The organism is Amycolatopsis pigmentata (assembly GCF_042684065.1).
Lineage (GTDB): Bacteria > Actinomycetota > Actinomycetes > Mycobacteriales > Pseudonocardiaceae > Amycolatopsis_E > Amycolatopsis_E pigmentata.
The window spans coordinates 171,543-226,220 of sequence record NZ_JBHUKR010000017.1; the positions used below are offsets into that span (position 1 = coordinate 171,543).

The following is a 54,678-nucleotide window of genomic DNA, read 5'->3' on the forward strand; positions in this document are numbered from 1 at the left end:
CCCCTGGCCGGCACCGGAGAGGTGGACACCCAGGGGCGGTTCCGGCGGCGCAGCTGCTGCCTGATCTACCGCGCCGCGCCCGGGGGATCCGGCCCGGTCTGCGGCGACTGCGTACTGGCAGGCAACCGGAGGTAACGCCGAGGCCTGCGCAGGTTTCACAAAACGCGGTTACGCTTTTTCTGCCACTGCTCCACGGCCGTCTGTACGACCGCCTCGTCCTCGACGGCACGGGCACCGGAGGCGCCCGCCGCACCGACGATCAATTCGCCATCGGTGATGAGAACGCCGCCCGCAAAGGGGATGAAGTCACCGGCGTAGAGATGCTGGATGCCGTCGACGATCCCGCCGGGCAGATCGATCAGGCCGGAGGGCTTCAGCGCGAGCAGCGCGGTGCGTGCCTTGGCCACGGCGATCCGGCTTGTCATGGGCATTCCGCCGTCGGCCCGCCGCAAGGCGATCGGCTCGCCCGCGGTGTCGACGACGGCCACCGCCAGTGGCGCGAAACCTCGCTCCGCACCGACCGCCAAGGCGGTTTGTACCAACCAATCCGCGTCGGCCAGCGGTAGGCCGGGGAAGCGTGGAGCGCCAGTCATGATCACGAAATTAGCCATGGCCGTCCCTGGAGTCAAAGCCGCGCCGCGGGAGCCAGCCACCTTCAAAGGCGCGTCAGGCGAGGAGTTCGTCCGCCCAGTAGCGGCCGGGAGCGGCGAGTCCGGCCGGGCAGGCGAACAGGCCGGAACCGACGTGCTGGATGTACTCGTTCAGGGCGTCGTTCTGACCGAGTTTCCGCTGGAGCGCGACGAACTGGGTGCGGGGATCCTTCTGGTAGGCGATGAAGAACAGTCCGGCGTCCAGTTCACCGCGCGCGGGAATGATGCCGTCGGTGAAGGAGTAACCACGGCGCAGGATGCGGACACCGTCGTTGTTCTCGTGGGCGGCCAGGCGGATGTGCGCGTCCATCGGAATGGCCGCCTCACCGGAGGCGTTCCTGGCGTTGAAATCGGGCTCGTCGTGCTCCTTCGAGCCGGTGAGCGGAGCGCCGGAGTACTTGTAGCGCCCGATGACGTTCTGCTGGTCGGCGAGGTAGTCCCGGTCCCAGCCTTCGATCCGCATCTGGATGCGCCGGGCGACCAGATAGCTGCCACCGCGCATCCACGGCTGATCGGTTTCGCCGCCCACCCAGACGTGCTGGTCCATCAACCCGGTGTCGTCGCCGGAGATGTTGCGGGTGCCGTCCTTGAAGCCCATGAGGTTTCGCGGGGTCTCCTGGTCGGCCCCGTTGGAGGTGGCCTTGCCGAAACCGAGCTGGGACCAGCGCATGACGACGGTGCCCCGGCCGAGCCGGGCCAGGTTGCGGATGGCGTGGAAGGCGACCAGCGGGTCGTCCGCGCAGGCCTGGATCACCAGATCACCGTCGCTGCGCGCCGGGTCGAGGTTCGCGGGCGGCAGGTGCGGCAGGTCCGCCAGCGCGGCCGGGCGGCGGGCCGCCAGCCCGAACCGGCCGTCGAACAGCGACGGGCCGACGCCGAAGGTGATCGTCAGATTCGCCGGTGGCAGGCCGTACGCCTCCCCGGTATCGGCCGGTGGCGCGGACAACTTGTCGTTGTCGCCCGGCACGGCACGGCCGTCGGTCATCGCCGCGGCGGCCTCGGTCCAGGTTTTCAGCAGCGTCCGCAGGGCGGCCCGGTTGCTCTCGACGCTGCCGTCGACGGTGAGGTCGTAGGTGGCGAACGCGAGGCGCGCCTGCGCAGGGGTGGCGATACCCGCCTGATGCGGGCCGTAGAAGGGAACCTTGCCCGCCGACGGGTCGGCGGGCGTGGCTTTGTCCGTGCAACCGGCCAGCGCGCCACCCGCCAGCGCGGCGCCGCCGAGCGCGAGCAGTCCTCGCCGGGAGGTGCGCAACTGGACCATCAGGCGTTCACTTTCCCGGAGACCTGGGACAGCGGTTCGGCGAGCGCGTCGACCTTCTGGGTGAGAGCCTTGCGCTGCTCGTCTCCGACAGTGGAGTAGTCCACGTAACCGTTGTCCCGCTTGTAGGGCTGGAGCGCGGCGAGGACATCGGCGTACTTACCGGCGACGGACTCCGCCAGATCGGGATCGAGCTTGCTCAACGCGGGCCGCAGCAGATCGAACGCCTTCTTGCTGCCGGTGATGTTGGCGTCGAAGTCGGACAGGTCGGCGTGGCTGTAGCGGTCCTCCTCGCCGGTGATCTTGCGGTTGGCGACCTCGTTGAGCAGCTCCGTGGCCCCGTTCGCGAGCTGAGCCGGCTGGTAGGCCGCGGTGGCCACGAGCGTCTTGAGCTTGGCCACATCGGCGTCCAGCTGATCGGCCACCGGCGCCATCCCGTCGACGGACTTCTCCTCCCACAAAGCCTTCTCCAGGCGGTGGAAACCGGTCCACTTGCTCTGGTCGGTGACGTCGTCGGCGCGCTGGTCGATGGCCGGGTCGAGGTCGCCGAAGCTCTCCGCGACCGGCTCGACCTCTTCGTAGTAGTAGCGAGCGGGTGCGTACCCCTGCTTGGCCCGCTCCACGTCACCGGCCCGGATCGCGTCGGTGAACTGCTTGGTGGCGGGGACAAGCTTGTCCACCTCGGCGATCACGTACTGCTGGTAGCCCGTGACGGCCTGGTCCAGTGCGGTCTTGACGGCGGGATCCTGCGATGCCTGGGCGGCGGCGCCGGTGACGGTGAAATCGGTCTTCTGGGTCGCGGCGTTCGGGCAGTAGACGGTGTACTTCCCGGCGTTCAGGCGCAGCGAGAAGGTGCCGGACAGACCCGGGGAGAGGTTCTCCTTCTCCCCCAGGATGACGTCGTTGTTCATGAGTTCGGCTTCGGAGACCTTGCTCGCGTTGTTGTTCTTCACCTCGAAGGTGACCGGCCCGGCGGGCACCTCGGCCGGCGTGGGACGGCAACCGTCGTCGGTCAGTTCGATGGCGACCTTGGCGGCACCGGGCGGGGCACTGTCCACCTTGTTCTGCGAGCACCCGGTGATGACCAGTCCGGCGACGGCGACCAGGCTCGTGGCGCGAAGAACGCGGGGCATGGGAGAGGTGGGCATGGGACAGTGCTCCCTGGGATGTGTCGAGGGTGGTTCGGAATCGGGAAAAGTCTTATGCGCCTTCGGCGTTCGGCTCGCCGACGGTGACGGCGGGAGCCGGTTTCCTGGCCTGGCGGCGCGGCCACCCGACATAGACGAGCATCGGCACGGCGTAGGCCAGCCACACGACCGCCTCCACGACCGTCGGCCGCGGCTGCCACCCGAGCACCCCGGTCAGCAGCGAAGACAGCACCGTGCCCGGACGCACCAGCCAGCTCAGGTCGAACGCCTGGGTCTGGCCGACGGTGAGCCACCCTGCCTCGTGCGCGGTATGGGCCGCGCCCATCATCAGGCCGGCCGCCACCAGGACCAGCACCAGGCCGGTCACCTTGAAGAACCGGCCCAGGTTCAGCCGGACCCCGCCGCGATAGATGCCGTACCCGATGCCGACCGCGACCACGAGGCCGATCAGCGCACCCGCGGTGCCGCTCCCCACGCTGGAACTGTTCTGGATGACCGAGACCAGGAAGACCGCCGTCTCGAAGCCCTCACGCAGTACCGCGAGAAAAGCCATCGCGACCAAGGCCGTGGCCGAGCCCTGAGCCAGGGCGTTGTCCGCCTGTTCTTCCAGTTCCCGCTTCATGCCCCGGGCATGGCGGCTCATCCACACGATCATGAAGGTGACCATGACGACGGCGAACACGCCGATCACCGTCTCCAGGCCTTCCTGAGCCCGTTGCGGCAACTCCTGCGACAGCGTGATCAGCCCGATCCCGATCGCCAGGCACAGCACGACCGCGGCCGCCACGCCGATCCACACCTGACGCAACGCGTCCCGCCGCCCGCTCCGGCGCAGGAACGCGGCGATGATGCCGACGATGAGCGACGCCTCGACGCCCTCCCGCAGTCCGATCACAAGGGTTGGGATCACGCTGCACTCTCCTCCCGACGACCGCCTCGTCCCGGTTAGGCTAAGCTAACCTACCACAGAAGCAATAAGGTGAGACTTAGCTAACTAACTACCCCATAGCACTTCGGGTTACGCGGCGGATGTCGAGCGCATCGTGAAGGCAAGGCTCGGCCTCGGCCGACGTGCGCGCCGACGGCCGAGGCCGGTTCGGTTCAGCCGGTTATTCGACCCAGTCGAAGGTCTTCGTCACCGCCTTCTTCCACTGCCGGTACAGCGCGTCACGCCGGGACTCGGCCATGTCCGGGGTCCATTCGTGGTCCTGGGCCCAGTTGTTGCGGATGTCGTCCTCGCTCTTCCAGAAGCCGGTCGCGAGTCCCGCGGCGTAGGCCGAGCCGAGGGCGGTGGTTTCGCTGACCACGGGCCGGATCACCGGCACGCCGAGGATGTCGGCCTGGAACTGCATGAGCAGTTCGTTGACGACCATGCCACCGTCCACTTTGAGCGATTTCAACGGCACCCCGGAGTCGGCGTTCATGGCTTCGATCACTTCGCGGGTCTGGTACGCGGTGGCTTCCAGTACCGCGCGCGCGAGGTGGCCCTTGTTGACGAACCGGGTGAGGCCGAGGATCGCGCCACGGGCGTCGGAACGCCAGTACGGGGCGAACAGGCCGGAGAAGGCGGGCACGAAGTAGGCGCCGCCGTTGTCTTCGACCGTGCCGGCGAGAGCTTCGATCTCGCCGGCCGTGCTGATCATGCCGAGGTTGTCCCGCAGCCACTGGACGAGCGCACCGGTGACCGCGATCGCGCCTTCGAGCGCGTACACCGTCTCGTTCGAGCCGATCTTGTAACAGACCGTGGTGAGCAGGCCGTTCTCCGACATCACCTTCTCCGTGCCGGTGTTGAGCAACACGAAGTTGCCGGTGCCGTAGGTGTTCTTGGCCTCGCCCGGGGAAAGGCAGGCCTGCCCGAAGGTGGCCGCCTGCTGGTCGCCGAGGATCCCGGCGATCGGGACTCCGGCCAGCACGCCCCGCTCCCGGACCTGGCCGTACTCCTCGGAGGACGATCTGATCTCCGGCAGCATGGACTCCGGGATGCCCATGTCGGACGCGATTCCGGCGTCCCAGTTCAGGGTGTCCAGGTCCATCAGCAGGGTGCGTGAGGCATTCGTCGGGTCGGTGACGTGCACGCCGCCGTCCGTCCCGCCGGTCATGTTCCACAGCAACCAGGTGTCCATGTTGCCGAAGAGCAACTCGCCCGCCTCCGCCCGCTCGCGGGCGCCGTCCACGTTGTCCAGGATCCATTTGATCTTCGGCCCGGAGAAGTACGTGGCCAGCGGCAGGCCGGTCTTGGCGCGGTAGCGTTCCTGCCCGCCGCCGAGCGCGCCGAGTTCTTCGATGATCTTGTTCGTCCGGGTGTCCTGCCAGACGATCGCGTTGTGCACCGGTTCGCCGGTCGTGCGGTCCCACACCAGCGTGGTTTCCCGCTGGTTCGTCACGCCGACCGCGACGATGTCACTCCCCCGGAGGTCGGCCTTGGCCAGCGCGTCCGCGGTGACCCTGCGCGTGTTCTCCCAGATCTCCCCGGCGTTGTGCTCGACCCAGCCCGCCTGAGGGAAGATCTGCTCGTGTTCCCGTTGCTCCGAGGACACGACCCGGCCCGAGTGATCGAAGATCATCGCCCGGGTCGAGGTCGTGCCCTGGTCAACGGCGGCAACGTAGGGCATCGGTTGTCCTCACTCTCTGGGGCTCCTGCCCTCAGCCGAGGCGCGTTCCCGCTCCGCCGCCCGTTCCTCCTGTGTCTCCCGCGGTGTGGGGACGCGACCGGGTTCCGGACCCTCGCCGACTGCCTCCCGGGCGGCCAGAACCTGCCCGATGAAGAAGTCGTAGATCAGGATGCCGACCACCCCGCCGACGAGTGGCCCCGCTATCGGGATCCACCAGTAGTTGCTGAACCAGGCACCGTCACCCGGGAAGGCCTTGCTGCCCCACCCCGTGATGAACGTGAGCAACCGGGGACCGAAGTCACGCGCCGGGTTGATCGCGTATCCGGCGTTCGTCCCGTAGGTCAGGCCGATGGCCACGACGACGAAACCGATGAGCCACGCCGCCATGTTGGAGCCCGGCGCCTGGTTACGCCGGTCGATCAGGGCCGCGATGAGGCACAGCAGGATCGCCGTGCCGACGACCTGATCGACGAACGGTCCCCACCACACGCCACCGAAATACTGCGCCGGGAACGTCGCGAATATCGAGAACGTGGCCAGTGAGTCGGAACGTGACGGGACGGGCGGAACCTGCGTGGCGTTGTAGAAGTCGATCGCGTTGTGATAGACGGCGTACACGATCGCCGCGCCGGCGAACGCGCCGACCACCTGGGCCGCCCAGTACGGAAGCACCTTCATCCACGGGAATTTTCGCCGGATGGCGAACGCGAGGGTCACGGCGGGATTGATGTGCGCACCGCTGACTCCACCGGCGACGTACACACCGAACACGACCGCCAAACCCCACCCGAAGGCGATGATCAGCCAGTTCGCCGCTCCGAAGGGGACGGACTGCCGCCCCGAGCCGGGTAGCCCCGCCACGGCCACAGCGACCGAACCACATCCCAGCACGATCAGAACGGCAGTACCGAGAAATTCTGCCAATAACTCCCCGCCAGTGTTCTGGCGCAGTCGACTTATCGCATTCGACCGTCTATGGGAGAATTGTTCGCTCATCGCGCACCTCCCGATGCCGATACCACGTCGCACGGTTCTTGTCATGTTCCTCGCGTGTCCCGCTCAGGACAAGTTGTGCGGATGCGACGGCCGGTGCGATGTCATTCCGGTGATATGCGGTAGCCCTCGGTGAGAACCGAATCGCGTTCCGGCTTTCTATTCGCGACGGGGCCTGAGTCCGTCCACGAGGAGATCGAGGAGCCTGCCGGTCCGGTCATTCCGTCCGTTGGTGACGGTGAAGATGCCGATGACGCCGGCCGCGATGTCGTCGACGGCGACATCGGAACGCAGATCACCCGCGGCACTTCCGGCGTCGAGGATGGTGGTGACCGCCGCGAGCAACTCGTCGCCGGTCCGGGCATGCGCGATCTCGCCCGAGTCGATCATGCTGCGCAGGGTGTCCACCATGCCGTGCTTGGTCATGAGCCAGTCGCCGAAGAGGTCCATCCACGCTCGCAGCGCCTCGCTCGGCGGGAGCCGCCGGAGCAACTCCCCGGCTCCCTGCGTGAGCCGCTGCACCTGGTCCTGGTAGACGGCGTCGACCAGCGCCTCCCTGGTGGGGAAGTGCCGGTAGAGGGTGGCGATCCCGACGCCGGCCTCGCGCGCGATGGCTCGCATGGACGGCTCCGTGGCGGATGCGGCGAAGGTCCGGGTGGCCGCCTCGAGCAGTGCCTGCCGGTTGCGCGCGGCATCGGCTCGGAGCTCGGCTGGGTCGACGCCGGTCAAAACGGATCACGCTCCACTTGTGTTACGCTTCGCAGGGTAATCGGAACACGATCCATTTTATCCGACCGTCCCGAAGTCCTGCTTGGTGAGGAGATGCCGATGACCGCCACGACGCGCACGCTGAGGTTCCACGAACACGGGGAACCCGTCGAGGTTCTGCGCCTGGAAAACGTGCCGGTCCCGGAGCCGGGGCCCGGCCGGATCCGGGTGGCCGTGCACGCGTGCGGGCTGGCCCCGGCCGACTGGGCGCTGTGCCGGGGCTTGTTCGCGGGCGAACTCCCCCGCGGCATCGGAATCGACGTGTCGGGCACCGTCGAGGCCGTCGGGGACGGCGTCACCGATGTCGGCGCCGGTGACGTCGTACTCGGAAACGCCGACTGGCGCGCCGCGCCGACCGCGGGCGCGTCGGACCGCGCGATCATGGACCGCTGGACTCCCGTTCCCGACGGCCTCGATCTCACGCAGGCGGCGGCGCTGCCGATGGCGGTCGACACCGCGCTTCTGCATCTGACCTGGCTGGGGATCGAGCCCGGGAAGACGATCCTGATCCACGGTGCGGGGAGCACCATCGGCTACGCCGCCGTGCAGATCGCGCTCCTGCGCGGCATGCGCGTGATCGCCACCGCCGGAGAGACCTACGCCCAGCGGCTGCGCGACCTCGGTGCCGAGGTCACCTCCTACGGGGACGGCATGGTAGAGCGGGTCGGAGCGTTAAGCGACGCCCCGGTCGACCTCGTCCTCGACACGGCACCGGTCGGCGGTGCCCTGCCGGATCTCGTCCGGATCGCCGGCGGCGACCCGAACAGGGTGCTCACCTGCGGCGGCTCGCTTCCGGAAGCCGCGGAACTCGGGGTCCGCGACAGTTTCCACGAAGACCGAACCCGGCAGCCCGCCGACGCGCTTCCCGAGTTCAGCCGGCTCGCGGCCGACGGCCGCTTCGGCATCCCCATCGCGGGAACCTTCGCCCTCGAAGACTGGAAAGCCGCCTTCGAGATCAGCCGAAGTGGCCACGCCCGAGGCAAGCTCCTCCTGCTTCCCGGTGGCGTCGCGACGGACTGAGCCGCCGCGCGGGCGGAGTGCGGCCCGTGACGGCACTTCTCACGGGCCGCACAGGCGCCACGGTAGTCTGAAAGCGATGGGGAACAACGCGGAATCATATGACCGGCTGTTCGCGCTGGGCACCGAAATGATCCGGATCCACGATTGGTTGCGCGGCGAACTGGGGCGCCTGAAAGACGAGGTCGACGCCCATCTCGACGGCCAGGGCGAGCGGCCGCGCGACCTTCGGGCGCACTGCCTGTCGTTCTGCGGCGCGGTGCGCGAGCACCATACCGGCGAGGACACCGGCGCCTTTCCCCTCCTCGCTCGGCGATTCCCCGAACTGCGGCCGACGATCGAGAAACTGGAACAGGACCACGTGCTGGTGAGCGGGCTCCTGGAGAACCTACGGCAACTGATCGAAAGCATCCCGTCCCAGCCGGGAAAGGCGGAAGCCGGCCGCATCCGCACCGAACTCGACGGGCTCAACGCGATCCTCGAATCCCACTTCTCCTTCGAAGAGCGGCGGATCGTCGACGCGCTCAACTCGCTTCCGTCCAGCGTCGGCAGCACTGAGAGCCTGCTCGGCATCGCGGCGCCCCGGCGCTGACGCGGAGGCGTCCCGTCAGTCGCGGGTCACGGGCGACAACGCCAGATCACGGCGTGCTCCCGGCCGTTTTCGGGCGAAGCGGAAAATCCCACGATGTCGCCCCGGTTGTTGATCGCGGAAGCGCTCGCGTAGAACCGGCCGTCGACGGCACCGAGTGTTTTCAGCGCGGTCACCCGGCCATGGTTCCAGCGCAGGTCACCGGTGGTCCCGGAATTCCCCACCACGACACCGGAATCGTTGAGGTCGGCGGCGGTACTCGTCGTGTCCCCGGGTGAAAGCCCAGTTCGGTGATGGCGGGATCCGCGCACGCGGGTAGAACACGAAGTCCTTTGCCCGCACCGATCGTCATCGGTTGTCGGCGTGCTCCGGCGTGGTTTCGCTGATCTTCGAAGGGGTGTGGCGGAAACGGCCGGGCGGGACACCGTACTCCCGGCGAAAGGCGGTGGAGAAGGCGAACTCGCTCGAGTATCCGACCTGGCGGGCGATGGTGGACATCGGGGCCTTCGTCTCGCGGAGCAGACGGGCGCCGTGGCTGAGCCGCCAACCGGTCAGGTAGCGCATCGGGGGTTGCCCGACGACGGTGGTGAAGCGTCTGGTGAACGCGGTGCGGGGCATCCCGGCCTGTTCGCTGAGCCGCTGGATCGTCCAAGGCCGGTGCGGTTGCGTGTGAATCGCGCGCAGGGCCGCGGCGATCGCCGGGTCATCGGCCGTGGGCCACCCGGCCGTGTCCTGCTGGTCGTGCCACAGTCGTAGCACGCGGATCAGGATCAAATCCAGCAGCGCGGCCAGTGTCGCCCCGCTGCCCATCCGCGTCTGGCCGGCTTCCGTGCCGAGCAGGTCGATCAACGCCCGCATTTCGGGATGTGAGTCGTAGTCCGGCGACACCACGATGAGATCCGGCAGCGTTCGCAGGTACTGCGGCGCGCGACCGTGGTCGAGCGAGTAGCCACCGCACAGGAACTCGAAGTCGTAAGGCCCCGGTGGCGGAGGTGTCGGGCCGAGCACCGCCGGAGGCAGGTCCGCGAACGAGCACGGGACCCGATGCATGCCGTGCTCGGCACCGGATGAGGTGAGCACGACGTCGCCGGGCGCCAGAGCGGCCGGCGGCTGGTCTTCGGTGATCAACCAGCAGGTGCCGCGCAGCACGATGTGGAAACCGGTGCCGGAAAAGGCGGGAAACCGGATGCCGGAAGGACCTGACTGGCCGATAAGCCGCCCACCGGCCGTACCGACCCGGACGGTGCGGATCACCTCGCTGATCAGGTCCATACCGGCAATGCTAGTGGCGCACAACCACGTATGAATCGGTCCTGCCCGCGTATGTTCCCGAACGCGCGACAGGTGGTTGGGTCGGTACCGCGACCGCCGGTGAACAATTTCGCCTCCCTGTTCGCCGGAAATTCGGAAACCACCTGAAGGGACAGACATGCCACCGAAGCCGGAACTGCTCGCCGAGATCTACCGGCTGGCGAGCGCTACGCAGGCATTGGCCGGAATCGGTGCCGCGCTGCGCCTGCGGCAGACCGGTGGCCACCCGGACGACGAGGTGCGTACTCGCCTCGATGCCTATTTCCGCACCCTGCTGCCCGCGGGAGCCGATCGACTCACCGACGAGGATGTCGCGGCGCTCGACTTCGTCGATCTCTTTTTCGAAGAAGCCGCTGAACTACTCCACCATCCCGGCCGCCCTCCGCGGGAAGGCGTCACCGACCCCGTCCTGCTCCAGGCGCAGGGACGGCTGTCTCGCCAGACCTTCACCGCGATCGCCGCGCTGGCCGGCACCCGTCCGTCGTTGACGGAGGCACTCCAGGGCCGGATTCTCGATGTCGGTACGGGCGCCGGTGGGCTCATCCTCGAAGCCGTCGACAGGTGCCCCTCGATCGACGCGGTCGGCATCGACGTCTGGCGACCGGCCTTGGAGTTGGCCCGGGCCAATGCGGCGGCCAGTCCCCACGCACAGCGCCTGCGGGTGCGTGAACTCGATGTCCGCGACCTCGACGAGGTCGCGGCGTACACGCTGGCCTGGCTGCCCACCGTCTACCTGTCCCGCGCCACCACCGAGACCGCGATCGAGCGAATAGGCACCGCGCTCGCCCCCGGAGGGTATGTGGTGCTCGGGTACCACGTACCTCCGAGCGACCCGTCCGCCCGTGCCTTCTCCGAACTCCGTCTGGCGCGCAGTGGCGGCCAGGGGTGGGATCCGGCCGAACTGGAGCACGCGCTCGCTTCGCGAGGTTTCACCGACGTGGAGACCTCGACGCCGATTCCTGGCGTCAACTTCGTCGTCGCGCGGCGGGCCGGACGAAGCTGAGGTGCGCAAGTCACCCAGGGTGCTTAGGCTGAACGGAGTAGCCTGGAACGACGAATGAAGCAGCAAGACGCGCGACCCGGGTACCCAGTCCGCGGCCGGCCCGGCCGGTGCGGATCGTGTGGATGCCGCGAGTCACGGGGAAGACACGGGTCCCCACCATGAACAACGTACGTCGGCTCGAACCAGGGGCGAATCCCGTGTTCGCGGCGTGGGAACGGTTCGTGCGGGGCGAAGATCCCGTTCCGGGTGTGCGGCCCGTGGTGGCGATCTCGTGGCACCGCTGCCGAGAGCAGTACCGGGTGGATCCGTATCTGAAGGCGGCCCCGGTGGCCGTCGCGGAGCGTGACCATTCGCCCGAACACGACGTCGTCTTCACCGAGCTGGGCTTTCATGCCGCCGCGGTGTCCCACGAAGTCGCCGACTTCGGTGGCGTCGTCACGGTCACCGACGCCACCGGCCGGATCCTCGCCGAGTGGGGCGACCCCGCCACGTTCGCCAGAGCCGCCGACGCCAACATGGCGCCCTGGTTCTGCTGGTCGGAGTGCGCGGCGGGCACGAACGGCATGGGCACCGCGCTCGAGACGCACGGCCCGGTCCTGATCAGGGGCGCGGAGCACTGGTGCCGGTCGTTCCACAACTGGTTCTGTGGGGGCATCGCCGTGCGTAACGTGGTGACCGGTGAGCCGATCGCCTGCCTGAACCTGTCGTGCTGGCGCACGCAACTTCCCGCGTCGACGGGCCGGTGGCTGGCGAACGCGGCCGCCAAGACCCAGCGCACGCTGAAGGAGCGCGCCCGGGACAGCGGCGCCGAGCTGGTCGCCGCCTACACCCAGGCCAGGACCCACTCCAGCGCGCCGCTCGCCGTGATGGACACAGCGGGCAAGGTGGTGATCGCCGACGACACGGCAAGCGTGCTCATGGGCGTCCCGGCATCGACCCCGGCGATCGACGCCACGCTGCGATGGAATCCCGGACTGCCGGAACTGATCAGAGCCGTTCGCTATGCCGGCAAACAGGCGGCCCACAACCGGGACTGGGTCGGCTCGACGCAGATCTTCCCCCACCTCGCCGAGGAGCCGACCTCGATCAGCATCCGGCCGGTCTTTTCGTCCGGGCACCCGATCGGAAACCTGGTGTTCTTCGGAGCCTTCGACGGAGAGTGGCTGCCGCCCGAGCAGGACCGGACGCAGCGCCGGGAGCTGCCGCACCGGCTGATCGCGATACGCGACAACCGGATGGTGCTGTTGCGGTTGTCCGAGGTCTTCTTCGCGGAATCGGAGGGGAACGACGTGTGGCTGGCCACCGCCCGGGGACGATTGCGAGCCGCCTCCCAGAGCCTGGACAAGCTCGACGGTGAACTGGCGGATGCCGGGTTCCTGCGGGTGCACCGCCGTTATGTGGTCAACCTCGGGCGCGTCCGGGAAATCGAGCGCGGGCTCAAGGGCGAACTGCTTCTGATCATGGAGAACGAAGCGCGCGAGACCGTACCGGTGTCGCGGCGGAACGCCCCGGCCGTCCGCCGGGCGCTGGACATCTGAGGTTCCGGCGCGAGGAGGGATACCAGTGTCTGACAGTCCGGACACCGTCGGCGAGACGAACGACGTGAGCGCGGGTGGCCTCGGCCTCCCGGGCTCGGCCGGACGCGCCAGTCGCCCGGCCACGGCAGCGGCCAACCGTGACTGGTGGCCGGACCGGCTCGACCTGAAGATCCTCCGGAAACATCCCGCCACGGCGAACCCTCTGGGAGCGGACTTCGACTACGCCGCGGAGTTCCGGACCCTCGACCTCGACGCCCTGGCCAAGGACGTCGACGAGGTGCTGACGACCTCGCAGCCGTGGTGGCCGGCCGACTTCGGCCACTACGGGCCGCTCGTGCTCCGCATGGTGTGGCACTGCGCCGGGACCTACCGCGTCGACGACGGCCGGGGCGGTGCGGCCACGGGCATGCAGCGCTTCGCGCCGCAGAACAGTTGGCCGGACAATCGCAATCTCGACAAGGCACGCCGGCTGCTCTGGCCGGTGAAAAAGAAGTACGGCCGGAAGATCTCCTGGGCCGACCTGATGGTCTTCGCGGGCAACCGCGCGCTGGAGACGATGGGATTCAAGACCTTCGGGTTCGCCGGTGGCCGGACGGACGTCTGGGAGTCCGACGAGGACGTCTACTGGGGTCCCGAGCGCGCCTGGCTCGGCGACGAGCGCCACAGCGGCGTCCGGGAGCTGGAAAGACCGCTGGCCGCCGACCAGATGGGGCTCATCTACGTCAACCCGGAGGGCCCGAACACGGTTCCGGATCCGCTCACCGCCGCCCGGGACATCCGCGAGACCTTCCGGCGCATGGCGATGAACGACGAGGAGACCGTCGCGCTGATCGCGGGCGGCCACACGTTCGGAAAGACCCACGGCGCGGCCGATCCGGCCACCTACCTCGGCCCGGAACCCGAGGGCGCCGGTCTCGAAGAGCAGGGCCTGGGCTGGAAAAGCGGTTACCGCACAGGCAAGGGCCCGGACGCCATCTCCAGCGGGCTCGAGGGCACGTGGACGCCGACGCCGACGAAGTGGGACAACAGCTTCTTCGAGACCCTGTTCGGCTACGAGTGGGTGCTGGAACTGAGCCCGGCCGGTTTGTGGCAATGGATCCCGAAAGACGGTGGCGGGGCCGGCACCGTGCCGGACGCCCACGACCCGTCGAAGACCCACGGCCCGACGATCCTCACCACGGACCTCGCGCTGCGCACGGACCCGGTCTACGAACCGATCGCGCGGCGCTTCCTGGAGCATCCGGACCTGCTGGCGGATGCGTTCGCCCGGGTGTGGTTCAAGCTGACCCACCTCGACCTGGGCCCGGTCCAGCGTTACCTCGGCCCGCTGGTGCCGGAGGAGACCCTGCTGTGGCAGGACCCGGTCCCCGCCGTGGACCACGAACTCGCCGGCCCCGCGGACATCACCACGCTCAAGAGCCGGATCCTCGCCTCCGGGCTCACGGTCGCCCAACTCGTGTCCACCGCATGGGCATCGGCCTCGACGTTCCGCATCAGCGACAAGCGGGGCGGGGCGAACGGGGCTCGCGTTCGTCTCCGGCCGCAACGCGACTGGCCGGTCAACGACCCCGGCACGCTGACGCGGGTGCTGAGCGTCCTGGAAGGAATCCAGGAGTCCTTCAACAACTCGTCCACCGGAGGCACGAAGATTTCGTTGGCGGACCTGATCGTGCTCGGCGGATGCGCGGCCGTGGAGCAGGCCGCCCGGAACGCCGGCCACGATGTCGAAGTCCCGTTCATTCCGGGACGCACCGACGCCACGCAGGAATGGACCGACGTGGAGTCCTTCGCCGCGCTCGAACCGACCGCGGACGGGTTCCGTAACTACCAAGGGAAAGGCCACCGGCTTCCACCCGAGCGGCTGCTGGTCGACCGGGCGAACCTGCTGGACCTGAGCGCGCCCGAGATGACCGTCCTCGTCGGCGGGCTGCGCGTGCTCGGCGCGAATCATCACCAGTCCCCGCTGGGCGTCTTCACCTCCCGGCCCGGGTGGCTGACCAACGACTTCTTCGTGAACCTGCTGGACCGGAACACGAAATGGATACCGACTTCCGGGTCTTCTCCGGACGCGGAAACCTTCGAGGGCCGCGACATCGTCACCGGCGAGGTCAGGTGGGCCGGCAGCCGGGTCGATCTCGTCTTCGGTTCGAACTCGGAGCTGCGCGCGCTCGCCGAGGTCTACGCGAGCGACGACGCCGGAGAGAAGTTCGTGCGGGACTTCGTCACCGCCTGGGACAAGGTCATGAACCTCGACCGGTTCGATCTCGTCTGATTCCGCGTCTCTCCCAGCGGTGCGATATCGGGTGTGAACGGTAGCCGGTGACAGGCGAACGGCATTGGCTCCTCGCACCCGGTTTCCCGCGCTTGTCGGCGTTGTTCACCGGGCGTAGCGTTCGATTCGGCGGCCGATTCACAATCGGATATCGAAAGCCGATAAATGCTTCGGCTCGATTCGGAGATTTTTTACCTGGGCCGCGACAGGCGCGGGTGCGCCGGTGTCCGAAGCAGACGGAGATCCGGGAGGAGGGTGAAGCCCGATGACGACCATGCAGGAGCGAACCGAGCTGCTGAACAGGATCGGGTTGGACGCCCAGAACAAGGCAGGGCTGGGCTCGGTACTGGGGACCGGAAGGATCGGGCAGGCCGAAGAGGGACCGGACGGCCGGATGCGGGCGACCATTCGCATCCATCCGGACGAGTTGACCTGGGATCCCGATATTCTGGTCATGCCACACGGCGGGGATATCGATCTCGAACTCGTCAATGACGACATGAACACACACTGTGCGCTCCTGCCGAGCAATGGCGATCGAAAGTTCATCTGGCTGGTGAACCATTCACGGGGCCGGGCGACGCTGAATCTGGACGGGCCGGGCTACTACTGGTACAGCTCACCCACCGGTAATGACGAGGGCCGCGGGCTGACCGGCGCCATCGTCGTCCTGGGAGACGTGCCGCCGGAAGCCCGTCTCGACCGACCCGCACAGCCACGGCCGTAGAGAGGAGGACGACATGACGACCGCCGACTATGTCGACGCGGGCGAGGCTATCGACCAGGGAAACCTGAGCGGTAAGGTCCCCGGCGGTGATGTCGCGCCGCCGGTCACGGCGGGCCTCAATTACGAGCGCATTCTCAATGCTCGCGAAGAGCCGCAGAACTGGCTCACCTATTACGGTGCGTACAACGGCCAGCGGTACAGCCCGCTGGACCAGATCAACACGGAAACCGTCAAGCACCTCGTGCCCGCCTGGGTCTTCCAGGCCGGTATGACCGGTCTGATCGCGGGCGCGTCGACGTATTCGTTCGAGGCCGCCCCGATCGTCGTCGACGGGGTCATGTTCCTGTCCGGCTGGGACGGTTGGGTCTGGGCCCTCGACGCGAAGACCGGTACCGAGATCTGGCGGTACAAGCACGCGGTGCCCTTCGACGTTTCGCTGTGTTGCGGGAACGTCAACCGCGGGGTCGCCGTCGCGCAGGGAAAGGTCTTCTTCGTCACGGCGAACGCGCGGGTACTGGCGCTCGACGCCACCACTGGCAAGAAGATCTGGGACAAGACCTACGGAGACGTGCGGGCCGGAGAGAGCGCCACGCTCGCGCCGCTGGTGGTCAAGAACATGGTCATCGTCGGGAGTTCCGGCGGTGAGTTCGGTGTGCGCGGCCACCTCGACGCCTTCGATCTCGAGACCGGCGAGCACCAGTGGCGCTGCTACACGGTGCCGAAGCCCGGCGAGCCGGGCTCGGAAACCTGGCCCGCGGACGGCGAAGCCTGGGCGCGAGGCGGAGCGAACTGCTGGATCACCGGCTCGTTCGACCCGGAGACGAACCTTCTCTACGTCGGCACCGGCAACCCGGCGCCCGACTTCGACGGCGAGGTCCGGGAGGGTGACAACCTCTACACCGACAGCATCATCGCCGTCGACGTGGACGACGGCCGGATCCGCTGGCACTACCAGTGCACCCCGCACGATGTGTGGGACTACGACAGCATCGCCGAATGCATCCTGTTCGAACAGGACGGGCGCAAGTTGCTCGGGCACTTCGACAAGAACGGCTACTTCTTCGTCGTGGATCGCACGAACGGCAAGTTGGTCCAGGCCACCCCCTTCGTGGACCGGATCGACTGGGGCGCGATCACCCGGGACGGTCAGGTGACCCGCAAGAGGTATCCGGAGAAGGAAGGAGAACCGGTCCACTTCTACCCGGGTCCGGCCGGCGCCAAGGAATGGACCCACGCGGCCTACAGCCCGAAGACCGGCCTCTTCTACGTCCCGGTCCAGGACACCGGCGCGACCGCCACGCGGCGGCGCCGGGAGTTCAAGGAAAGCATTCCTTACTGGGGCGCGGGTGTCGCCGTGGACATCGAGGACATGACCGGCTCCATCAGCGCGTTCGACGCGAACGGCGAGGAGAAGTGGCGCTGGCGCAACGAACTCCCGATGTGCGCCTCCGTGCTCGCCACCGGCGGGGACCTGGTGTTCGCCGGCGAACCGTCCGGTGAGTTCAACGCGCTCGACGCGCGCACGGGAGAACTGTTGTGGCAGTTCCAGTGTGGAAGCGGCCACCACAGCAGCCCGACCACCTACGAGGTCGAGGGGCGGCAGTACATCGCCGTACCGGTCGGCTGGGGCGGCTGGGCCGAAGGGTTCCTCCCCGGCATGCTCGGCGCGGGGCACGGCAGCGCCCTGATCGTCTTCGCCCTTCCGGAAGAGGCGTAGCGCGTGGCCGGAGCCCGGCCGCGATTCGGGCAGGAAGGAGGTGAATCCATGGAGTCCGAACTGACTGTGTGGGAGACACCCGAGTTCGACGAGATTCCCGTCGCGCCCGAGGTGACCATGTACATCGCTCAACTGGAGGACTAGCCGATGGACGTGGTGGGCGCCGGTCAGGCGCCCACCACGGGCTGGAGGACGAGCATGTTGTTGCGAGTACTGGGATCGGGAGCCGGGGGCGGTTCTCCACAGTGGAACTGTGACTGTCCGGTGTGTACCGCTGTCCGCTCCGGGGCCGCTCCGGCGCGCACCCAGTCGTCGGTCGCGGTCAGCGCCGACCGGCGCGAGTGGTTTCTCCTCAACGCTTCCCCGGACGTCCGCGCCCAGATCGAGGCCTTTCCCGATCTACACCCGCGCGAAGGCCGGGCAACGCCGTTGGAGGCGGTGCTGCTCACCGACGCCGAGCTGGACCACACACTCGGTCTGCTGTTGCTACGCGAGGCCCGCGCCCTACGGCTTTACGCGACGCCCGCGATGCACAAGACACTGTGTGACGGCTCGGGTTTACTGCGCACACTGGAGCGCTACTGCCAGGTCGAGTGGCGGGCTGTGGTCCCCGACGCCGACGTCACCCTCGCCGAAGGACTGTCCTGCCACGCTTTCGACGCACCGACCACCAAGCCGGACCGGTTCGGCCAAGAACCGGGCCACGGTCGCGTCGTTGGCTACCGGCTGACCGACGAGCGCGGCGGGGGAACGCTGGTGTATCTGCCTGGCGTCCAGGCGCTGACACCGGCAGTGCGCACGGAGATCGCGGGCATCGACTGCCTGCTGATCGACGGAACCTGCTGGCGCGACGACGAACTGATCCGGTTGGGCCTTTCCGGCAGGACTTCCCGGGAGATGGGCCACCTGCCTCTCGACGGCCCGGACGGCACGCTGGCCCGGCTTCCCTCGCTGGGCGTGCGGCGGACGATCTTCGTGCACCTGAACAACACCAACCCGATCCTGCTCGAAGACACCCCAGAGCGGCGCATCGTGGCGGACAGCGGCATGGAGGTGGCCGTGGACGGACTCGAGGTCGAGGTGTAGCGCGATGACGACAGCGAACCGCACCACCGTGACCACGCCTACCGGCGACTTCGTCCACGCGTTGCGGTCCCATGCGCGGCGATACCACGACCAGCACCCGTTCCATGTCCGGATGAACGCCGGCAGGCTGAGCCGCCGGCAGATCCGGGGCTGGGTGGCCAATCGCTTCTACTACCAGGAGAACATCCCCCGCAAGGACGCGGCGATCCTGTCCAACTGTCCCGACATCGAGGTCCGCCGTCGCTGGATACGCCGGATCACCGACCATGACGGCGGAAACCCGGGGGAAGGCGGTATCGAGGCGTGGTTGCGCCTCGGCGAGGCCGTGGGGCTGGCCCGTGAAGCGGTGACCGACCACCGGTATCTGATCCCCGGGGTGCGGTTCGCGGTCGACGCCTACGTGAACTTCGCCCGGACCCGCCCGTGGACGGAAGCGGTGGCGTCTTCCCTCACCGAACTGTTCGCGCCCGACCTGATGGCACGGCGGCTCGCCGCCTTCGAACGGTGGTACCCGTGGATCGACCCCGAGGGCCTCTCCTATTTCCGTGCCCGCCTCGATCAGGCGCCCCGCGATTGCGAACACGCTCTCGAGGTGGTCACCACGCACTGTCTGTCCGCCGAGTCCCAGGCGCGCGCCGTCGACGCGCTGTCGTTCAAGTGCGACGTCCTGTGGAGCCTGATGGACGCGATCGACCAGGCCTATCGGGAGTGACTGCCATGGACCCGGCTCTGGCGACGACCCGGACCGAGGTTTCCGCCTCGGACCGGCCCCGGCTGGCGCGCCACGTGCGGTTGACGTTCAGCCGCGCCCGGCAACGTCACGTCCTGCTGCACCCCGAGACAGTGGTGGTGTTGAACGGCAGCGGCGCGGCGATCCTCGAACTCTGTGACGGACGGCGCACCGTGGCCGAGATCGAAGCCGAACTGGGCGCGCGCTACCGGGAAGTCCCCGGCGAAGAAGTGCGGCGGTTCCTGACCCGGCTCGTCGCCCGGCGCTGGATGGAGCTCACCGATGGATAACCCCTTCGGACTGCTGGCCGAACTCACCTACCGCTGCCCACTGGCCTGCGCGTACTGCTCGAACCCGCTCAACATGGCCGACTACGCGGACGAATTGGCCACGGACGAGTGGCGGCGAGTACTGGTCGAGGCGCGCGACCTCGGCGTGCTGCAGTGTCACCTGTCCGGCGGGGAACCGCTGGTGCGCAACGACCTGGTGGAGATCGTGGCGGAAGCCCACGAGCTGGGGCTCTACACCAACCTTGTGACCAGCGCGCTCGGGCTCACGCGTGCGAAGGCGGAGCGACTGCGAGCCGCCGGTCTGGACCATGTGCAGGTCAGCATCCAGGCCGACGAACCCGGCCTGTCCGACCGGATCGCCGGGACCCCGTCCTTCCACCGCAAGATCGAGGCCATGCGGGTGGTCAAAGAACTGGACTGGCCGCTCACCGTGAACGTGGTGCTGCACCGGCGGAACATCGACCGCGTCGCCGAAGTGCTCACGCTTGCCGAGCAGGTGGGTGCCGACCGGGTGGAGCTGGCCAACACCCAGTACTACGGCTGGGCATGGCGCAACCGTGACCAGTTGCTGCCCAGCCGCGCCCAACTCGACGCGGCCGAGGCTGTCGTGCGGGCCGCCCGAAAGCGTTTGCGGGACCGCATGGACGTCATCTACGTCCTCCCCGACTACTACAGCCGCTACCCGAAGCCCTGCATGGGCGGCTGGGCCGCTCGGCAGTTGACCGTGACCCCGAACGGCGAAGTCCTGCCCTGTCCGGCCGCCCAGTCCCTGCCGTTGCCGAAGGCCAGCGTGCGCGTGGACCCGCTGGAGCGGATCTGGACCGACTCCCCGGTGATGACCGCCTTTCGCGGGACGGACTGGATGCCCGAACCATGCCGGAGCTGCGTGCGCCGTGAGGTGGACTTCGGGGGCTGCCGCTGCCAGGCCTTCCAGCTCACCGGCGACGCGGCCCGCACCGACCCGGTCTGCCACCTCTCCCCCGACCACGACCTGGTCGCCTCCGCGGTAAGGGCCGCCAACGCGGACTCGCGGCCGGACGATCGGCCGTTGATCCCTCGCCCGCACCGCGCTCGCGCGCCGACGGCCTGAGTCCGTGCCGGCCGGTCCCTTTTGCCCATCCGACTGTTCGAGGCAGGTGGTTCGATGATCGAGGTACTCGTTCTCGCGTTCTTCCTCAGCCTGGACAACTTCAGGTCGTCGATCGCCATCGGGACGATTCCCTTTCGCGTCCGTCGCGCCGTGCAGATCGCCATCGTGTTCGGCCTCTGGGATGGCCTGGCGCCACTGGTAGGAGGCGTGCTCGGCCGTTATGTCGGCGAGAAGATCGGGCCGATCACCCACTACGCGGGTCCCGCGTTGCTCGGCGCGTATGGTCTGTACCTTTTGGTTCTGGCGTTTCGGCGGCCCGTTCCGGAGAAGATCGATCAGCCGTGGGTGACGCTGTTCGGCATGCCGCTTTCCCTGAGCGTGGACAACCTGCTGGCCGGCACCGGATTGGGGCTGTTCGGGTTCTCCCCCTTCGTGCCCGCCGTGATCTTCGCGGTCACCACCGCGGTGATGTCGCTCGCCGGGTTGTGCATCGGGCGGTTCGCCGCGCGGCTGATCCCGATACGCGCGGACCTGGTGAGCGGAATTTCGCTCATCACCGCCGCGATCGTCCTGCCGACAGTGTTCTCGTGAACGACGGTATTTCTATTGCGCCTGATTTCGGCCCACCATAGCATCGGGCTCATGTACGTGAGCGTTGCCGCGGCCACGGGAATGGCATTGACGGCCGTTGGTATGGTCCTGACCCCGGGACCGAACATGATGTACCTGGTTTCCCGCAGCATCGGTCAGGGGCGTCGAGCCGGTCTCGTCTCGTTACTCGGTACCGGAATCGGGTTTGTGGTGTACCTCACGATGGCGAGCCTCGGCCTGGCGGTGGTCTTCGTCGCGGTTCCGTGGCTGTACATGGCTTTCAAGGCTGCTGGTGCGGTCTACCTCGCCTACCTCGCCTGGCAGGCGCTGCGCCCGGGCGGGACCGGGGTTTTCGAAACCCAGGTGCTGCCGCGGGATTCGAACTGGCGGCTTTTCCGGATGGGGCTGCTGACCAACCTGTTCAACCCCAAGGCCGCGATCATGTACCTGGCGCTGATCCCGCAGTTCGTCGACCCGCACCAGGGTCACCCGACAGCTCAGGGTTTCCTGCTGGGATCCATTCAGATCACGGTCAGCATGCTGGTCAACGCCACGATTGTGCTGGCCGCGGGCAGCCTGGCACGGTTCATGACCTCCCGGCCCCGGTGGACGATATGGCAGCGCCGGATCACGGGCACCCTGCTGGCGGCCGTCGCGGCCTTGCTGATCAGGGAAGTCCCCCAACGAGCCCGAGCCTAGCCCGCACCGTCACCCACCGCCACCCTCAACGGACACGCTTCGCGTGGCTGTTGTGCGTGTTGGAAAACCGGCATCGCGGTGGCCGAGGATCGTTACCCTGAAACGTTTTCCGGGGTTCGGGAGTGGCGCCGATGCGAAGGTGACAAGCCCCTAATCGATGGGGCCGCGGACGGTGAGGATCACCCTGACGACGTGTTCGACCGCGGACGGAAACAGCGCGCCGCGTAGCTCACCGCGGGCGGCGAGGTTCTGTGCGGCGAACTCCAGGACGTCGTCCCGGCTCGCGCGGCGGACGATGAGCGCGGCGATCTCCTCCAGTTCGAGGCCGGGATTGTCCAGTCGTGTCAACGCGAACTGGACCACCAGTTCGTCGTCGGTCATCGTCGCCCCCCTTCCGCACACGCCTCGAACGACCCGCGCCCTGGGTTATTCCTCATGGGCGGGGCGCAGTACCCGGCGCACGGCATCACGCAGCCACCGGTGGGCCCCGTCCGCGGTGTGACGCGGGTGCCAGGCCATCCCGATCGTAAGCGGTGGCAGCGGCAGCGGAATGTCCAGCAGGCGCAATCCCAGTGCGTGTGCCGCGTCGCTGAGTGGTGAAGGGGGCTCGTCCGGCAACGCGGTGGGCACGAGGCAGACCACGTCGCCGGCCGCGGCCAGCGCCATCGCCGCCAGATGCCCGGGCAGGACGGCACTGACCCGCCGGCTGAGCCCTTGCTCGGCCAGGGCCGAGTCCAGCGGCCCGGTGAACCGGCCCCTGCGGCTGACAGCCACGTGTTCGGCCGCGGCCAGCCTCGCGGCCGTCAGGGTTCCTTCGGCGAGCGGGTGCCCTGCCCGGACACCGGCCGCCATCCGCAGCGTGACCAATTCTTCGACCCGCGTCTCCGGATCGACGTGATCGATGGCCCCGAGCTCCAGATCGATCCGGCCTTCACGCAGCGCGGGACCCGCCTCCCACTCCTCGGCCAGCACTCGCAACGAGACGCCCGGCGCCCGGCGGCGGGCCAGCCCGAGCACGCCCGGCGCCAGCGCCATGCCGACCAGGTCCGATGCCTGGACGGTGAAGGTGCGCCGCAGTACGGCGGGGTCGATTCCACCGCTCGGGGTGAGCAAGGCCTCCAGCCTGCGCACCACGGCGGTGGCCTCGTCCCGCAGCGCCTCGGCGCGAGGTGTCGGCACCATCGCCTGTCCGGCCCGCACCAGGAGCGGATCCTGGAGCACCCGGCGCAGCCGTGCCAGGGTGCGGCTCATCGCCGCGGGCGAGGTGCGCAACCGAGCGGCGGCGCGGGTGACGCTCTGCTCGGTCAACAACGCGTCGAGTGCGACGGCGAGGTTGGCATCGAGGTTCGGTACCGGGCTGTTCACCTGCATAATTCCGTTTCTGACAATAATTGGTTGCTGAAGTTCCCATTGTGACAATGCGGTTCTGGTCGGCACGATCAAGGGGTCGTACCGATCCCCCACAGACCGCGAGGTTTTCATGATCGTCATTACCGCCCCCACCGGGAACATCGGCCGGCGGCTGCTGTCGCTGCTGGTCGAGGCCGCGCCCGCACGCGGGGAGGAGTTGCGCGTCGTGGTCCGCGACCCGGCCCGGCTCCCCGAGGCCGTGCGCGGACAGGTCGAAGTGGTCACCGGCTCGCACGGCGACGCCGCGACCGTCGAGCGCGCCTTCGCCGGTGCCGACGCCGTGTTCTGGCTGGTACCGCCGGACGCCTCGGTCACCCCCGACGACGCGTACAGCGGCTTCACCCGCCCGGCCGCACGGGCGTTCGCCACCCACGGCGTCGGCCACGTCGTCGGCGTCTCGGCACTCGGCCGCGGCACCCCGCAGGCCGCCCAGGCCGGGCTGGTCACCGCCTCACTGGCCATGGACGACCTGATCGCGGGCTCCGGCGTCGCCTACCGCGCCCTGGCCAACCCGTCCTTCTTCGAGAACCTGCTGGAGGAGGCCGATTCGATCCGCGAGAACGGCGTCTTCACCGACACCGCCGCCGCGGACCGTCCCGCTCCGATGGTGGCCGTCGCCGACATCGCCGCGACGGCGGCCGGGCTGCTGCTGGACCGCTCCTGGACCGGTGTGGGCAGTATTCCGGTGCTCGGCCCGCAGGACCTCTCCCCCAACGACCTGGCCCGCATCATGACCGAGGAGCTGGGCCGTCCGGTCCGCTACCGGCGCCAGTCGCTCGACGAACTGCGGACCAGCATGCTCGGCCACGGCCTCAACGAGGCCTTCGTCGAGGCCATGGTCGAGATGAAACGCGCCAAGGACCGGGGCCTGGACGCAGGCTTCGACCGCTCGCTTCAGACAGGCCCGGCCACCGAATTCACGCAGTGGTGCGCCCGGACTCTCAAGCCCGCCGTCCTCGCCACGCCGGAGGCAGTCGATGCCCACTGACCGCACCGAGTCGCCGGTCACCGCGTTCATATTGGTCAAGACCACGCCGGAGTGGCTGGCGATGACCGTGGCCGAACGCGTCCAAGCCTTCACCACCCAGGTCGTCCCGGTGATCGAGGCCCGCACCCACGGCGTCCGTTCCCGTTTCTACGACACGGAGTTCTACTCGGCGAGGGTCACCGACATCTGGGTCTGGGAGGCGGACGACCACGACGCCTACCGACTGCTGATCGACGCGCTGCGCGAAACCCCCTTCTGGGACCGCTACTTCACTGTCGTGGACCTGCTCGTGGGCATCGAGAACGGCTACGCCCGCACCTACGATCTGGAACCGGCGGCCACCCTCGCCACCTGACCTCCCGGCGCTCAGCCGAGGCTGAGGTGAGTTTGGCCCGGACGAAGCGTGGGACCGCAGTTGTTCGTCCAGCCCGGCGCGGTCAGGGTGGGCATGTTCATCGCACGGTCGACCCGCGCCGTGTTCCGTTGCGCGTAAGCACGGAGTTCGTCAAGGACGGCCGAGTCGGGTACCGCGTCCTTGCGAACCCAGTCACCGCCGGGAAAACCCATCGGGTCCGGGGAGTCGAAGATCTGGTCGTAGTCGCGGGCCATGCGAGGATCGACGGAGAGGCGATGCCACTCGGTACCGTGCGTATGGATGGTGATGAAGGTCGGTTTGACTTCGTCGTACACGTAGTCGCGCAGGCCTGCCGGGTTGTTGTCGTGGATGTAGTCGGCGATCTTGGAGTCGGCGAGCCCGCCCAGATCGACCAGGTGCAGCCGGCTGGTCATCGAGGACCCGCCGAGATCGGCCAGCAGCAGGGAGGCTTGACGGGCACCGATCAGGTCCGCGTAGGCGTTGAAGGTTCTGCCGTAGCGGTCGGCGACCGCGCAGGCGGGGAAGGTCGGTGCCGCCCTGAACCGCTCGGATTGATCCGCGAAGGACACGGCTGACGGGATCAACGCGACGGCCAGCGCCGCCGCGAGCAGGGTGCGGGTGCGGACACGGGCCTGGCGCAATACTTCGGTCACGGCGAGCGCGCTGATCAGCGCGCCCAACGCCCAGACCGGGGTCGCGAAGCGGTAGGACCCCATCCAGTCCGGTCTCAGGACCGCGTAGGCGGCCAGAGCTATGGCAAGCGGTACGAGCAGCGCGATGAGCCCCCGTCGCCACTGCACCGCCCCGGCCAGCGCGAGCCCGATGACCGAAGCGAGCACGAGCACGGCGAGCGCACCGGCATAGCCGACCAGATCGCCGGTCCGGGTGAAGGTTGCGATTCCGGGAGCGTCCTGCCCCTTGGCCACCGTGGGGTTCGACAGCAGGCGGCCGAATTCGAAATAGCGCCAACAGAAGTAGGCACCGGTGAGAACCGCGAAGGCGGCGACGGAGAGCCCGATCCGACGCAGGCTCTCCCGGATGGTGCTCCGGCGCAGCCAGATCAGGACGACCACCGGATAGGCGGCGCCGTAGCTGAGGCCTTCCGGCCGGGTGAGTGCGGCGAAAGCGGCGAGCCCACCGGCCGCCAGCGCGACCCGTGCCGCCAGCAGGCGATCGTCCAGTACGGCACGGAACAACAACACGGCCAACGAGACGACCACCAGCGCGTAAAGGGAGTTCTCCAGTCCGGAAAAACACCAGATCACGAAGGAGGGAATCGCCGCCAGCGTGGCCCCGAACAGCGACGTCACCACCCAGGCGCGCTTCGTCACCCTGCGCGCGGCCAGGTGGCCGGCCGCGAGAATCCCGGCGCAGCACAGCAACGCGAGCATTTTGGGGAAGAGGATGTAGTCGGGTAACCCGAAGATGGTTCCGTGGTCGAACAACCCGAGTAGCCGTCCGGCAGCCAGCAGGGCCAGCCAGGTCGGGTCGGAATACGCTTCCACCGGCACCGCGCCGGGCTGCACCACCGGACCGAGTCCCTCGGACAGGTTACGGGCATAGGCGAACGTGATGGCGGCGTCGTCCACCATCCACCCACCGTAACGAGAGGCGTGCAAGGCGATCAGTGCCGTCCCGGCGGCCACCGAAAGCCAGGCGGGCATGCTGGTGCGCCACCTGGCCCGCGGCTTCCTTTCGTCCGTTTTCTCCGGCGCTACGTCAATGCTGTCCGTTCCGGACACGGTGAGCGTCATGAAGAGTGGTCCTCCGGGCCAGGCGCGCTGCCGGCCGAGGTGAGGGCCGACTTGTCTGTCGTCATGCCGGTGTGTTCCCGGCCGCCCGGCGAGCGTTGCGTTAGTGGTCCAGGTCACGATCGGCCGCGAAGTCCGGGGACTGGTTCGGTCCCCGTGACGAGGCGAATTTCCGCAATGGTCAGCAGAGGGGTCACCGGATTTCCGGAATGGACCGCAAGTCCGGCCCCGGGTCGGCTCAGGGCTACCCTCGGCACCGGACAGGGCGATCGAAGGCCTGTTCCGCGGCTAGGTATCCGACAGGGTTCGTGGTGCGCTCCTCGCGGCACGGCAGGTCTCGTCTCGAGAGGCGTGCGACGCCGCCGAGTCGAGCGGGGAAACCCGTGTGACGACGGCTGGAGTGTGGGTGCGACGAGCAGAGGCGCGTGCCGGGCAAGGCGGTAACGCGGATCCCCTGGCTTCCCCGCTGTCTGACGACCAGACGTTGTGGGAGCAGGCATCGCGCGGGGATCACGCCGCATACGGTGAGCTGTATCGGCGGCATGCCGAGGCCGTGTGGAACTACGCCTACCGGCTCACCGGCTCGTGGGCGTCGGCCGAGGACCTCACGTCCTCGACGTTCCTCACCGCGTGGCAGAAGTTGTCCGAGCTGAGGCTGATCAACTCCAGCGCGCGGCCGTGGCTGTTCAGCGTGGCAGGCAACCTGGCCCGCCACGAATACCGCCGGCAGGGCCGGTTCTCCCGGCTGCTGACGCGGATCCCGCTCAATGACACCACGCGTGACCATGCCGACGACGTGGCCGACGCGGCCGACGCGGACCACCGGCTGCGCGTGGTGCTCGACGCCGTGGACAAGCTGCCCAAGGGGGAGCGCCGAGCCGTCGAACTGTGCCTGCTCGGTGAACTGTCCACGGCCGAGGCCGCCGAGGTGCTGAAGATCGCCGAGGTGAGCGTGCGGGCACGGATCTCCCGTGCCCGAGGTAAGCTGCGAGGTTTCCTGAGCGACACTGGTACGGGCATCGACACGACAGGCCGTGAGGAGGGGCGATGAACGAAGGCGCCGACCTGCCGAAGCGGCGACCCATGCCCGATGGCCTGCGGGATCGCTTGTGGGCGGAGATCGAGCCCCAGTTGGGCACGCGGACGCCCGACAGCCGAGTCCGGACGATGCGCGCACCGTTGGCGGTGGCCGCCTCCGTGGTCGTCCTCGCCGCCGGGGTCGCGATCGCGCTCCCGCAGCTTCGTGGCCAGGGCCATGACGACGCGACGATCGCCGTCGGCTCCGCCGGTGACGTGCGACTGGTCGACGAGTGCCTCAAGACCGACCGGCCGGGCCGATGGCGGGCGGGCGCCCGGATCGACCTCGATGCGGAGAGCGGTTTCCTGGTGCTCCGCAACGACGAGTACGCGGCGGTCTGTGTCCTCAAGAACGGCAAGCCCACCGGCCTGGACGCCACCGGCGTCGCCACGAACCATGGGTACGGCGAACTCACCGCGGCGCGCCCGTGGGACTACTTCGACTCGTGGAACAACGACTACCCCGTCACCGAATCCGTCCACTTCGGAATCGCGACCGACGACGTGATCGCCGTTTCGCTGATCGGGCCGGACAAGTCGGTGACCCCCGCGGTCTTGCGTAACGGCACGTTCCTCGCGAGGACCAAGTTCGCGGAAAGCACGGGTGAGCCGACCACGAACCACGTCCGGGCCACCCTCAAGAACGGACAGGTGATCGAAGGCCCGTTCCGCTGAACGAAGGAAACCAAGCTGTGCTCCCTGACCAGGGCTCCGGATGGACGGACCGGCACCGGGTCGCCGTCCTCGGTCTCGACGGCGTCGGCACCTTCGAGGTGGCGCTGGCCGTACAGGTCTTCGCCGCGGCGAACGATCACGCGTGCGCCGAGCTCTACGAAGTCGCGGTGGCCGGCCCCGACGCGCCGGTGGTGACCCGGACCGGGCACGCCACCGGCTACGCGCTGCTCCCGGACCGGCCGTCGGTGTGGGCGGAGTCGGCCCACACCGTCGTCGTGCCGGCCGTTCCCGGGGTCCTCGACCCACCGCCGGAGCTCGCCACCACCATCCTGCGCGCCCACAGCGGCGGTGCCCGGATCGTCGCGCTCTGCCTGGGCACCTTCCTGGTGGCCGGGACGGGCCTGCTCGACGGTCTCGAAGCAACCACCCACTGGCACTGGGCCGATCAACTCGCCGCCGCACAGCCCCGCGTCCGGGTCCATCCCGAGCGCCTCTTCGTCGAGGACGGCGGAATCTTCACCTCCGGCGGCGGCACCGCCGCGCTCGATCTGCTCCTGCACCTGATCGAGTTGGACCACGGATCGGCGCTCGCGACGGAAATCGCGCGGTTCATGGTCGCGCCATTCCGCCGCGACGCCGACCAGTCGCAGCACGCGGGGTGGGCCGTTCCCGAACGACCACGCTCCCTTGTGGACACTCTGCGCTGGGCGGAGAAGCACCTCGACGAAGAACTCACCATCGCCAGACTCGCCCAGCACGCCGGCCGGAGCGTCCGGACCTTCTCCCGCCAATGCCACGAGACACTCGGCATACCACCGATGGAGTGGCTGCAAAGAGCCCGCGTGCGCCGCGCCCAGGAACTGCTGCAACGCACGACCTGGACCGTGGGGCGGGTCGCGGCGGCCAGCGGCTTCGGGTCCGAATCGGCACTGCGTTACCACTTCACCAAAGTCGCCGGCCTTTCTCCGGGGCAGTACCGGAGTCAGTACGGCCCCGCACGCGGCACCCGGCCCGTAACGACCAGCATGGCGTAATTCAGGCCGATATCACTCCGCAGCGGGCGCGACTGCCGCGGTGAGGCTCGCGATCTGCTCGTCGGTCAGGCGCAGCGACGCCGCCGCGACGTTTTCCTCGAGGTGCGCGATCGAGGATGTGCCGGGAATCGGACAGATCACCTCGGCCCGCGCCAGCAGCCACGCCAGTGCCACCTGCGTCGGCGTGGACCCGGTCGCCGTCGCGACCTCGGCGGCGACACCGCCGGGCTGAGCGAGGGCACCGTTCATGACCGGGAACCACGGGACGAACGGGATGTTTTCGCGCGTGCAGTACTCGACGACGTGGTCCCAGTGACGGGTCGTGAGGTTGTAGATGTTCTGGACCGCCGCGACGTCGATGATCCCGCGGGCGAGTTCGATCTGCTCCGGTCCGGCCTCGGACAGGCCGAAGTGCGCGATCTTGCCCTCGTCCCGCAGTTCCTTCATCGTGCCCACCTGGTCGGCGAAGGGCACGTTCGGATCGGCGCGGTGCAGGTAGAGCAGGTCGATACGGTCCACGCCCAGCCGGCGCAGGCTCATCTCGGTCTGGTGGCGCAGGAGGGCCGGATGACCGATCGGCACCCATTCGCCGGGCCGCGGTTGGACCTGGCCCACCTTGGTCGCGATCAGCACGTGGTCCGGGTAGGGATGCAGGGCCTCGCGCAGAATGTCCTCGACGACGCCAAGGCCATAGCTGTCGGCGGTATCGATGTGGTCGACGCCGAGTTCGACCGCCCGCCGGGCCAGCCGGATCGAGTGGTCCCGGTCCGCCGGTGGACCCCAGATCGCGGGATCCGCCAGCCGCATCGCACCGAAGGCCATCCGCGACACCGTCTTGTCGCCGAGTTTGACGGTGTCCGAAGCGCCGGTCGTTGTTGGTGTGTCGTGCATGCGCCGATCTTCGACCGGCGAGCGCGCGCCGCGCCGCTCATCATCGGCCAAAGACGTTCAACATTCGGCCAGACTCGAACCCGCGAGGAGCCGGTTAGCCTGGCGCGGTGGGTCGATGGGCGCTCCTTCTGCCTCATCGAATGGGAACTGCGCAACCCGGACCACCGAACAGGATCTGCTGGTCCGGGTTGCCTCGGGGATAGTCGTCCCGCTGTGGGTATCCCGGTTCGTCGGCGAAACCAACCGGGAAACCCGGTAGTGATCGCCGTCTGCACCCTCATGGACGCTTGGCGCTACGACAGGTCTGACATGTTCAGCACGAAGCGGTAGCGGACGTCGTTGCGCTCCAGGCGATCGAGTGCGTCGTTGACGCGTGCGGATGGGAGGAGTTCGACGTCGGCGACTACGTTGTGCTGGGCGCAGAACTCCAGCATGGCGGCCGTCGCCGGTCGGCCGCCGCTTCCGGCGGAGCTGAGTTTCTTGCGCCCTATCAACAGATCGGTCGTCCGCACGGTGATCGTCCCGAGGTGCCCCAGGTGGCTAAGGGTTCCGTTCAAGGCGACGAGCCCGAGGTAAGGGGCGATGTCGTGCGGGACGGCGATGGTGTCGATGACGACATCGAACCGGTCCCGGGCCGCGGCCATCCGGCGCCGGTCGGTGGAGACGATCAGGTCGTGGCCACCCAGCCGTCGGGCGTCGCCGGCTTTGCCGTCCGATCGGCTGACGACCGTGGTGTCGGCTCCGAGTGCGACGGCGAGTTTGACCGCGAGATGGCCAAGGCCGCCGAGTCCGGCCACCGCGACCCGGCTGCTGGGCCCGACCCCGAGGGCCTGGAGCGGCTCCCAGACCGTGATCCCCGCGCACAACAGAGGAGCGGCGGCCGCCGGGTCGAGTCCGGTGGGAAGCGGGTAGGTGAACTCGTCGCGGACGATGTACTCGCGGGAGTAGGCCCCCAGCGTCGTGGTGCCGTCGTAGCGGTCGGTGCCCGCGTAGGTCAGGGTGGGGAACTCGTGGCAGAAATTCTCTTGTCCTGCCTGGCACATCGCGCACACACCGCACGAGTCGACGATGTTGCCGACCGCGACCCGGTCACCGGGGGCGAACCGGGTGACCTCGGGCCCGATGTCGGTCACCACGCCGGTGAACTCGTGGCCCGGCACCAACGGAACGTCGCCGGCGTGGGCGCGGACGGCGTGGAGATCGGTATGGCAGACGCCGCAGTAGTCCACGCGCACGGCGACGTCGTCGGCCCGTAGTTCCCGGCGTTCGAGCGACGTCCGCCGCAACCTGCTCCCGGAACGGCCGGCTTGCCACCCCACGGTCTTCCTCATGCCCACTCCCATAACAAACAGACTGTTCGGTCTATTTCAGACTAGGCGCAAGCCGTCGATTCGGCAAACCGACTGGTCTGTTGTTATCGTGGCCGGCATGGCCGACAAGCCCCTGACCTCGCGTGGCGCCGTCACGCGGCAGCGCATCCTGGACGTGGCGACCCAGGAGTTCGCCGAACACGGCATAGCCGGGGCGCGCGTCGAACGCATCGTGGCCGCGGCCCGCACCAACAAGGCTCAGCTCTACGGCTACTTCGGGAGCAAAGAGGGACTGTTCGACGCCATCTTCTTCGGCTCCCTGGAACGGATCATGACCGTCGTGCCGATCGACGCCACCGACCTCGCGGACTGGGCCGTCCGCCTGTACGACGAATATCTCCGCCGCCCCGACCTCATCCGGCTGGCCACCTGGGCGCGCCTGGAACGACGCCCGACCGGTCACCTCGTCGACGACAGCGACCGCCTCGACGACGCCAAACTGCGCGCCATCGCCGACGCGCAAGCCGCGGGCCTCGTCCGGCCCGGAGATCCGTTCGACCTGATGGCCATGGTCATCGCGATGTCCATGGCATGGTCACCGGTCAGCAACGTCTACGCCGCCAGCGATCAAGAACCCCCGGAAGTCCACGAGCAACGCCGGGCCCTGCTCCGCGAAAGCGTTCAGCGCGTCATCACACCCCGTTGAGACTTTGGCGCTGTGGTCGCGCCATTCGCCTGGTCGCGTCCGCCGGAAATTCGGTGGACGCGGGACCGGGGCGCCCTTAACCTGCTCCTGGACCGTGGCATCGAGCCCAGGAGGTGAGTACCCATGAACGCTGTTTCGATGTGGGTGCTCCCCTCGTCGTCACGGTCGGGCGGCTAGGGGTCCGCCCGGGAGCGCCTTCGGTGTCCCTATCCCGAAGGGTGATTGCCTTGGATTCTTTGTGTGTGACCCGGGTGTCGCGGAGTTGCTGGCACGCGCTCGACGACGACCGGGTGATCGGCCGCGGAGAGGTTTTCCGGCGGCCCGATGGACGCTCGTTCTTGAGCATCGACGTCTGGCGGGACGACGCGTTCGGTCGCCTGGCCGAAGCGATGCTGCCGGTATTGCCGAAACCGCTCTACACAGTGGTCGACGAGCGCGATGCCGATTTGACGGCCCAATGGCGCGCGGCCGGATTCTCGGTCCGGCGCCGGGAATGGGAATGCCTGATCCCCACCGGCCCGGCCGAACCGGCTGACGTGCCGGTGATTTCTCCCGAAAAAGAACCGCTGTCCGAGCTGGATCGCGTGATCCGCGAGGAGGTCGAGGCCGGCGTCGGCTGGCAGGAAATGCCCGCCGAGTTGCTGGACCCGCGCGAGGTGGACCCCTCGAAGTACGCGGTGGCAACGAAATCCGGCCGCTACGTCGGTTTGATCCGCGTGACGCAGGTGCGGCGCCTGCCGCGGATCGGCCTGATCGCGGTACGCACCGGCGAGCGGCGTCGAGGGGTCGCACGCGCGTTGCTCGGCCACGCCTTGGGTTCTCTGCACGACCGCGGCATCGAAACGGCGTCGGCCGAGCTGAACGAATCGAACACCGCCGCCTTGGCGCTCTTCGACCGATTCGGTGCGCGACGCGTGAGCAGCAACCTCGAACTGGTGCTGCGCTGATGAGCAAGACGGGGATAGAAGTGGAAGGCACCGTCGTGGAGTGCCTTCGCAACGCGACCTTCCGCGTGGAACTGGCCAACGGACACCGGGTGCTCGCCCACATCAGCGGGAAGATCCGGCGCAACTACATCAAGATCGTGCCCTTCGACCGCGTCCTGCTCGAACTGAGCCCGTACGACCTCGATCGGGGCCGGATCCTCTTCCGCTACCGAACCTAGTGCGGCGCCGTGCTCGTCCAGGCCACCACCGGCCTGGATGAGCACGGCCCGGTCCGCGGCACACCAGCCGCCCGGCCGCCGCGACGGACCCGGCACAGCAGCACTACCAGGGCAGACGCGAAGGAGCGAACACCCTCCAGCGTATTGACAGGTCAATTGATCGATTGTTACGGTCAAAACCATGACAGCGCCGTTGTACCTCCGGATCCGGAACGACCTCGAAGGCCGCATCCGCTCGGGGGAGCTGCCGCCCGGTTCGCGGCTACCGACCGAGGCCGAGTTGCGCGATCAGTACGGGGTCAGCCGTGCCACCGCGCAGCGGGTCCTGCACGAACTGGCACAGGCCGGGTTGGTGGAACGGCACCGGCGCAAGGGCACCTTCGTCACGGATGGCGTGCGTCAGGAGAACTTGCTGAGGTTCGTCAACCTTCGCCTTTCCGGCCCTGAAATCCCGGGAAGGCACGAGGTGTACAGCGCGGCGGTCGTCCCGGCCGCCGACGTGACACCACCGGTGCGTGAGCTTTCCGGCGATACGCCCGTGGTGTACCTGATCCGCCGGAAGTTCGACACCGAAGATGTTCCGATCGGTCTCGAATACCACACTGTTCCGTTCGCGCTGGCACCACGCCTGCTCGACGAGGACCTGGCACACCTCACGATGATTTCGTACTTCCGCCGGGAAGGCGTTCCCATCGCCCGATCGCGGATGTACCTCGATCCGGTACTGCTCGACGAACACGCGGCCGGACTACTCGAATGCGAACCCGGCACGCCCGTTCTGCGGAAACGCAGGCTGACCTGGCTGGAGGACGGTGACCTGGCCGAATCCGTCGCCATCCTGATACGGCCGGGGGTCATGGAGCTCTACCTCGAGCAGGACGTCAGCGCCGACTGACCCACCGCACGACCCGAATCAAGCACCGGTCATCTGTCGACCGGCAATTCACGCATGCCCTGCTCCCCGAGCACGACGTGGTGCGCAGAACCAGCAGGAGGACCTCAGATGATGCGATCGACCGCGCTTGCGGTACTCGCGACGATAGGAATCGTCGCGCTTTCCGCGTGCAGCAACCCTCCCGTCAACGCCGGAACGGCGGCGGGACCGCCCGGTGGCGAGGCGGCCGGCGAGAAAATCGTGGCTCAGGTGGCCAAGAACCAGCAGCTCGCCGCGACCCTGCCGGCGGAGGTCGCCGGGCGTGGCACGCTCGCGGCCGCGATCAATCCCGATGTGGCGCCGGTGAAATTCACCGACACCGACGGTAAGATCGTCGGCCTGAACCCGGATCTCCTGCGAGCGGCGGGAAAAGTACTGGGGATCACCGTGACGTTCCAGCAAACGTCCTTCGACGCGCAGGTGCCGGGCCTGCAGGCCAAGCGTTTCGACCTCATCGCCTCCGCCGGTGACTTCGTCGAGCGGCAGACCGCCATCGACTTCATCGACTATCTCCAGGCCGGCACGGCCATCCTGACGAAGAAGGGCTTCAAGAGCGACGCGCTTACGCCGCAAGACCTATGCGGTATCACCGTCGGATACCCGCGCGGCGCCGCCCAGCAGGGGCTGCTCACGGCCGCGGAGAGGACCTGCGAGTCGGCAGGCAAGCCCCCGATCGGCGTCAATGGCTACGGCGATGCGAACAGCGGACTGCTCGCGGTGCAGAGCGGTCAGGCGGACGCGTTCTGGGGCGACCTGGCGCCCATGGTGTTCAACGCGACGACGAAGCCCGACCAGTTCAAGGTCGTGTACCAGCAGAGCGACCTCAACTACGGGATCGGCGTGAGCAAGAGCAACCCGCAGTTGCGGGACGCGCTCCACGCCGCGTTGAAAGAGCTCGTGGACGACGGCGTGTATGCCCAACTGCTCAAAGCTTGGGGCCAGCAGGACTTCGGCCGTCCCGAGCTGCCCATGAACAACCCCGTGCACCTGACGAACTGAGAGGCGTTCGTGATGACGACCTCGGACACCGGTCTCACCCGGCCGGGACAACACATCGACCGGACCGCGTTGGCGGCCGCACCGATCCGGTCACGGACGAGCTTCGGCGCGTGGGCTACCTATGTGCTGGCCGCGCTCGCCGTCGCCGCACTGGTTCATCTGTTCGTCTTCAACGACAACTGGCACTGGCCGATCGTCGGGTCGTATCTGTTCAGCCAGGTGGTGGTCACCGGTGTGCTGCACACGATCGAACTCACGGCGCTGACCACGGTGCTGGGCCTGGCGATCGGCGTGGTGACGGCGTGGTGCCGCACGTCGTCGTTCGCCGTCCTGCGCGTGTCCGCGTTCGCCTACATCTGGGTCATGCGGGCCACTCCCCCGCTGGTCATGCTGCTGGTCGTCTATTTCTTCGGTGCCCTCGTGCCGAGGTTGTCGATCGGTATCCCGTTCGGGCCGGGCATCGGCGGGCCCATGACGAACGACCTGATGACCCGCTTCACCGCCGCGGTGGTCGGCCTGGCCGTCTACCTCGGCGCCTACTCCGCGGAAACGTTCCGCACCGGGATCCTGTCCCTACCGCCGGGACAGCTGGAGGCGTGCCGCTCACTCGGTCTGCCGGCGGCGCAGGCATATCTGCGGATTCTCGGCCCGCAGCTGATCCGGGTGATCACTCCGGCGCTGGCCAACGAGGTCATCACCGTCTTCAAGAACACCTCACTCGTCTCCATCATCGGCTACGCGGAACTGCTCTCGACCGTGCAGAACATCTACGCCGTCAACTTCCAGACGATTCCGCTGCTCACCGTTGCCGTGCTGTGGTACCTGGTCCTGACCAGCTTCGCGATGTTCGCGCAACACCGCCTGGAGCGGCGGCTCGGGCGAGGATTCGCGAACACGCGGCGAACAACCGAGCCCAGGGAAGGAAAACGGGCATGACCACGACACCACCGTTGCTGCAGCTCGTGAAGGTCGGGAAGTCCTTCGGTCGCTTCCGTGCCTTGCACGAGGTCGATCTCGACGTAGCCGCCGGCTCGGTCACCTGCATCGTCGGTCCCTCCGGTTCCGGCAAGAGCACGCTGCTGCGGACGGTGAACATGCTGGAACCGATCGACGAGGGCGCAATTCTCTTCGAAGGCACGATGATCGGGCACCGCATGCGCAAGAACCATCGCGTACCGGTGGCCAAGTCGGTCGCCCGGCGTCAGACGCTCCACTTTGGAATGGTCTTCCAGAACTTCAACCTGTTCCCGAACCACACGGCCCTCGACAACGTCGCGATCGCACCCCGTCTGGTCCGCAAGCTGAGCAAGGACGCGGCCCGGGCCACCGCGACGCGGGCGCTCGAGCAGGTCGGCCTCGGCGATCGCACCGGCCATTACCCGAGCGAACTTTCCGGAGGACAGCAGCAACGCGTCGCGATCGCCCGCGCACTCGCGATGGAGCCGAGGCTCCTGTTGTTCGACGAACCGACGAGCGCGCTCGATCCCGAACTGGTGGGCGAGGTACTCGGAGTCATGCGCGAACTCGCCGCCACCGGATCGACCATGCTCGTCGTCACGCACGAACTCCGCTTCGCCGCCGATGTCGCCGACCAGGTCGTGATGATGGACGGCGGCCGGATCGTCGAGGCCGGCGCACCGGCCGAGATCCTGGCGGACGCACGGACCGAACGAGCACGGAAGTTCTTCGCCTCGGTCACAAGCCATTAGTGAGGAGTTGAAAATGGCACTCTCGGTGCTCATCATCGGCGCCGGTGTGATCGGCGCCAGCCTGGCCGGCGAACTGGCCGGGCGGGGCGTCACGGTCACGGTGATCGATGCCGCGCAGGCGGGCAGCGGAACCAGCGCCGCGACCTTCGGCTGGGTGAACTCCAACGGAAAATCGCCGGCCGCCTACAGCCGTCTCAACCTGCTCGGCCTTCAGGCACACGAACGGGCAGCGGGATCGGCCGGAGGCGCGCCCTGGTTTCATCAAATCGGCAATGTCGAGCTGGCTCGAACCGATGCGGAACTCGCGGCAATCGAAGACAAGGTCGCCCGCTTGTCAGCGGAAACGTATGAAGCGACACTGCTGACCGCGGCGGAGATCCGTCGGCTCGAACCGTCGCTGAACACCAGCCGGCTGGCCGGCGGCGCGCTCTACCCACGCGAAGGCTGGATCGACGCGATCACCATGTGCACCGCGCTCCTCGCGTCCGCCGGTCATCGCGGCGCGGCTTTCCGGCCTTTCGAGAAGGTCGAGCGGATCGACGGCGACAGCGTGACCACGATGTCGGCCGACGGCTCGGTGAACCGTTACGAAGCGGACCTGATCGTGCTGGCCGCGGGCAACGGCACCCGGCAGATCCTGGCGGGTGCCGGCATCGACTTCCCGATCGTCGACACCGCGGCGGGCGGCACGCGGCAAATGCCGAGCGTCGGGCTGATCAGCACGAGCAGTCCGGTCCGCTCGGGGCCTCGTCACGTCATCAACGCCGAAGGCATCGCGATGCGGCCTGCGCGCAATGGCGGAATAACCTTCACAGACCTGCCCACGGCCGGTCGCTGGGATCCCGCCGACCCGGGGATCTGGACGGTGCCCGGCACGTTGCTCGACCGCGCTCGTGAGCTCTACCCGGCGCTCGACGCGATGACACAGACCGTCGACCTCGGCCTGCGAGTGCTGCCCGAGGACGGGTTGACGATCAGCGACTGGGTAACGGAATCGGTCTACGCGATCGCGACCCACAGCGGCGTCACCCTCGCCGCGCACCTCGCCGACGTCGTGGCCACCGAACTACTCACCGGACGGCGCGACGATTCCCTGCACGATTTCGGACTCGCACGGTTTGCGAACGCCCGGTAGGAACGGAAATCCCATGACGGTCGAAAATTCCGCGGTCGCGGCGATGGCGCCGGTGATCGCGGCCGAAGTATTCGAAATCGAGGCCGCACTCGTCACCCCGTACAAGCTGTCGCACGGCACGCTGGTCACGACGCGCGCCGTGCTCCTCAAGCTGACCGACGCCGATGGTGTCCAGGGGTGGGGCGAGGCCAATCCCATGCGAACCTTCAGCGGCGAGTCCCCGGACGAAGCGGCGCGCGCCCTGAAGGACACGCTGCTCCCGGCCGTCCTCGCCGCCAAGGCTCACGAGCCAGGCCGCATCGACACGATGCTCGACGCCCTGCTCGCGAAACAACTCTGTGCCAAGGGAGCGGTGACGATGGCGCTGCTCGACATCCTCGGTAAGCGACTACGTGTCCCAGTCTCGACGCTGCTGGGCGGTGCGGTGCGCGACTCGCTGGCGGTGCTGTGGCCCCTTGGCGACGGAAGCGCCGAAGACGATATCCGCGTGATCGACGAAAGGGCCGCCCAGGGCTTCACGACCTACATGCTGAAAATGGGCGCGGCACCCGTACGCGAGGAAGTGCAGCGAGTCGCCACGCTTGAGGCGCGTTACGGGAACAGCCTCACGCTTGTCGCCGACGCCAACCAAGGCTGGAGCCGGGACGAAGCGGCCGAGTTCCTCGCCGGAGTCGGCGACTCCGGTCTCGCGTTCGTCGAGCAGCCCCTGGCAAAGGACGACATCGAAGGCATGGCGATCCTCGCCAGGGCCGGCACGCTCCCGATATCGGCCGACGAGTCGGTGATCGGTCTCCCCCAGGCCGCCCGGATCGCCGGCCTCGGCGCGGTCAGTGTCTTCAGTATCAAGAGCAGCAAGAACGGCGGACCGCTGCGGGCCCAGCGCATCGCCGCGGTGGCGGAGGCTTTCGGGGCCCGCTGCTACCTCAACTCCATGATCGAGTTCGGTATAACGCAGGCGGCTTCCCTGCAGCACGCGGTGACCATCACGAACCTCGTCGACATCGGGCACGCGTTCATGTCCACCCTGCGGCTGGCCGAGGACCCGACCGATTTCTCCTCGTTCATCCGCAACGGGGTGGTACACCTGCCGCCCAGCGCCGGCCTGGGCGTTCAAGTCGACGAAGCACACGTGCGCCGCATGACGACGGACGGCTTCCGTCTCACCGCGAAGGTCTGAGGATGCACCTGGCCGCTGACCTGCGGTTGACGGAATCAGACATGCGACCACCAGCGGTGGAGCAAATCTATGCTGACGAGGGTAGACATTCGACGGCGAGCGGGTGTAGTCTTCTCCTCGTTCGGAGAGAGACGTCAGATGGCGCGGGAGATGACGTAACTGCCCGCGAGAGATCCGGCGCGGATGGAGCGTGAGCGTCCGCGAAGAGCAGTGACGACAGTTCGCAGTATGCAGTGAAGAAGACGGGTGGATGTGGAGCCGGGCAGTGTGAAGGCTCCACATCGACCAAGCAACATCAGGCGTGCTGGGACCGATCTCGGTAAGGGGTTCCAGCCGGCAATGATCACAGCGGTACCGAGTAAGAGAGAAACACAGGAAAGAAGGGATAGGGCACATCATTGGATCGCCCGCCGCGGCTGTGCGGTAGTGCCGCGCGGGTACCGCAGTCCCATCGGATTGGAAGGTGGTTCTCGGTTACGACCAAGCGATCCCCGCACCGTCCGCTTTTCGACTGGATGCGGGTACGGTAATCCGGCCTGTGCGCCGGTTGGCAATGATGAAACCCAAACCCCTGGGACCCCGGGTGCCGTGCGAGGCACCCGGGGTCCCTTGTGCTGCGGAGGTGGAATGATCCCTGACCAACACGACCCGGCCCCGCCCGGCGGTGGGGCCGACAAATTCGATGACGAGCACTACCCCGCCTACACCATGGGCCGCGCCGCGGACATGCTCGGCGCGAGCCAGAATTTCTTGCGCAGCCTGGACGAAACCGGCCTGATCCAGCCTCAGCGCTCCGCCGGCGGTCACCGCCGTTACTCCCGCCACCAGTTGCGCATCGCCGCACGAGTGCGGGAACTGGTCGACCAGGGCACGGCCGTCGAGGCGGCCTGCCGCATCGTGTCCCTCGAAGACCAGCTGCACGAAGCCCGGCAACACCACAACACCGAACGCCAGCGCTCCGACTGACAAACCGTGGGTGTGCCGCCTTCGCCGGCGGTACACCCGTAATCGGCTCAGCGTTGTGCCGGCACCGTGACGTGTAGCCGTTGCCGGCGTTGGATGCCTTCGGCGATGAGGAAGGCTCCGTAGAGGATGAGCCCAATGCCGAAGATGAAGGTCAGCACCAGCAGGCTGGGCCCGGGATAGACCAGGACCGTGATGCCTGCCGCCGCGCCGACGACTCCGGCGGCGATCGTCCAGCCACGGGCGGGCGCGTCCGTGCGGATTCCGTGCACGATCTGGATCAGCCCGGAGACGGTCCAGAACAGGCCCAGCAGCAGGATGAGGGCGCCGAGGGCCTGCGCTGGACGACTCACGATCAGCAGGCCGAGAAGGATTCCCAGTACTCCGCTCAGCGCGGCGAGTGCCCCCATACCCGCCTCGGGCACGGCGAAGGCCGACACGAGCCAGAACACTCCCGCCACGAGCAGTTGGATTCCCAGCACGATGGCCAGCACGAGCAGGGCCCGCCCTGGCCAGACGAGCACGAGCACACCAGCGGTGAGGGTCAGGATGCCGTAGGCGATGGTCCAGCCGGGTGCGGGCCAGCCCTGACCGGTCAGCCACCGGGGGGTCCCGCCGGGCGCGGGGCGAGCTCGCGTGCCGCGGACCCGGCTCGCGGTCGGTACCGGCCAGACGGTGCTCGGCCGGTCACCGAGCTGCCGATCGACCTGCAGGTCGACCTCGTCCGCGGCGGCACGCAGCTCGACCATGGCCAGCTCCACACTGTCGCGTGCCTGGCCGGTCACATCGGGGCGACTGGCCCGGAAGTGATGCAACTGACCGGCGGCGACCACGGCCCGCTGCTGCACGGGACGGGTCAAGGCTTCGGCCCGGTCACCGGTGTCCGCCTCGCGTGCGGCTTTGGCCTGCAACAGACCGATCCAGTCGTTCCACGCGTCCAGTTCGGACTGCACGGCGGCATCGAACGTGGCCGCGTCGGGGGCCAGTTCCGCGTCGAGCGCGGCGCCGGCGATGGCCAGCTCCACGTCCAGTTCATCCAGATCCCAGGCCAGCTCGGCAGCATAGGCGTTCCATGCTGCCTGGTCGGCCTGTGCCTGCCGCCGCAGATGTTCGGCCGCCCTTGCCTGCCGTTGCCGAAGCTGGTCCAGCTGCCGCTGCATCCTCGCGCGGACCTCCGCCCGGCTCGCGGCGGCCCGTTTCGCGAATTGATCGATTTCGCGGCCTACCTGGCCGAGCCGGGCCTCCATCGAGCGTTGGGTGGCTTTATCGGCCGTTTTTCCCGTCGTCGCGTTCATGGTGACGACCTCCAACCCTATTGGTGGCAAACGGGCGCATGGCTCTGTGGGAACCCTGCCCGCGACCGCGGATTCGCCCGGTCAAGCGGAAGGAAATCGCCCGTGGCGCCAGTGTCGGGCACAGCGGACGATCCGCGCTAGAGCACAACGTCCCCCCTGATGCGCATGTTCGTGACTTGTGGCCCTATATGCGTCCATTCTCCGCCGCCTAGCGTCAGCAGCGGTATCTTCGCCATTCCCGATGGCGAGGTCGCGCCGATGACAATTCGATGGATCGGACGAGGAAATGGCGCTACCAGACGCACCGGCGACGATGTCGGCCACAGCGGCGGATGACGGGTGACAGCTGCCGACCGCCGTGTCCCGCCGAACGCGCTCGTCGTGCTCAATCCCCGCTCCGGGGGCGGCAAAACAGCGCGCTTCCATTTGAGGGAACTGGCCGAAAGCCTGGGCGCTCGCATCGGGGTCACCGATGCCGAGCATGATGCCGCGTCACTGGCCAGAGTGGCGGTGGCGGAGGGAACGGAGGTATTGGCCGTCGCCGGGGGCGACGGAACGGTGTCGGCCGTGGCGGCCGTGGCCGCCGATGCGGGCCTGCCGCTGGTGGTCGTCCCGGCGGGTACGCGCAACCACTTCGCCCGCGATCTGGGCCTGGACCTCAGGAATCCGGCGTCGGCGTTGGACGCCCTGCGCGACGGCGATCCGGAACGCGTGGACCTCGGACTGATCGGCGGGCGCGTGTTCATCAACAATGTCTCATTCGGCGCCTACGCCGACGCTTTGTTCGAGCCCGGATACCGGGAGGCCAAACTCCGTACCTTCGCGTCGATCGCCCCCGACTACGTCTCCGGGCAGCAGGGCGTCGAAGCCCGTGTGGACACCCCCGAGGGAACAATCGAGTTCCCCCAAGTACTGCTGGTGTCCAACAATCCCTACCACATCGCCACACCGCAGTATCTGGGCCGCCGCTTCGCGCTCAATACCGGATCACTCGGGGGAATCGTGCTCAAGCGCCCGCCCGACCCACCGCCCGATCTCCTGCAGCACCTGCGCACCAAACTGCGGCAAGCGGCCGGCACGGGTCACCCCACGCCGGTCATCAGCTGGTCCGCACCCACCATCACCGCCTACGGCACCGCGTCCGGCCTGCCCGCCGCGATCGACGGCGAACCCGTGATACTGCCGCTCCCGGCCCGCTGCGAAATCAGGCCGGGCGCCCTGCGACTCGTCCTGCCCGCACACCGGCCCGGCATTCCCCGCGAACCCAAACTGCCGCAACGGCGATTTTGAGAAATACCAGGCAAGATCGCCTCACAGGTTCGGAGAAGACCATCGCGTGGTGTCTTGCCGAGCGAGACGAGGGCCCCCTACGATGAAGGACTTGAGCGTGAATATCGCCGCCATCTCGGGGACATGACGGGGAGCCCTGCACCATATTGCGGGCGTGAATACGTCACGTAGCGCTCACGCGAATTCTTTGTCGGTGCACTTCTGGCCGAACGAGGAGGCCACTCGGGTTACGCCGGTTGCCCCGGCACGACCGTCCGCGCCATTTGGCGGCCTCTGCTTGGCCGCCATTTGACAGGATTGGGCCATCGGTGGCGCGCACCGCGCCCATCCGGTCGCGAACCGGGTTCGACGGCGCCCTAAGCTGGTCGGATCGACGTTCGTGCCACCGCGATCCGGGGAGCGGCATGGGTACCGTCCCAGCTTTCGGGCACCAGCGTGTCACGCTCGCGAAGCCTTATCCCATAACGCTGAGCCCGGCCGACCTCGTCTCGGACTACTGACACCGCCGGAATCGCGGTGACGGTCGCGGTGCGGCCGAAATCAGACGTTGCTCCGATGTTAGGTCTTTTGGCGGTACCCGATGCGACGATCGGGGGATGGTTTCTCTGCCGGGCACGGTCGCCACCGCGGCCGGCACGTTCGCGGCGACCAACGTGGACGCGCTGATCCTGTTGGTCATCCTCTTCGCCGGGGCGCGTGCGGGCAGTGTGCGTCCGCGGCAGATCGTGCTCGGGCAGGGCCTGGTGTTCGTGATGCTGGTCGGCACGAGCATCGGGATGGCCGCGGCGCTGGGGCCGGTGCCGTTGAGGTGGATCGGGGTGCTGGGTCTGGTTCCGATCACGATGGGAGTGCGCGGTCTGATCGCGGCGAGGCGACGGACCGAATCGGATCCGGCCCTCACCGACAAGCTGACCGTGGTCGTGGCCCTGGCCTTGTCGGTGTGTGCGGACAACCTCTCGGTCTACATCGTACTGTTCCGCGTGCAGACGCCGGCCGAATCCGCGCTCAGTGTCGCCGTCTTCGTCGTGCTCGAGGTGGTGTGGTGCGTCACGGCGTACACCATCGCCGGCCGGAAAACGGTCATTTTGTTCGTGCGGCGCAGCGGTGCCTGGGTCGTGCCCATTCTGTTTCTGGCGCTCGGAACCGCGATCCTGGTACGCACCGAACTCCTTTGACCCGGCGCGGCATGGCGACGAGACCACCACGGATTGAAGGTCACCGGAATCGCGCGTCAAGGAGTGATGGTTTGCGTGAAACGGGCCGGGAAGGTCTTTATGCCGCGCAGCACCAGATTGGGCCGGTAGACCAGTTCGTCGGTCTCGGCCATCTCGATCCCGCGCCTGACCAGTTCGCGCAGCGCTGTCTCCATCTCCAGGCGGGCCAGTGGAGCGCCGAGACAGTAATGGATGCCCAGGCTGAACGTGAGGTGGCGGTTGACCGAGGCGTCCGTCGCGTACCGGGTGATGTCGAAGCGGTCCGGGTCGGGGAAGGCCTCCGGGTCGCGGTTGGCGGACCCGAACAGGAGCACGACACCGTCACCCGCATCGAACTGGTGCCCGGCCACTTCGGTCGCCGCCAGCGCGAGCCGGGTGGTCATGTGGACCGGCGAGTCGTAGCGCAGCATCTCCTCGACGGCGGGGGCGGCCAGCTCCGGCCGCTCGCGGAGCAAGGCGTACTGGCCGGGGTTGCGCATCAGGGCGAGGATTCCGTTGCTGACCAGGTTGACGCTCGTCTCGTGCCCGGCGACCAGCAGGGTGACGCACGTGGCGAGCATTTCGTCCTCGGTGAGAACGTCACCTTGCTCCTCCACCCGTGCCAGTTCGCTGATCAGGTCGGCCCGCGGCGAGACACGGCGGCGGCCGATCAGTTCTCGGAAGTAGGCCACGAACTCGCGCGCCGCCTGGGTACGGGCGTCTCGTTCGTCCGGCGAGAGAAGCGGGTCCGGGTCGAAGCCGCGGGCCAAGGCATGCGACCAGCGTTGCAGGTCCGGATGGTCTTCGGCGGGCGCGCCGAGCAACTCGGCGATGATGGTCAGCGGCAGCGGGTAGGCCAACATCGGCACCAGGTCGAACTCACCGGCGGCGACCATCTTGTCGAACAGTTCGGCGACCAGCCGTTCGACCCGGGGGCGCAGATCGGCCACCGTGCGCGGGGTGAACGCCTTGCTGACCAGGCCGCGCAGCCGGGTGTGGTCCGGCGGGTCCATCCACAGAAACGACGTCGGCAGGTCCGTGTGCTCCACGCCCGGATGGAACAGCTCGGCCTCGTGCGCGTGGCTCCAGTTGTTGTCCTGGAGGATCGCCGCCTGGTGTTCGTAACGGGTCACCAGATGCACGTCCAGCGGCGTACGCAGTAGTGGGGTGGCCTCCCGGGTCACCGCGTACCGGGGGTACGGGTCGGGCCAGTGCTTCGGATCGAACGCGTCGAAGGTCACTGCTTCCGTCTTCGCGATCTCCGTGTCCGGCACGCTCATCGGAATCTCCTTTTCCTGGCCTGCTTTTGGTTCTGCCGCTTGGGCCCGCCCGGGGTGAGGTGCCGGTGTCATCGCAGGCGCACCGGCAGTGCGCGCATCCGGCGCAGCGAGATGTTGTCCAACCAGGACAGTTCGTCTCCCACCTGCGCCAAGCCGGGAGACCGGCGAATCAACTGGTCGAAGCCGATCTCCAGTTCCAGCCGGGCCAACGCCGCGCCAAGGCAGAAATGGATGCCTTTGCCGAAGCTCAGCACCGACGGCGCCGCGGCCTGACGGCCGTAGCGGGTGATGTCCAGACGGTCCGGGTCGGCGAACACGTCCGGGTCGCGGTTGGCGGAGGCGATCAGCAGCACCAGGCTTTCGCCGGCGGCGAAGGTCCGGCCGGCGAGTTCCATCTCCTCGTGTGCGACCCGCGTGGTGATCTGCAAAGGCGGCTCGTAGCGCAGCAATTCCTCGACGGCCGCCGTCGCGATGTCCGGGTTGGCCCGCCACAACCGCAGTTGCGCGGGGTTGCGCATCAACGCCAGAGTGCCGTTGGCCAGCACGCTGACCGTGGTCTCGAAGCCGGCATTGAGCAGCATCACGCACGTGTTGAGCAGTTCCAGCTCGCTGAGCACATCGCCCTGCTCCTCCACGGCCACCAGTTCGCTGACGATGTCGTCGGTGGGCTCGACCCGCCGGCGGGCGATGAGCTCCCGGAAGTACGCCACGCCGTCCCGCATCGCTTGTGCACGCGCGGCGATGTCGTCGGGTGGCAGCAGCAGGCCCGGGTCCACGCCCCGCCCCAGGATGCTGGACCACCGCCCGACCTGCGCACGGTCCGCTTCCGGCACTCCCAGCAGTTCCGAGATCACGATCAGCGGCAGCGGATACGCGAACGCTTCCACCAGGTCGACCTCACCGGCCGCCAGCGCGTCGTCCAACAACCGCGTGACCGTGCGTTCCACCAGCGGGCGCCAGCCGGCCACCGCGCGCGGGGTGAACGCCTTGGAAACCAGTCGGCGCAAGCGGGTGTGGTCCGGCGGGTCGTGCCACAGGAACGGCAGATTCTCGATCTTGTACTCGGGCGCGAACGGGTTGACCCCGTTGACATCGGCGCGGCCCCACTTCGCCTCCGTCAGTACGGACACGCAGTCGTGGTACCGGGTGGCCAGATAAACGCCTTCCGGCAGCTTGTAAAGCGGTGTGGCGTCCTGCAGCGCGCGATAGCGGGGGTACGGGTCGCCCCGGCGGTGCGGCTCGAAGCCGTCGAACACACCGTCGTCGAAGATGTTCCGGTCCAGTTCGTCGCTGTCCAGGACAGCCGTGCCGGACGTGGTGTCGGCCATCGGAACCTTTCCTCTCGCGGAGCCACGGCACTTGCGGATGGGTCAGTCGCGCAGACGCACGGGTAGTGACGTCAGGCCATGGAAGGCGATCGTCTGACGCCACGTCGGCTCGGTGCCGGTGAGCGCCAGGGCCGGCGCGCGGCGCAGCAGCGCGTCCACGGCGTGCTCGATCTCCATCCGCCCCAAGCGGGCGCCCAGGCAGAAGTGGATGCCGCCGCTGAGCGAGAAGTGCCGGACCGCGGGCGGCCGGGCCGCATAGCGGGTGATGTCCAGCCGGTCCGGGTCCGGATAGGCCTCGGGGTCCCGGTTGGCCGAGGCGATCATGACCACGACCCCCTCACCGCGCGTGAACGTCCGGCCGGACAGTTCGCGTTCCTCCAACGCGACCCGGGTGGTGAACTGCACGGGCGGCTCGTAGCGCAGCAACTCGTCCACGGCGTAGGGCGCGAGATCCGGCTGCTCCCGCCACAAGGCGATCTGGCCCGGATTACGCAGCAGAGCCAGCACGCCCTTGCCGATCACGTCCGCGGTGGTCTCGTAGCCGCCGATGAGCAGCAGCGTGGCCAGCGCGTGGAAGTCGGCGTCACCGAGGTCGGCGCCGTCCCGCTGTGCGGCGCACAGATCCGACAACAGGTCGTCGGCCGGCTCTTTACGCTTTCGAGCGACCAGGTCCGCGAAGTAGGCTTCGAATTCACGCAGCGCGGGCAACCGGCGGGCCAGGTTTTCGGGCGTCTGAAGAATGTCCGGATCGGTACCCCGGACTATTTCCGCCGACCAGGCCATCACCAAGGGGTAATCCTCGACCGGCACGCCCAGCAATTCAGCCGTGATCGACAGGGTCAGCGGACGGGCGAATTCCGCCATCAGGTCGATTTCCCCGGCCGCGACCACCTTTTCGAGAAGTTCGGCGACCCGGGCCTCGATATGCGGCTTCATCTTGTCGACGTTGCGCGGGGTGAAGAATTTGTTGACCATTCCCCTGATCCGGGAGTGGTCCGACGGGTCCATCCGCAGCATCGACCCGGGCACCTCGTCGGGCGCGACGCCGGGGCGGAACGGGTTGATGCCGTCCTCGTAACCGTGGCCCCACGCGGGATCCGTGAGTACCGTCGAGCACTCCTGGTAGCGCGTGGCAAGGAACATGCCGGGGCCCATCGGATACAGCGGCGTGTAGTCGCGAACAAGCGCGTACCGCGGATACGGGTTGGACCGATACCTGGGGTGAAAAGCGTCGAACACAACCTCCGGTGTCGCGGACACGTCCACGGTTCACTCCCTCGGCGCGCTTGTCGGAAACTCACGGCGACGCCGATGACGCCGGCCGTTCCCGGTAATAAGAGTCGGCCCGTGTAGCCGGTGGGTGAATTCGACGGGAACCGGGCGTGTCGTTCATTGCACGAAGGCGTGGATCGGTTCCCACACGCTTCGCGGTCATCGAATTCCTTAATCGCGTGAAAGTCAACGCGCTTCGCTTGTTTGGCCCCGAGGGTCCGTGGTCCTACGATCGCGTCGTTTCCGCCGATCACGTCAAGCGCCGACATCGGGAGCCTCGCATTGTCGACTTATGTCCTGGACCAAGGTTTTCCCGGCGAACGTGAACGGCTCGAGGCGATGGCGCGCTCTTGGGACCCTGGCACCCTCCGGCTCGTGACCGACTGCGGCATCGGTCCAGGCCAACGCTGCTTGGAGGTCGGGGCCGGCACCGGCACCGTGTCGCGGGCGCTGGCGGAACTCGTCGGGCCGGACGGCCAGGTGGTGGCGCTGGACCGCGACGTGCGTTTCCTTGACGACCAGCCCGCCAACGTCGAGGTGTGCCAAGCCGACCTCATGACCGACGACCTCCCCCGGGCCGCCTTCGACCTCGTGCACGCCCGTCTGCTCGTGGCACACCTGCACCCGCACCGCGACGCGATCGCCCGGCTCGCCGACGCCGTCGCGCCCGGCGGCTGGCTGCTCGTGGAAGACGTCGACTGGACGTTCGTGGACTTGACGGTGCCCTCGGCACCGGTGCACAGCGCGATGATGGTCGCGTTACGCCGGATCCTCGGCCAAGGTGGATTCGACGCCACGTACGGTCGGCACCTCTATACCGACATGCGCAGCCTCGGCCTCACCGAAGTGACCGCGGAGTACCGCGGAAACCAGACGCCCAGCAGCAACCAGTCCTGGCTGGCCTGGCAACTGCTCGTCACCCAGTTCGAGGAAGACATGGTGGACACCGGGCTCCTTTCCCGTCGGCAGGTCGAAGACTGGTGGGCACTCAGCCGGGCCGGCACCGGATCCGTGGTCAGCGCGACCATGTTCGCCGTCCGCGCCCGACGGGCCTGATGCGGAACCGGGTTCGAGCAGCCGTCGGTTCGTCTCATGACGAGCGGACCAACCGGTTCGCCATCAGCCCGCCGGGCGGCGGAGTGTGAGCAGGAGATTGGCGCGGCGCGGTGGAATACGCGCCTCGCAGGTGGTGTCCCACCCGGGCATCGCCGTCTCGATGAGCGTGTCCAGTTCGGCGCGTGGCATGAACCGGACGGTGGGATCCCCGGAGACCCAGCGGTCGGCGCCGTAAGCGACGACGGTTCCCGGACCGGGCCGCTGCTCCCACTCCTTGACCGCCACCACACCGCCCGCAGCGGTGAGCGCGGCGGCATCGCGGAGCACCTGCACGCGTTCGTGCTCGGCGACATGGTGAAGGACATCGCAGAGCACGACCAGATCGAACGGCTCCGGCCGCTCCGCAAGCAGTTGCGCCGTCGTGATCCCACGGAACTCGACACCACGCGGATCGCCGTCGTACATCCGGCCAGGCGACAGAGTGCCAGGGTCCAGCCCGAGTAGCGCCGCGCCGGGCAGGACACGACGAAGAGCGGCAGCCATCGCGCCATCCCCGCAGCCGATCTCCAGCACACGCCGAGCCTGCGGAGCCACCGAGGCCACCGTGACCGCCAAGCAGTCCAGATCGATGAACATGCCCCGGTACAACTCGATCGCCACCGGCTCGAACCGGCCCAACGCGCGGCGCACCGCACTACCCACAGACACCCTGTGCTCCTCCTACGGTCAGCGCCCGGCGAAATACCGAACCCCTGCCGCCAACCGACGGGGGCCACGCCCACACAGCCGCGGTGATCAGGGTGTATCGATTTACTGCCTCATGCTCGCACGGCGAATGCCCATGGGCGGGCCGTGCGGAGCGGACGTGGCCCGGTAATCGACACTGACTCTGATGTTAAGTTCAGTGACGTTGAGCGTCTTCAAACCCGTCCATGAACGCGCCATCCCCACCTCCAACGGCATGTCTTCCACGCCTCGTCAAGGCGAGTGGCGACGATCCTGAACCCGCTCGGACCTACCACCAGAGGGCCCGCGCGGAGATCGCGCGGTCCAGTAGCGCTTCAGGATCTCCAGTTGTAGTGAGCATTCGACCGCGGTGATGTCGTTGTCTCGGTCGAATCCGCCGGTGAGGAAGTCCGCGAGTTCGCCTTCGCTGTGGAAGACACCGTCATAGGTGAGCATGGCCGAGGAGCCGGTGATCCCGAGAAACCGGGTGGCCGGGTGCGAGGCCAGCGCCGCGCCCAGCCGCGAAGTCGCATTGGGGTGGCACGAGATGCTGAGCACAGCCTCGATCTGGAAACCCAGTTCGCGCGGCTCGACCTCGACGCGAGGCCGCAGCAGGCCCGTGGAGAACATGTCCGTCGCCGTGCGGCGTGCCCGGGATTCGGTGATGTCCAGCGACCGGGCGATGTCGGCGTAGGGCAACCGGGCGTCCTCGCGGAGCAAGGCGGCGATTTTCCGTTCCAGCGCACCGAACTGGTGGGTCCCTGTTTCGTCCACGACATTGGTTTGCGTGACCAGAGATTCCTCCTGCGCACGAGAAAGGCGCTTCAGCCGCCACGCCGCCGAACTGGTGAGCCGGCGGAGGACCCATTCGGTGCGCAGGCCGCGGACGCCGGAGATCCCCGGCAGTTCGACGACCAGTGCCCGGGTTGTGGCGTCCCTGGTCATTCCGTGCAGGACCGCGTAGACATCTCCGCGGCCGGAGCAGATCGCCACGTAGGTGGTGTCGGATCGGTCTACCAGTGCTTCGGCGACGGCTTGGGCCTGTCCCGGCTCGGTCCTGATCCAGACGTTCACCGGCACCCCCTCGGCGAGCAAAGACCAGTCGAGCTCGCAGATCACGCTCATCAGTCCGTCCTCGACCAGGCGCCCGTACCTGCGGGCGACGGTACGGGCCGAACTGCCCAGGGTTCGGGCCAGCAGGTCGAAGGGTGCGCGTGGCGCGTGCTGCAGCGCGGCGATCAGGTCCAGGTCGACCTCGTCGAGGTTGCCTTCACCGGTCATCGATGTCCGCCTCCTTGAGACGAGTCTGACGGGAATTCGGTGCCGGGCATCAATCAGCGAATGGCCAACCGGTCACCAGCGACCGGATGGCCTGGGGCAGCACCGTGTCGATGGAGGCGGCCGGGAGGGTCCCGTCGATTTCGAGGGTGACGAGTCCGTGCAGCTCCGCCCAGATCGCCACCGCGATGCGGTTGGCCTCCTCCACCGAGTGCCCCGGGCCACGGATGCGGTTGATCGCGCTGACCAGGGGCGCTGCCGGGTCGCGGTCCTGCGGGGCACCGCGGGGTGTGTACGTCACGGCGCCACCGAAAATCGCCCGGTAGAGATACCGCTCGCCAATTCCCCAACTCCGATAGGCCGCGGCCATCCCCAGCAGATCCGCCACGGGATCACGGGTGCGGGGCACCGCGATGAGAACCTCGTGCAGGAGCGCCAGGGCGTGCCGGCGCACCGCGGCGATCAGTTGGTCCCGGCCGCCGAGCAGCGTGTAGATCGAGGTCGTCGACGCACCGGCCTCGGCCGCGATCTGCCGCACCGACAGCTGATCCCACTGCCGGTCCCGCATCAGAGAGGTCGCGGCACGGATCAGACGCTCGCGGGTCGCGTCGTCGTTGGTCGGTGGCCTGCCCATGATGCCGTCACCCTACCGGCAGCCTGTACAGTTGTTTCAGAACAACGTTCCAAAACAACTGGGGTGAGCATGAAACGCGTCTGGCGGACAGCTCGTGCCGCAGCGGTCTCCGTGGCAGTGATACTCGCGATCGTCCTGGTTTTCCTCGCTCTGACGGTCCTGACCGACGGCCGCGCACGAGGCTGGCTCGCCTGGGGCATCACCGCCACCCTCAGCCTCGGGGTGGCCGCACTCCTGGCGGCCCGCGACCGGAAGCGCCAGGCCCGCCATGTACTGGTTCAGACAGGCGTCGCCGCGGCCCTTACCGCGAGCGTGTGCGTGCCCAGCGTGCCGACGACCTGGCAGTACCCGCCGGACCTGCCGGGCATCGCGACTCAGCATTGGACGCTGTCCACGGGCAGCCGGGTCGCCGTCTACCACTACCCGCCCCCGCCCGGGGTGACCCCGCACCCCGTGCCGCTGCTCTACCTCCACGGTGGCCCCATCCGCGGCATCGCGCTGATCGACCACACGTTCCTGCGGCAACTGGCCGAACGCGGATTCGATGTCTACGCCTACGAGGAAGCGGGGGGTGGACGGAGCGACCCGATCCCCATGCCCGACTACTCCATCGACCGATCGGTCCGCGATTTCTCGGCGGTCCTGGCGCACATTCCAGGAGGCCAAGCCGACGTACTCGGGTTCTCCGCAGGGGCCGTGGTCCTCACCCGAGCACTGGCCGCCCCGTCACACATCCACCGAGCCGTCATCGCCGAACCCGGGCCCATGGACGGCCCGACCGCGCAACTCACCGGCTCGCCCGGACACCCGACCGCCGCGGGGATCGCACCACCGCCCAGCGGTCCACACTCGATCACCAAACCGCGCTACGCGGTCGCGCTGGGGCTAGTGCGGTCAGGCGTACTGTCCACTCAGGAACGAATGGTCGGTCAAGCCGAAGTCGTCAACGCTTTCACACCCGCGGACCTCGGGAGCGACACCGCCGCGAGCTACTGCGCCAAAGACGCCGACCGCATCCCCGTCGAGGACAGCGACACCAACTTCTCCTTCAACCCCTTGGCCAGCCTTCAAGTCCAGGACACGATCGCCCACTCACCGGCCATCACACCACCACTGGGACACTCCACCGTGCCGGCCATGCTCATGATCGCCGAGTGCTCGCACCAGCTGCGCCAATGGGAAACAGCCGTCCTCGCCGCCGATCCGGCCATCACACGCACCCAATACATGACCGGCGTCGGCCACCACATCTGGAACGGCCTGGATGACGACAACGACCGCGCGGCAACCGTGATCACCGCGTTCCTCGACGACCAACCCGCACCACTGCCCAACTACCCGACCGCGACCGACATCCCGGCCTTCCTGCGCGACCACAGGTAGCGCCACATCGCGGCGAAACGGAACGCGCTCCGATTGTGCTACAGTCGGCATCCAGGCAAACGGAGCATAGTCCGTTTCGTTCCGAGGAGACAGGCGTACATGCGGGAACAGAGCGAGCAACCGTCGGCGGGCAGGAGCAGGGCGGTCCGGCTCGATTCATTCGGCGGCCCCGAAGTGCTGAACATCCGTGAGATTCCCCCTCCGCAGGCCGGCCCGGGAGAGGTCCGTGTGCGGGTCACCGCGGCCGGTCTGAACCCGATGGACTGGATCATGACCGCCGACGCGGACACGGCCGGCCGGTTCGGTTTGAGCCTCCCGGCCGGGTTCGGCACCGACTACGCGGGAGTGGTCGACCAGGTCGGTGCCGGGGTGACCGGCTTCGCCCCCGGCGACCGGGTGTTCGGGGGCGCCCTGTCCCGCGCGGTCGCCGACTTCGTGGTGATCGACCCGGCCGGGGCGGTCGCGGCGAACGAGGCCCATCACACCCCTGATGGCGTCGACGACCGCACCGCCGCCACCCTCACGATCGCCGGCCGCACGGCCTCGGCCGCCCTCGCCGTGGTCGATCCCGGCCCGGGCGACACCGTGCTGATCGGCGGCGCGGCGGGCGGGGTCGGGGTGTTCGCCGTCCAGTTGGCCCGGATCGCGGGAGCGCGCGTGATCGGGACGGGATCGGCCACATCGTCCGGGTTCCTGCGCGATCTCGGAGCCGAGCCGGTCGCCTACGGCGACGGCCTGACCGACCGGGTCCGGACCCTCGCTCCCGGCGGTGTCACCGCCGCCATCGACCTGCACGGGACCGAGACAGCGCACGCCGCAAGGAAACTCGGCGTCCCGGACGGCCGCATCTGCACCATCGCCGCACAAGTCGATGGCGTCTCGACAGCCAACGGGGCGAACGCCGCGCCCGGCGCCCTGGAAGAGATCGCCCGGCTGATCGCGGCGGGCGAGCTCCGGGTGCCCATCGCGGCGAGCTTCCCGATCGAGCAGATCCGCCGCGCGGCCGAGCTCCAGGCCGGCCGGCACGTGCACGGCAAGGTCGTCATCGACCTCTAGCCACCGGTCGGTGCTGGAGCGACTGAGTGCCGAGAACGACCGCGAGGTCCAGGCGGTCGGCGTCCTCGGTGCCGGGCTCGGCGGTGTAGACGGTGATACGCAGGTCGTCCACTGCGACCAGCAGCGTGTCGCAGTCGAGGGTGATCGGGCCGACCGCCGGGTGGTCGATGGTCTTGTGCCGGGAGGGCTCGGTCAGGGGCGGCGGTGTCTCGGCGTCCCAGAGCTCGGCGAAGCGCGGGCTGCCGGAGGTCAGATCGGTGATCAGGCGGCGCAGGGTGCGGTCGGCCGGGTAGCGCGAGGCCGTCAGGCGCAGGTCGGCCACCAGCCGGGCTTCGTGTTCGGCCTGTTCCCGCGGGGTGTGCACGACCCGCGAGGGCAGACGGGCGACGTTGCGCCAGACGGCGTTGCGTTCCAGGCCGCGCCAGGTGCTCGTGTCACCCATGAGCGCGTCGTAGGGCGCGTTGGCCAGTACGAGCGTCCAACTGGCGTCGTAGACGA

57 protein-coding genes (2 of these 57 running past the window's edge) are annotated in these 54,678 nt (G+C 68.0%); 35 read left to right on the forward strand and 22 right to left on the reverse strand.

Features of this window, described 5'->3' with window-relative positions; translation table 11 throughout:
* Positions 1 to 135, forward strand: the 3' end of a protein-coding gene (locus tag ACFSXZ_RS28260) for a (2Fe-2S)-binding protein (protein WP_378268255.1). Its footprint begins 597 nt before the window's first position; the window shows 135 of its 732 coding nt (coding positions 598-732); its start codon lies beyond the left edge, outside the window; its stop codon occupies positions 133 to 135.
* Positions 136 to 155: 20 nt separating this feature from the next.
* Here the strand turns inward: ACFSXZ_RS28260 and ACFSXZ_RS28265 are convergent, their stop codons facing one another.
* The 7 genes from ACFSXZ_RS28265 to ACFSXZ_RS28295 all read right to left on the reverse strand — a co-directional run bounded on the left by ACFSXZ_RS28265 (position 156) and on the right by ACFSXZ_RS28295 (position 7,390).
* Positions 156 to 593 (reverse strand): GlcG/HbpS family heme-binding protein, encoded by a 438-nt coding sequence (locus ACFSXZ_RS28265; RefSeq protein ID WP_378268256.1) that lies wholly within the window; start codon positions 591 to 593, stop codon positions 156 to 158.
* A gap of 73 nt (positions 594 to 666) precedes the next feature.
* Positions 667 to 1,911, reverse strand: a complete 1,245-nt coding sequence (efeB, locus tag ACFSXZ_RS28270; protein WP_378268257.1) for an iron uptake transporter deferrochelatase/peroxidase subunit — start codon at positions 1,909 to 1,911, stop codon at positions 667 to 669.
* Complete coding sequence (gene efeO, locus ACFSXZ_RS28275) at positions 1,911 to 3,056, reverse strand: iron uptake system protein EfeO (protein ID WP_378268258.1); 1,146 nt, start codon at positions 3,054 to 3,056, stop codon at positions 1,911 to 1,913. The genes efeB and efeO overlap by 1 nt, the downstream gene beginning before the upstream one ends.
* A gap of 52 nt (positions 3,057 to 3,108) precedes the next feature.
* Entirely contained in the window at positions 3,109 to 3,966 is an 858-nt protein-coding gene (gene efeU, locus ACFSXZ_RS28280) for an iron uptake transporter permease EfeU (RefSeq protein ID WP_378268259.1), read from the reverse strand.
* 199 nt (positions 3,967 to 4,165) lie between these two features.
* Positions 4,166 to 5,668 carry a glycerol kinase GlpK gene (glpK, locus tag ACFSXZ_RS28285; RefSeq protein WP_378268260.1) on the reverse strand — a complete coding sequence of 501 codons (1,503 nt, stop codon included), beginning with the start codon at positions 5,666 to 5,668 and terminating at the stop codon, positions 4,166 to 4,168.
* A gap of 9 nt (positions 5,669 to 5,677) precedes the next feature.
* Entirely contained in the window at positions 5,678 to 6,664 is a 987-nt protein-coding gene (locus tag ACFSXZ_RS28290) for an MIP/aquaporin family protein (protein WP_378268261.1), read from the reverse strand.
* A gap of 156 nt (positions 6,665 to 6,820) precedes the next feature.
* The gene (locus ACFSXZ_RS28295; RefSeq protein ID WP_378268262.1) at positions 6,821 to 7,390 is read right to left on the reverse strand and encodes a TetR/AcrR family transcriptional regulator; all 570 of its coding nucleotides are present in this window, start codon (positions 7,388 to 7,390) and stop codon (positions 6,821 to 6,823) included.
* A gap of 99 nt (positions 7,391 to 7,489) precedes the next feature.
* On the opposite strand from ACFSXZ_RS28295, the gene ACFSXZ_RS28300 reads away from it, so the two are divergent.
* Together ACFSXZ_RS28300 and ACFSXZ_RS28305 are read left to right on the forward strand one after the other, a co-directional pair.
* Positions 7,490 to 8,449, forward strand: a complete 960-nt coding sequence (locus tag ACFSXZ_RS28300) for an NADP-dependent oxidoreductase (protein ID WP_378268263.1) — start codon at positions 7,490 to 7,492, stop codon at positions 8,447 to 8,449.
* Positions 8,450 to 8,525: 76 nt separating this feature from the next.
* The gene (locus ACFSXZ_RS28305) at positions 8,526 to 9,038 is read left to right on the forward strand and encodes a hemerythrin domain-containing protein (RefSeq protein WP_378268264.1); all 513 of its coding nucleotides are present in this window, start codon (positions 8,526 to 8,528) and stop codon (positions 9,036 to 9,038) included.
* 26 nt (positions 9,039 to 9,064) lie between these two features.
* Here the strand turns inward: ACFSXZ_RS28305 and ACFSXZ_RS28310 are convergent, their stop codons facing one another.
* Together ACFSXZ_RS28310 and ACFSXZ_RS28315 are read right to left on the reverse strand one after the other, a co-directional pair.
* Positions 9,065 to 9,346: a hypothetical protein gene (locus ACFSXZ_RS28310; protein WP_378268265.1), complete on the reverse strand. Its 282-nt coding sequence runs from the start codon at positions 9,344 to 9,346 to the stop codon at positions 9,065 to 9,067.
* Between the two features lie 37 nt (positions 9,347 to 9,383).
* Positions 9,384 to 10,307: an AraC family transcriptional regulator gene (locus ACFSXZ_RS28315; protein WP_378268266.1), complete on the reverse strand. Its 924-nt coding sequence runs from the start codon at positions 10,305 to 10,307 to the stop codon at positions 9,384 to 9,386.
* A gap of 157 nt (positions 10,308 to 10,464) precedes the next feature.
* Here ACFSXZ_RS28315 and ACFSXZ_RS28320 point away from each other — a divergent pair, with 157 nt between their 5' ends.
* From ACFSXZ_RS28320 to ACFSXZ_RS28375, 12 genes are all read left to right on the forward strand, one after another.
* On the forward strand, positions 10,465 to 11,349 hold the full coding sequence (locus tag ACFSXZ_RS28320) for an SAM-dependent methyltransferase (protein WP_378268267.1): 885 nt from the start codon (positions 10,465 to 10,467) through the stop codon (positions 11,347 to 11,349).
* A 158-nt stretch (positions 11,350 to 11,507) separates the two neighbouring features.
* On the forward strand, positions 11,508 to 12,887 hold the full coding sequence (locus ACFSXZ_RS28325; RefSeq protein WP_378268268.1) for a DNA-binding protein: 1,380 nt from the start codon (positions 11,508 to 11,510) through the stop codon (positions 12,885 to 12,887).
* Between the two features lie 25 nt (positions 12,888 to 12,912).
* A complete protein-coding gene (gene katG / locus ACFSXZ_RS28330) occupies positions 12,913 to 15,159 on the forward strand; it encodes a catalase/peroxidase HPI (protein ID WP_378268269.1) in 2,247 nt (748 codons plus the stop codon).
* A 265-nt stretch (positions 15,160 to 15,424) separates the two neighbouring features.
* Positions 15,425 to 15,886 carry an MSMEG_3727 family PQQ-associated protein gene (locus ACFSXZ_RS28335; RefSeq protein WP_378268270.1) on the forward strand — a complete coding sequence of 154 codons (462 nt, stop codon included), beginning with the start codon at positions 15,425 to 15,427 and terminating at the stop codon, positions 15,884 to 15,886.
* Between the two features lie 13 nt (positions 15,887 to 15,899).
* Positions 15,900 to 17,603, forward strand: coding sequence for a PQQ-dependent dehydrogenase, methanol/ethanol family (locus ACFSXZ_RS28340; RefSeq protein ID WP_378268271.1), 1,704 nt, complete (start codon positions 15,900 to 15,902; stop codon positions 17,601 to 17,603).
* Between the two features lie 48 nt (positions 17,604 to 17,651).
* A complete protein-coding gene (gene pqqA / locus ACFSXZ_RS28345; protein ID WP_378268272.1) occupies positions 17,652 to 17,747 on the forward strand; it encodes a pyrroloquinoline quinone precursor peptide PqqA in 96 nt (31 codons plus the stop codon).
* A gap of 3 nt (positions 17,748 to 17,750) precedes the next feature.
* The gene (gene pqqB / locus ACFSXZ_RS28350; protein ID WP_378268273.1) at positions 17,751 to 18,689 is read left to right on the forward strand and encodes a pyrroloquinoline quinone biosynthesis protein PqqB; all 939 of its coding nucleotides are present in this window, start codon (positions 17,751 to 17,753) and stop codon (positions 18,687 to 18,689) included.
* 4 nt (positions 18,690 to 18,693) lie between these two features.
* Positions 18,694 to 19,401 (forward strand): pyrroloquinoline-quinone synthase PqqC, encoded by a 708-nt coding sequence (gene pqqC, locus ACFSXZ_RS28355; RefSeq protein ID WP_378268274.1) that lies wholly within the window; start codon positions 18,694 to 18,696, stop codon positions 19,399 to 19,401.
* A 5-nt stretch (positions 19,402 to 19,406) separates the two neighbouring features.
* A complete protein-coding gene (gene pqqD / locus ACFSXZ_RS28360; RefSeq protein ID WP_378268275.1) occupies positions 19,407 to 19,709 on the forward strand; it encodes a pyrroloquinoline quinone biosynthesis peptide chaperone PqqD in 303 nt (100 codons plus the stop codon).
* A complete protein-coding gene (gene pqqE / locus ACFSXZ_RS28365) occupies positions 19,702 to 20,799 on the forward strand; it encodes a pyrroloquinoline quinone biosynthesis protein PqqE (RefSeq protein WP_378268276.1) in 1,098 nt (365 codons plus the stop codon). Before pqqD ends, pqqE begins: the two co-directional genes overlap by 8 nt.
* Before the next feature lie 54 nt (positions 20,800 to 20,853).
* Positions 20,854 to 21,390 (forward strand): manganese efflux pump MntP, encoded by a 537-nt coding sequence (locus ACFSXZ_RS28370; RefSeq protein ID WP_378268277.1) that lies wholly within the window; start codon positions 20,854 to 20,856, stop codon positions 21,388 to 21,390.
* A 51-nt stretch (positions 21,391 to 21,441) separates the two neighbouring features.
* Entirely contained in the window at positions 21,442 to 22,089 is a 648-nt protein-coding gene (locus tag ACFSXZ_RS28375) for a LysE family translocator (RefSeq protein WP_378268278.1), read from the forward strand.
* A 150-nt stretch (positions 22,090 to 22,239) separates the two neighbouring features.
* Here ACFSXZ_RS28375 and ACFSXZ_RS28380 read toward each other — a convergent pair whose 3' ends face one another.
* The gene (locus ACFSXZ_RS28380) at positions 22,240 to 22,470 is read right to left on the reverse strand and encodes a hypothetical protein (RefSeq protein ID WP_378268279.1); all 231 of its coding nucleotides are present in this window, start codon (positions 22,468 to 22,470) and stop codon (positions 22,240 to 22,242) included.
* 45 nt (positions 22,471 to 22,515) lie between these two features.
* The gene (locus ACFSXZ_RS28385) at positions 22,516 to 23,454 is read right to left on the reverse strand and encodes a LysR family transcriptional regulator (RefSeq protein ID WP_378268280.1); all 939 of its coding nucleotides are present in this window, start codon (positions 23,452 to 23,454) and stop codon (positions 22,516 to 22,518) included.
* A gap of 115 nt (positions 23,455 to 23,569) precedes the next feature.
* Between ACFSXZ_RS28385 and ACFSXZ_RS28390 the strand changes: the two genes are divergently transcribed.
* Complete coding sequence (locus ACFSXZ_RS28390; protein ID WP_378268281.1) at positions 23,570 to 24,487, forward strand: NAD(P)H-binding protein; 918 nt, start codon at positions 23,570 to 23,572, stop codon at positions 24,485 to 24,487.
* Positions 24,477 to 24,842: a darcynin family protein gene (locus tag ACFSXZ_RS28395; RefSeq protein WP_378268282.1), complete on the forward strand. Its 366-nt coding sequence runs from the start codon at positions 24,477 to 24,479 to the stop codon at positions 24,840 to 24,842. Before ACFSXZ_RS28390 ends, ACFSXZ_RS28395 begins: the two co-directional genes overlap by 11 nt.
* A gap of 11 nt (positions 24,843 to 24,853) precedes the next feature.
* On the opposite strand, the gene ACFSXZ_RS28400 is transcribed toward ACFSXZ_RS28395, so the two are convergent.
* Positions 24,854 to 26,617 carry a hypothetical protein gene (locus ACFSXZ_RS28400; RefSeq protein ID WP_378268283.1) on the reverse strand — a complete coding sequence of 588 codons (1,764 nt, stop codon included), beginning with the start codon at positions 26,615 to 26,617 and terminating at the stop codon, positions 24,854 to 24,856.
* A 403-nt stretch (positions 26,618 to 27,020) separates the two neighbouring features.
* Here ACFSXZ_RS28400 and ACFSXZ_RS28405 point away from each other — a divergent pair, with 403 nt between their 5' ends.
* Genes ACFSXZ_RS28405 through ACFSXZ_RS28415 form a run of 3 tightly spaced genes read left to right on the forward strand, consistent with a single transcriptional unit; the run spans position 27,021 to position 29,400 of the window.
* Positions 27,021 to 27,665, forward strand: coding sequence for an RNA polymerase sigma factor (locus ACFSXZ_RS28405; protein WP_378268284.1), 645 nt, complete (start codon positions 27,021 to 27,023; stop codon positions 27,663 to 27,665).
* Positions 27,662 to 28,366, forward strand: coding sequence for a hypothetical protein (locus ACFSXZ_RS28410; RefSeq protein WP_378268285.1), 705 nt, complete (start codon positions 27,662 to 27,664; stop codon positions 28,364 to 28,366). The genes ACFSXZ_RS28405 and ACFSXZ_RS28410 overlap by 4 nt, the downstream gene beginning before the upstream one ends.
* 17 nt (positions 28,367 to 28,383) lie before the next feature.
* Positions 28,384 to 29,400 (forward strand): GlxA family transcriptional regulator, encoded by a 1,017-nt coding sequence (locus ACFSXZ_RS28415; RefSeq protein ID WP_378268286.1) that lies wholly within the window; start codon positions 28,384 to 28,386, stop codon positions 29,398 to 29,400.
* A gap of 12 nt (positions 29,401 to 29,412) precedes the next feature.
* Here the strand turns inward: ACFSXZ_RS28415 and ACFSXZ_RS28420 are convergent, their stop codons facing one another.
* Both ACFSXZ_RS28420 and ACFSXZ_RS28425 read right to left on the reverse strand, forming a co-directional pair.
* Complete coding sequence (locus ACFSXZ_RS28420; RefSeq protein WP_378268287.1) at positions 29,413 to 30,291, reverse strand: aldo/keto reductase; 879 nt, start codon at positions 30,289 to 30,291, stop codon at positions 29,413 to 29,415.
* Between the two features lie 293 nt (positions 30,292 to 30,584).
* Complete coding sequence (locus ACFSXZ_RS28425) at positions 30,585 to 31,622, reverse strand: NAD(P)-dependent alcohol dehydrogenase (RefSeq protein WP_378268288.1); 1,038 nt, start codon at positions 31,620 to 31,622, stop codon at positions 30,585 to 30,587.
* A 97-nt stretch (positions 31,623 to 31,719) separates the two neighbouring features.
* Here ACFSXZ_RS28425 and ACFSXZ_RS28430 point away from each other — a divergent pair, with 97 nt between their 5' ends.
* The 10 genes from ACFSXZ_RS28430 to ACFSXZ_RS28475 all read left to right on the forward strand — a co-directional run bounded on the left by ACFSXZ_RS28430 (position 31,720) and on the right by ACFSXZ_RS28475 (position 40,392).
* Positions 31,720 to 32,307 carry a TetR family transcriptional regulator gene (locus ACFSXZ_RS28430; protein WP_378268289.1) on the forward strand — a complete coding sequence of 196 codons (588 nt, stop codon included), beginning with the start codon at positions 31,720 to 31,722 and terminating at the stop codon, positions 32,305 to 32,307.
* Positions 32,308 to 32,549: 242 nt separating this feature from the next.
* Positions 32,550 to 33,254, forward strand: a complete 705-nt coding sequence (locus ACFSXZ_RS28435; protein WP_378268290.1) for a GNAT family N-acetyltransferase — start codon at positions 32,550 to 32,552, stop codon at positions 33,252 to 33,254.
* Positions 33,254 to 33,472, forward strand: coding sequence for a translation initiation factor IF-1 (gene infA, locus ACFSXZ_RS28440; protein ID WP_378268291.1), 219 nt, complete (start codon positions 33,254 to 33,256; stop codon positions 33,470 to 33,472). The genes ACFSXZ_RS28435 and infA overlap by 1 nt, the downstream gene beginning before the upstream one ends.
* A gap of 181 nt (positions 33,473 to 33,653) precedes the next feature.
* Positions 33,654 to 34,367 carry a GntR family transcriptional regulator gene (locus ACFSXZ_RS28445; RefSeq protein ID WP_378268292.1) on the forward strand — a complete coding sequence of 238 codons (714 nt, stop codon included), beginning with the start codon at positions 33,654 to 33,656 and terminating at the stop codon, positions 34,365 to 34,367.
* 108 nt (positions 34,368 to 34,475) lie between these two features.
* Positions 34,476 to 35,405: an ABC transporter substrate-binding protein gene (locus tag ACFSXZ_RS28450; protein ID WP_378268293.1), complete on the forward strand. Its 930-nt coding sequence runs from the start codon at positions 34,476 to 34,478 to the stop codon at positions 35,403 to 35,405.
* Positions 35,406 to 35,417: 12 nt separating this feature from the next.
* On the forward strand, positions 35,418 to 36,341 hold the full coding sequence (locus ACFSXZ_RS28455) for an amino acid ABC transporter permease (protein WP_378268294.1): 924 nt from the start codon (positions 35,418 to 35,420) through the stop codon (positions 36,339 to 36,341).
* Entirely contained in the window at positions 36,338 to 37,114 is a 777-nt protein-coding gene (locus ACFSXZ_RS28460) for an amino acid ABC transporter ATP-binding protein (RefSeq protein WP_378268295.1), read from the forward strand. Before ACFSXZ_RS28455 ends, ACFSXZ_RS28460 begins: the two co-directional genes overlap by 4 nt.
* A gap of 13 nt (positions 37,115 to 37,127) precedes the next feature.
* Positions 37,128 to 38,249: an NAD(P)/FAD-dependent oxidoreductase gene (locus ACFSXZ_RS28465; protein WP_378268296.1), complete on the forward strand. Its 1,122-nt coding sequence runs from the start codon at positions 37,128 to 37,130 to the stop codon at positions 38,247 to 38,249.
* A gap of 13 nt (positions 38,250 to 38,262) precedes the next feature.
* A complete protein-coding gene (locus tag ACFSXZ_RS28470) occupies positions 38,263 to 39,426 on the forward strand; it encodes an enolase C-terminal domain-like protein (RefSeq protein WP_378268297.1) in 1,164 nt (387 codons plus the stop codon).
* Between the two features lie 627 nt (positions 39,427 to 40,053).
* Positions 40,054 to 40,392, forward strand: a complete 339-nt coding sequence (locus ACFSXZ_RS28475; protein ID WP_378268298.1) for a helix-turn-helix domain-containing protein — start codon at positions 40,054 to 40,056, stop codon at positions 40,390 to 40,392.
* A gap of 47 nt (positions 40,393 to 40,439) precedes the next feature.
* Here the strand turns inward: ACFSXZ_RS28475 and ACFSXZ_RS28480 are convergent, their stop codons facing one another.
* Positions 40,440 to 41,684: an HdeD family acid-resistance protein gene (locus ACFSXZ_RS28480; protein WP_378268299.1), complete on the reverse strand. Its 1,245-nt coding sequence runs from the start codon at positions 41,682 to 41,684 to the stop codon at positions 40,440 to 40,442.
* Between the two features lie 339 nt (positions 41,685 to 42,023).
* Between ACFSXZ_RS28480 and ACFSXZ_RS28485 the strand changes: the two genes are divergently transcribed.
* Positions 42,024 to 42,974 carry a diacylglycerol/lipid kinase family protein gene (locus tag ACFSXZ_RS28485; protein WP_378268300.1) on the forward strand — a complete coding sequence of 317 codons (951 nt, stop codon included), beginning with the start codon at positions 42,024 to 42,026 and terminating at the stop codon, positions 42,972 to 42,974.
* A 596-nt stretch (positions 42,975 to 43,570) separates the two neighbouring features.
* Positions 43,571 to 44,149, forward strand: a complete 579-nt coding sequence (locus ACFSXZ_RS28490) for a cadmium resistance transporter (RefSeq protein WP_378268301.1) — start codon at positions 43,571 to 43,573, stop codon at positions 44,147 to 44,149.
* A gap of 56 nt (positions 44,150 to 44,205) precedes the next feature.
* On the opposite strand, the gene ACFSXZ_RS28495 is transcribed toward ACFSXZ_RS28490, so the two are convergent.
* The 3 genes from ACFSXZ_RS28495 to ACFSXZ_RS28505 all read right to left on the reverse strand — a co-directional run bounded on the left by ACFSXZ_RS28495 (position 44,206) and on the right by ACFSXZ_RS28505 (position 48,041).
* The gene (locus ACFSXZ_RS28495) at positions 44,206 to 45,447 is read right to left on the reverse strand and encodes a cytochrome P450 (protein ID WP_378268302.1); all 1,242 of its coding nucleotides are present in this window, start codon (positions 45,445 to 45,447) and stop codon (positions 44,206 to 44,208) included.
* A gap of 68 nt (positions 45,448 to 45,515) precedes the next feature.
* Positions 45,516 to 46,775, reverse strand: coding sequence for a cytochrome P450 (locus ACFSXZ_RS28500; RefSeq protein ID WP_378268303.1), 1,260 nt, complete (start codon positions 46,773 to 46,775; stop codon positions 45,516 to 45,518).
* Positions 46,776 to 46,817: 42 nt separating this feature from the next.
* The gene (locus ACFSXZ_RS28505; protein ID WP_378268304.1) at positions 46,818 to 48,041 is read right to left on the reverse strand and encodes a cytochrome P450; all 1,224 of its coding nucleotides are present in this window, start codon (positions 48,039 to 48,041) and stop codon (positions 46,818 to 46,820) included.
* 288 nt (positions 48,042 to 48,329) lie between these two features.
* On the opposite strand from ACFSXZ_RS28505, the gene ACFSXZ_RS28510 reads away from it, so the two are divergent.
* Positions 48,330 to 49,103 (forward strand): class I SAM-dependent methyltransferase, encoded by a 774-nt coding sequence (locus ACFSXZ_RS28510; protein WP_378268305.1) that lies wholly within the window; start codon positions 48,330 to 48,332, stop codon positions 49,101 to 49,103.
* Between the two features lie 63 nt (positions 49,104 to 49,166).
* Here ACFSXZ_RS28510 and ACFSXZ_RS28515 read toward each other — a convergent pair whose 3' ends face one another.
* The 3 genes from ACFSXZ_RS28515 to ACFSXZ_RS28525 all read right to left on the reverse strand — a co-directional run bounded on the left by ACFSXZ_RS28515 (position 49,167) and on the right by ACFSXZ_RS28525 (position 51,741).
* Positions 49,167 to 49,811 carry a class I SAM-dependent methyltransferase gene (locus ACFSXZ_RS28515; RefSeq protein WP_378268306.1) on the reverse strand — a complete coding sequence of 215 codons (645 nt, stop codon included), beginning with the start codon at positions 49,809 to 49,811 and terminating at the stop codon, positions 49,167 to 49,169.
* Between the two features lie 270 nt (positions 49,812 to 50,081).
* Positions 50,082 to 51,110: an Lrp/AsnC family transcriptional regulator gene (locus tag ACFSXZ_RS28520; RefSeq protein ID WP_378268307.1), complete on the reverse strand. Its 1,029-nt coding sequence runs from the start codon at positions 51,108 to 51,110 to the stop codon at positions 50,082 to 50,084.
* A 49-nt stretch (positions 51,111 to 51,159) separates the two neighbouring features.
* Positions 51,160 to 51,741, reverse strand: coding sequence for a TetR/AcrR family transcriptional regulator (locus tag ACFSXZ_RS28525; protein ID WP_378268308.1), 582 nt, complete (start codon positions 51,739 to 51,741; stop codon positions 51,160 to 51,162).
* A gap of 111 nt (positions 51,742 to 51,852) precedes the next feature.
* On the opposite strand from ACFSXZ_RS28525, the gene ACFSXZ_RS28530 reads away from it, so the two are divergent.
* Positions 51,853 to 53,124, forward strand: coding sequence for an alpha/beta fold hydrolase (locus ACFSXZ_RS28530; RefSeq protein ID WP_378268309.1), 1,272 nt, complete (start codon positions 51,853 to 51,855; stop codon positions 53,122 to 53,124).
* Positions 53,125 to 53,223: 99 nt separating this feature from the next.
* Positions 53,224 to 54,180, forward strand: a complete 957-nt coding sequence (locus ACFSXZ_RS28535; RefSeq protein WP_378268310.1) for an NADP-dependent oxidoreductase — start codon at positions 53,224 to 53,226, stop codon at positions 54,178 to 54,180.
* Here the strand turns inward: ACFSXZ_RS28535 and ACFSXZ_RS28540 are convergent.
* Positions 54,167 to 54,678, reverse strand: partial view of a helix-turn-helix transcriptional regulator gene (locus ACFSXZ_RS28540; protein WP_378268311.1) — the 3' portion only. Its footprint extends 355 nt past the window's final position; 512 of the gene's 867 nt are visible here — the last part of the coding sequence; the start codon falls outside the window, past its right edge; it ends in the stop codon at positions 54,167 to 54,169. The two genes, ACFSXZ_RS28535 and ACFSXZ_RS28540, sit on opposite strands and share 14 nt — an antisense overlap.

What these genes read in the sequence shown, in the direction of transcription:
- ACFSXZ_RS28395 (WP_378268282.1), top strand. Translation starts at nt 24,477, where the DNA reads ATGCCCACTGACCGCACCGAGTCGCCGGTCACCGCGTTCATATTGGTC.
- ACFSXZ_RS28420 (WP_378268287.1), bottom strand. Translation starts at nt 30,291, where the DNA reads ATGCACGACACACCAACAACGACCGGCGCTTCGGACACCGTCAAACTC.
- ACFSXZ_RS28370 (WP_378268277.1), top strand. Translation starts at nt 20,854, where the DNA reads ATGATCGAGGTACTCGTTCTCGCGTTCTTCCTCAGCCTGGACAACTTC.
- ACFSXZ_RS28465 (WP_378268296.1), top strand. Translation starts at nt 37,128, where the DNA reads ATGGCACTCTCGGTGCTCATCATCGGCGCCGGTGTGATCGGCGCCAGC.
- ACFSXZ_RS28390 (WP_378268281.1), top strand. Translation starts at nt 23,570, where the DNA reads ATGATCGTCATTACCGCCCCCACCGGGAACATCGGCCGGCGGCTGCTG.
- ACFSXZ_RS28535 (WP_378268310.1), top strand. Translation starts at nt 53,224, where the DNA reads ATGCGGGAACAGAGCGAGCAACCGTCGGCGGGCAGGAGCAGGGCGGTC.
- ACFSXZ_RS28455 (WP_378268294.1), top strand. Translation starts at nt 35,418, where the DNA reads ATGACGACCTCGGACACCGGTCTCACCCGGCCGGGACAACACATCGAC.
- ACFSXZ_RS28305 (WP_378268264.1), top strand. Translation starts at nt 8,526, where the DNA reads ATGGGGAACAACGCGGAATCATATGACCGGCTGTTCGCGCTGGGCACC.
- ACFSXZ_RS28495 (WP_378268302.1), bottom strand. Translation starts at nt 45,447, where the DNA reads ATGAGCGTGCCGGACACGGAGATCGCGAAGACGGAAGCAGTGACCTTC.
- pqqE (WP_378268276.1), top strand. Translation starts at nt 19,702, where the DNA reads ATGGATAACCCCTTCGGACTGCTGGCCGAACTCACCTACCGCTGCCCA.
- ACFSXZ_RS28320 (WP_378268267.1), top strand. Translation starts at nt 10,465, where the DNA reads ATGCCACCGAAGCCGGAACTGCTCGCCGAGATCTACCGGCTGGCGAGC.
- ACFSXZ_RS28430 (WP_378268289.1), top strand. Translation starts at nt 31,720, where the DNA reads ATGGCCGACAAGCCCCTGACCTCGCGTGGCGCCGTCACGCGGCAGCGC.
- ACFSXZ_RS28525 (WP_378268308.1), bottom strand. Translation starts at nt 51,741, where the DNA reads ATGGGCAGGCCACCGACCAACGACGACGCGACCCGCGAGCGTCTGATC.
- ACFSXZ_RS28340 (WP_378268271.1), top strand. Translation starts at nt 15,900, where the DNA reads ATGACGACCGCCGACTATGTCGACGCGGGCGAGGCTATCGACCAGGGA.
- ACFSXZ_RS28265 (WP_378268256.1), bottom strand. Translation starts at nt 593, where the DNA reads ATGACTGGCGCTCCACGCTTCCCCGGCCTACCGCTGGCCGACGCGGAT.
- pqqA (WP_378268272.1), top strand. Translation starts at nt 17,652, where the DNA reads ATGGAGTCCGAACTGACTGTGTGGGAGACACCCGAGTTCGACGAGATT.
- ACFSXZ_RS28400 (WP_378268283.1), bottom strand. Translation starts at nt 26,617, where the DNA reads ATGACGCTCACCGTGTCCGGAACGGACAGCATTGACGTAGCGCCGGAG.
- ACFSXZ_RS28375 (WP_378268278.1), top strand. Translation starts at nt 21,442, where the DNA reads ATGTACGTGAGCGTTGCCGCGGCCACGGGAATGGCATTGACGGCCGTT.
- pqqD (WP_378268275.1), top strand. Translation starts at nt 19,407, where the DNA reads ATGGACCCGGCTCTGGCGACGACCCGGACCGAGGTTTCCGCCTCGGAC.
- ACFSXZ_RS28300 (WP_378268263.1), top strand. Translation starts at nt 7,490, where the DNA reads ATGACCGCCACGACGCGCACGCTGAGGTTCCACGAACACGGGGAACCC.
- pqqB (WP_378268273.1), top strand. Translation starts at nt 17,751, where the DNA reads ATGGACGTGGTGGGCGCCGGTCAGGCGCCCACCACGGGCTGGAGGACG.
- ACFSXZ_RS28470 (WP_378268297.1), top strand. Translation starts at nt 38,263, where the DNA reads ATGACGGTCGAAAATTCCGCGGTCGCGGCGATGGCGCCGGTGATCGCG.
- ACFSXZ_RS28520 (WP_378268307.1), bottom strand. Translation starts at nt 51,110, where the DNA reads ATGACCGGTGAAGGCAACCTCGACGAGGTCGACCTGGACCTGATCGCC.
- efeO (WP_378268258.1), bottom strand. Translation starts at nt 3,056, where the DNA reads ATGCCCACCTCTCCCATGCCCCGCGTTCTTCGCGCCACGAGCCTGGTC.
- ACFSXZ_RS28315 (WP_378268266.1), bottom strand. Translation starts at nt 10,307, where the DNA reads ATGGACCTGATCAGCGAGGTGATCCGCACCGTCCGGGTCGGTACGGCC.
- efeB (WP_378268257.1), bottom strand. Translation starts at nt 1,911, where the DNA reads ATGGTCCAGTTGCGCACCTCCCGGCGAGGACTGCTCGCGCTCGGCGGC.
- ACFSXZ_RS28500 (WP_378268303.1), bottom strand. Translation starts at nt 46,775, where the DNA reads ATGGCCGACACCACGTCCGGCACGGCTGTCCTGGACAGCGACGAACTG.
- ACFSXZ_RS28410 (WP_378268285.1), top strand. Translation starts at nt 27,662, where the DNA reads ATGAACGAAGGCGCCGACCTGCCGAAGCGGCGACCCATGCCCGATGGC.
- ACFSXZ_RS28445 (WP_378268292.1), top strand. Translation starts at nt 33,654, where the DNA reads ATGACAGCGCCGTTGTACCTCCGGATCCGGAACGACCTCGAAGGCCGC.
- ACFSXZ_RS28425 (WP_378268288.1), bottom strand. Translation starts at nt 31,622, where the DNA reads ATGAGGAAGACCGTGGGGTGGCAAGCCGGCCGTTCCGGGAGCAGGTTG.
- ACFSXZ_RS28460 (WP_378268295.1), top strand. Translation starts at nt 36,338, where the DNA reads ATGACCACGACACCACCGTTGCTGCAGCTCGTGAAGGTCGGGAAGTCC.
- pqqC (WP_378268274.1), top strand. Translation starts at nt 18,694, where the DNA reads ATGACGACAGCGAACCGCACCACCGTGACCACGCCTACCGGCGACTTC.
- ACFSXZ_RS28490 (WP_378268301.1), top strand. Translation starts at nt 43,571, where the DNA reads ATGGTTTCTCTGCCGGGCACGGTCGCCACCGCGGCCGGCACGTTCGCG.
- ACFSXZ_RS28335 (WP_378268270.1), top strand. Translation starts at nt 15,425, where the DNA reads ATGACGACCATGCAGGAGCGAACCGAGCTGCTGAACAGGATCGGGTTG.
- ACFSXZ_RS28475 (WP_378268298.1), top strand. Translation starts at nt 40,054, where the DNA reads ATGATCCCTGACCAACACGACCCGGCCCCGCCCGGCGGTGGGGCCGAC.
- ACFSXZ_RS28380 (WP_378268279.1), bottom strand. Translation starts at nt 22,470, where the DNA reads ATGACCGACGACGAACTGGTGGTCCAGTTCGCGTTGACACGACTGGAC.
- ACFSXZ_RS28450 (WP_378268293.1), top strand. Translation starts at nt 34,476, where the DNA reads ATGATGCGATCGACCGCGCTTGCGGTACTCGCGACGATAGGAATCGTC.
- infA (WP_378268291.1), top strand. Translation starts at nt 33,254, where the DNA reads ATGAGCAAGACGGGGATAGAAGTGGAAGGCACCGTCGTGGAGTGCCTT.
- ACFSXZ_RS28290 (WP_378268261.1), bottom strand. Translation starts at nt 6,664, where the DNA reads ATGAGCGAACAATTCTCCCATAGACGGTCGAATGCGATAAGTCGACTG.
- glpK (WP_378268260.1), bottom strand. Translation starts at nt 5,668, where the DNA reads ATGCCCTACGTTGCCGCCGTTGACCAGGGCACGACCTCGACCCGGGCG.
- ACFSXZ_RS28325 (WP_378268268.1), top strand. Translation starts at nt 11,508, where the DNA reads ATGAACAACGTACGTCGGCTCGAACCAGGGGCGAATCCCGTGTTCGCG.
- ACFSXZ_RS28480 (WP_378268299.1), bottom strand. Translation starts at nt 41,684, where the DNA reads ATGAACGCGACGACGGGAAAAACGGCCGATAAAGCCACCCAACGCTCG.